Source organism: Actinomycetospora sp. NBC_00405, assembly GCF_036044095.1.
In the GTDB taxonomy this organism is placed as follows: domain Bacteria; phylum Actinomycetota; class Actinomycetes; order Mycobacteriales; family Pseudonocardiaceae; genus Actinomycetospora; species Actinomycetospora callitridis.
The window spans coordinates 1-57,671 of the sequence record NZ_CP107938.1 but is presented as its reverse complement, the minus strand read 5'-3'; the positions used below and the strand labels follow the sequence as shown (position 1 = coordinate 57,671).

Below are 57,671 nucleotides of genomic sequence, written 5' to 3'. Positions count from 1 at the left end.
GGCCCTGCGCGAGGGGCGGGCGTGGTGGTTCGCCGCGGTCGGCGTGCTCGCCCTCGGCCTCTACGGCTTCGTCGCCGCCTTCCAGCCCGACGCCGCGTTCGGCCGGGTGCTCGCCGCGTACGGCGGCGTCTTCGTCGCCGGTTCGCTGGCCTGGGGCGTGGTGCTCGACGGCTACCGGCCCGACCGCTACGACGTCCTCGGCGCCCTGATCTGCCTCGCCGGGGTCGGCGTGATCATGTACGCGCCCCGCTGAGGCGACGGTCCAGCTCCTCGAGGTCGTCGACGAACCACAGCTCGCGACCCTCGTTCGCCTCGCGCACCCAGTCGGCCACGGGACCCGATGGCTCGCCGTGGTGGTCCAGGGGCCCCACCACGACGAGGCGCACGCGGTAGTTCACGAACTTCTGCACCACCGCGCCGGCGACCCCGCTCGCCAGACGCGTGAACCCGGGGTCGAGCCGTGCGACCGGCACGGCGACGAGCTCGGCCTCCTCGCCGAAGGCGTCCCCGATGACGTCGAGGGCACTCTGCTCGTCGCCGATCACCGGCCCGGTCTCCGCGAGGACGAGGACCCGCACGCCGTGGCGGACGGACGTCGTGTTCGGGGTCATGCCCCGACCCCACCAGGACCGGCCCCGGCGGGCGAGCGGATTACATCGTCGGGGCGTCCGGGTCGGAGCCGTCGCCGACGAAGTGGATGTCGAAGGGCTTGTTCGTGATGAACAGGAACGTGACGTCCTGGTCCTGCGTCGCCCCGTGCTGCATCACGCCGCCCTCGGGGAACCAGACGAAGCTGCCCGCCGGGTAGTCGCCCTGGTGGGTGTTGAGCACGCCCTCGAGGACGTACACGCCGTGCGCGCACGAGTGGCTGTGCCAGGGGTTGGTGAAGCCGGCCCGGTAGACCATCTTCAGCACCATCATCCCGGTCTCCGGGTCGTCCATGAGCGGGACGTGCTCCAGGTTCGCCCCGATGAACTCCACCGGGAAGCCCTGCCAGGAGGCGGACGTGGTGTCGACGACGGTCAGCTCGACGGGCGTGCTCGGGGTGCTCACGGGGCCTCCAGGCGGGGTGCGGGGGTCCGCCCGCCTCGCCGCGAGCAGGGGGCTCACGGTGCTGGGTCCGACTCGGGTCCACAAGGTCCGGTCGGCGCAGCAGGAGCTCCGCACCTCGGCGGCGGCCCGGGCGCTCGGGCACGAACGGGGACGTGCGGTGTCCGTCGAACCACCACCGTCGGACGACCTGTTGCCCGCATGATCGGTCGGGGTGCTCCGGCGAGGCCGTGACACCGGCCCGGTGGAGCACCGGGCGCGATCATGAGCCGTGGAGGCGCCGCGTACGGGGCGAGACATCGATCCGGGGAGCTGGGCAGGGCCCGGCGCAGAAGGGGTGGCCGCCGGGGTTCGTGCAGGTCACACACGGTCGGGGTGGCGGGATTCGAACCCACGGCCCCTCGCTCCCAAAGCGAGTGCGCTACCAAGCTGCGCTACACCCCGTGCGAGGGAGTCTAGGGGCGTGGCGCGGGCCGCGGAGGCGACGGTGCCTCCCGGCCGCGTGCCGTGCGCGTTGCTGCAGCGACGCGCCCGGTACCGAACGTCGTGACGGCTAGTCCAGACCGCGGACGATGTGCTCGTCGTCGATGCTGTCGGCGTCCCTGATCTCCGTATTCATCTCCGGCTCCTCTCCCGGTCGCGTGCCGGTCTCCTCATCGTGACGAGGAGTAGAGCCCTACCGGGGGGTATCGGTAAGAGGTCACGTTCTACTGATCGGTCAAGTCGATCGGTCAAGACCTGACCGTGGGACACCGGGCAACCTCCGGGTCCGCCGCTGCCGAGATCGCCGTCCCGGTGACGAACCACCGCAGATCCGCGAGGTCCCGGCACCGACGTCGTGATCATGGAGGCCGCACTCCCCACCGACCGGGGTGGGGCGGGGGCGTCCGCTACGGTGGACCCGGGCCGGTTGGCCCGCCGCGGGCGTAGCTCAATGGTAGAGCCCCAGTCTTCCAAACTGGCTACGCGGGTTCGATTCCCGTCGCCCGCTCCGTAGCCGCGCTTCGGCGCCGTCCTCGTCCTCTGCGCCATTCGAGTCTCCTGGTTGAGGCCGCACTGTCCGGCGTGTCACCCTTCGTGACTGGCGACTGAGTCCCTCTCACCCTGGTGGAGTGGGCGTCGACGTCGTGGAGCCCGGAGGCCCGAGAATGACGCTCTACCTGGCCCGGTTCAGCTACACCCCGGAGACCTGGGCGAGGTTGTCACAGCAGCCGGAGGATCGACGCGAGGCTGCTCGCACGTACATCGAGGCGGCGGGCGGGAAGCTCCACGGCTTCTGGTACGCCCTCGGCGAGTACGACGGCTACAACCTCTGGGAGGCGCCGGACAACGTGTCGATGGCCGCGGTCGCCCTGGCGATCTCGGGTGGCGGGGCGCTCAGCAAGTACGAGACGACCGTGTTGCTGACGGTCGAGGAGACGATGACGGCGATGCAGCGCGCCCAGGAGATCCGGTACCGCCCCCCGGGGGCGTGACGGGAGCGAGGAGCGACCGTCACCGCTCCCTCTCACCGAGATCCTGCCGTCGCGCGGCACGACGGCCGTCGACGGTGGAGACAACGATCATGAGTGCGGTGAGGGCGAGGGCCCCGAGGGCGGTCGCCGACAGTGCCGTGTCGAGCGGGAGCACGCTCGTGAGGACCCCGACCAACAGGGTCGGGAGTCCGGCGCCCAGGTAGAAGGCGGAGTAGACGGCCGCGGCCGTGCCGCTGGCTCGGTGGGGTGGGGCCATCGTCGCGACGATGGTGGTCGCCCCGCTGTAGAGCAGGCCGTTGGCCAGGCCCGCGACGACGCAGGCCACCAGGACCGCGACGAGGGAGTCCACGCCGGGCGCGAGGACGACGAGCGAGACCGCCAGGGCGACCAGGCCCACGAGCTGGGCTCGACGGGGTCCCAGTCGGGTGACCGCGGGAACGGTCAGCGTCGAGCAGAGCAGGAGCGCCGCGGTGAGACCTCCGGCCGCGAGCGGGTCACCCAGGTCGAGGAAGCGTTCGGCGACCGAGGAGATCAGCCCGAGGAAGAGCCCGACCACGGCCCAGCCGAGGAACCCGTTCACGGCCGCGACGACGAGGGCCCGCCGGACGGTGCGGGTCATGCCGGGGTGGCCGTCGGGGTCCACGACGGACGCCCCGTCGTCGGTCGAGGGCCCGGGCCCGCGCACGCAGCGGAGCCCGAGGAACACGACGGCGAGCAGCACCAGGTTCACGCCGAAGGGCAGGACGCCGGGACCCGGGCCGTACCCGGTGAGCGCGCCCCCGAGGACGGGGCCCAGGCCCGTGCCGAGGATGAACACCGTCGCCGACACCAGGCCAGCGCGCACCTTGTCCGCGCCGCTGGTGGCGACCGCGACCCCGGCGCCGGTGATGACGGCGAGCGCGATGCCGTAGGCGACACGACCGACGATCAGCCAGGCGGTGCTCGTCGCGAGGGCCAGGGCGATCGATCCGACGGCGGCGATCGCGATGCCGCAGCGCATGACCCGACGCGGGGACAGTCGGTCCCCGAGGGGGCCCAGCAGGTAGACCACGGGAACGCTGACCAGGGGGTACACCGCGTAGATGGCCGTCAGTGTCACGTCACTGAAGCCGAGCTGCGCCTGGTACGCGGGGTAGAGCGGGCTCGGGATACCGGCGCCGGCGGCACCCAGGGCGAGCAGCGCGAGCGCCCACGCCCGTGCGGACCGTGACGGTTCCCGGGACGGGCTCCGCACGCCCTCGGTCGTGGCGGGCGAGGACGCGGCGGCGCTCATGACCACGACGATGCGATGGCGCGGGTGTTAGCACCAGCGCACGTTTCTACACCGAGCGCGTAGCATCTCTACATGATCGATCCGCGGTTGAGGACGCTGCAGCTCGTGGCCCACCACGGCTCGGTGAGTGCGGCGGCCAGGGCGTTGCACTTCACCTCGTCCGCGGTGTCCCAGCAGTTGCGCGGGCTCTCCGACGAGCTCGGGGTGGCGCTGGTGCGGCAGGTCGGGCGTCGCATGGAGCCCACGGCGGCCGGGCACGTCCTGCTGCGTCACGCCGAGGCGTTGCACGCCCGCGCCGAGGTCGCACGCGCAGAGCTGGCCGGCGCCGAGGACGCGCCGGGCACGATCGGTCTGTGCGGGTTCTCGACCGCGGCGACGAGGTTCCTCGTCCCCACGGCCGCCGCGCTCCGCGAGCGCTTCCCCGAGCTGGTGATCCAGGTCGTCGAGGCGGAACCGGCACGCTGCATCGATCTGTTGCTCGCCGGCGACTGCGACCTCGCGCTGCTCGTGGTCGACGACCGTGTCCCGCCCGAGACCGACAAGCGCTTCGAGCAGCACCCCGTGCTCGACGACCCGATCGACCTCGCCGTCCCGATCGGGCACCACCTCACCACCCGGTCCGAGGTGACGCTGCGCGACGCCGCCGCCGAGTCGTGGATCACCTGCCGTCCCGACAGCGCCTATCACCGCCTCACCCTGGCCGCGTGCCAGGCCGCCGGCTTCCGCCCGACCGTCGCCCACTACGCCGACGAGTGGGACACCGGCACGGCACTGGTCGCCCACGGCTTCGGGATCTTCATGCTCCCCCGGCTGGCCCCGGTGCACCCCGGCACCGACGTGGTGCGTCTGCGCCTGAGCGGGGCGGCGGCCCCCGTCCGTCGGATCGTGGCCGTCACCCGCGCGGGCGGGGCCGCGCAACCCGTGATCGGTCACGCGTTGACCTCGATCACGAGGGCGGCCGAGTCGATCTCGCGATGATCCCCCATGGACCCATCCCCGGCCCCGTCCGGAACCCCGCCCGGGTCCCCGCGCGACCATGGCCCGGTGATCGGTCTCGGAGCGTTCGTCCTGGGCACGCCGGATCCGGCGCGGCTCGCCGCGTTCTACCGCGAGCTCCTGGGCTGGACGACCGTCGAGGGCGGCGACCCCACGTTCCTCCGCCTCCGCGCGCCCGAGCAGGAGCGCCCGGGGCTGAGCTTCCAGCTCGAGCCCGACCACGTCGCGCCCACCTGGCCGCCGCGGGCGGGCACGCAGCAGATGCAGGCGCACCTGGACCTGCTCGTCGACGACGTCGAGCACGAGGCTGCGCGCGCCGAGTCCCTCGGCGCCACCCGCGAGCAGCACCGACCGGCGGACGGGGTGGTCGTCATGCGCGACCCCCACGGGCACCCGTTCTGCCTCTTCCTGCCCGGTCACTGAGCGGGACACCGAGGGGCGCACCTCCACGAACGGATGTGCGCCGCCGGGACGGGGCCGGGTGATTTCCCGGTCCCGTACGCTCGGTGACCGGGCGACGGGACAGGAGCCGATCTCATGACCACCTCCCGGTCGGCGGGGACGGCCGTCGTGGACGACCCCGGCGCGCTCGCCTGCAGCGACCTCGCCGATCCCGCCCGGCTCGAGGCCCTCGGCGACGCGGGTCTGTCGGCCGCCCCGGACCCCGACATGGAGCTGTTCGCGGGCCGGGTCCGGCGCTGGCTCGGGGTGCCCATCGGCCTCGTCACCCTGGTGACGCCCGACGAGCAGGTCTTCCCGGGAGCGACCGGTCTCCCGCCGGACCTCACCGAGCGGCGTCGCACCCCGCTGACCCACTCGTTCTGCAAGCACGTCGTGATGACGGCCCAGCCGCTGGTGGTCGAGGACGCCCGCGAGCACGAGCTCGTCGCCGACAACCCCGCGATCCGCGACCTCGGCGTGATCGCCTACGCCGGGATGCCGCTGACCGACGGCGCGGGCAACGTCCTCGGCTCGCTGTGCGCCATCGACGTCGTGCCGCGCCGGTGGGATCCGGGACAGCTCGACGCGCTCGAGGACCTCGCCCGCATGTGCTCGGTCGCCCTGCGGCTGCGCCTGGCCACCGTCGACGCCGACCGCGAGCGCCGGCGGCGCGACGAGCTCGACGTCCGCCTGCGCGAGCAGCTGCAGCACCGCACGACCGTGAACCACGTGCTGCAGCGGGCGATGCTGTCGACGCTGCCGCGGATCGAGGGCCTCGCGATGTCGGCGCACTACGCGCCGGCCGACAGTCGCGAGGACGTCGGCGGCGACTGGTACGACGTCACCCGCCTGCCGGCGACCTCCGGGACCACCACCGACGTCGTCCTGTCCGTCGGCGACATCGCCGGGCACAGCCTCTCGGCGGCCACCGAGATGGGCCAGGTGCGCTCGATGCTGCGCCAGGCCGCGTGGGACCGCCGCGGCGAGCCGCCGTCGGTCGTCGTCGCCGCCTTCGAGGACGCGAACGCCGCCGTCGGTCCCCGGGCGCGCGGGACGCTGGTGGTCGCCCACCTGCGCCGGGAGTCCGACGGCACCTGGTCGATGGCGTGGAGCAACGCCGGTCACCCGCCGCCGGTGCTGGTCGTGCCCGGGGGTGTCCCGCAGGCACTCGGCGGGCCCGACCCGATGTTCGGGTTCCCCCACCTGCTCCCCGGCCACCGGGTGGACGACTGCGTCGCCGTTCCGGCGGGCTCGCTGGTGGTCCTGCACACCGACGGGCTCGTCGAGCGCCGCGGCGAGGACCTCGACGTCGGGTCCGCCCGCCTGCTCGACGCCCTGCACCGGATGCGCGACGACGACGTCGCGACGATGCCCGAGCGGCTCGTCGCCGAGCTCTCGCCGGGGGAGGACGACGTCGTGGCCCTCGCGGTCCGGGTGGGCGACGCGGGCTGACGCCGGGCTGTCGGGGTCGTCTCCTAGCGTGCGGGGTGCCGACCGCGGGGAGGGTCCGATGGCACTGGAGTGGAACGCGCTGCTGCGCGATCAGGTCGACTGGCTCTGGGCCCACCAGTGGCGGGCGCGTCTGGACGGGCTCACCGACGAGCAGTACTTCTGGGAGCCCGCGCCGGGCGCCTGGAGCGTGCGCCCCCGCGCGGAGGCGACGACCGCCATGGCGGCCGGCACGGGCGACCTCGTGATCGACTTCGAGTTCCCCGCCCCCGAGCCGCCGCCGGTCACCACCATCGCGTGGCGGCTCGGCCACATCGTCGTCGGCGTCCTCGCGATGCGGGTCGCCGGCCACTTCGGCGGCCCGCCCGTCGACTACGGCAGCCACCGGTACGCCCCCACCGCGCAGGAGGCCGTCGCGCAGCTCGACGACGCCTACGCCGCGTGGACGGCCGGGGTGCGCGGGCTCGGGGAGGCCGGGCTGGCCGAGCCGTGCGGCCCCACCGAGGGCCCGTTCGCCGCCGAGCCGATGGGCGTGCTGGTGCTGCACATCAACCGCGAGCTGCTCCACCACGGCGCCGAGATCGCGCTGCTCATGGACCTCCACGACGCCCGCTCCGGCTGAGGCGCGGCACTCCGGCATCATGGCGTCGATGGCCACCGGGACGGCGGACGCGACCGACACCCTGCCGCCGTCCGGGCCCGCGTCGGCTCCGCGGCCCTCGGGTCGGGTGCCGCTCGGCGTCGGTGCCGGGCTCGCGGCGACGCTGCTCGTCGTCCTCGCCCTGCGGCTCTTCTCGGGTCGCCCGCTGGGCGTCGAGGACAACGGCGACGGCTACCGCCTCTTCTGCGGCGCGGGGCTCACCCCGCTGACGGCGGACGGCTACGCGAGCTGGCGCGGCGGCTGGACCTCCGACTTCGCCATCGGGGCGCCGACCTGCCCCGACCCGGTGCCCTCGTCGGCCCTGGTCATCGCGCGGGCGACCACCCTCGTCAGCGGCGGGACCTGGTCGCCGACGGCGCTCGGCTGGGCCTACGCCGTGCTCGTCGGGCTGGTGGTGGGGCTCGCGGCGTGGGTGGCGTCGGCGGGCGGACGCCGGCGCGCCCTCGCGGTGGCCGTCCCGGTGCTCCCCCTCGCGGCCGCGACCTTCCCCCGGTTCTTCGTCTCCACCTACAGCGAGCCCGCGGGCCTGCTCGGTTGCGTCACCACGGCCGTCGGCGTCGCCGCCCTGCTCGTCACCCGCCGCGAGCACCGCGCGGAACGGGTGGTGGCGCTCGTGCTCACCGCGGCCGGCGGGCTGGTGGCCACCACCGCGAAGGTCGCCTACATCCCGGTGCTCGGCGCCGCGATCCTGGTCTGCGCACTCGTCGCGGTCGGGGTCCGCCGCCCGCGCCGGGTCGGGCCCGCGATCGCCGTGGTCACGGCGTTGCTCGCCGTCGCCCCGGTGCTCGCCGCCCTGGAGCGCCAGGCCCAGTTCTACGCGCCGGTCAACGCCCACAACCTGGTGTTCACGACCACCCTGCTCGAGATGGGCCCGACGGCGACGAGCGCGCTGGGCCTGCCGCCCGAGGCCGCGGCGCTCACCGGCAACGGCTACTTCAACGGCCCCCCGCGCCCCGACGGCGTCGCGTGGTGGGAGGGCGCGATCCTGCAGCGACCGTCCGAGACCCGCAACGCGGCCCTGCTGCTGCTCGCCGAGCACCCCGCGACCGCGGCCCGGGCGGTGGGCGTGGGCCTGCAGGCCACGACGCTCGCCGACCTCCCGTACCTCGACTCGCTGCCGGCCCCGTTCGACGCCCCGTCGTCGCCCGACGGGCACCCGGGCTGGTCGGGCGCACGCCAGCCCGACCTCGCGCAGGTCCTCGACGACACGCGCCGGCCCCCGTGGCTGCCCTCGGCGCTCGTCCTGCTGGCCCTGGTCGCGGCGGCCACCGCGCGGTGGCAGGGACGTGCGGCCCGCTGGTCCCTCGCGGCCGGTCTCGCCGCCGGCACGGCTCTCGCGCTGATCGTGGTGGCGGTCGCGGGCGACGGCTACTTCGAGGTGTTCAAGCACGCGTGGCTCGCGGCCTACCTGCTCGCGGTCTCCGGGCTCTGTCTGGCGGGCGCCGCCGTGACCGCCGTGACCGCCGTCGTCCGTCGGAGGCGCACACGAGGGTAGAACGGGACCGTGCGCGCCTACGGATTCCTCGGTGTCGGTGGTCCTGACCAGGAGGCGTTCCTCGACGTCCCGGTGCCCGACCCCGGTCCCGGTGAGCTGCGGGTGCGCGTCCGGGTGGCCGGGGTGAACCCGGGCGACTTCCGGATGCGCCGCGGCGAGTACGGCACCACCGGGCCCGCGGTGCTCGGGCGGGAGGTCGCCGGCACGGTCACGGCGGTCGGTGACGGCGTCAGCGGGTTTGCGGTCGGCGACGAGGTCTTCGGCGGTTGCCCCGGGATGGTCGGCGGCTGGGCCGAGCAGGCCCTCGTCACCGCCTCGTTCGCCGCGCACCGGCCGCCGGCGGTGTCACCGAAGGACGCCGCGGCGCTGCCGGTGGCCGCCGGCACTGCCGACGACGCGCTCACCACCCTCGCGCTGCCCCCGGGCGCCACGCTGCTCGTCAACGGCGCGGGCGGCGGCGTCGGCATCCCGACCGTCCAGCTCGCGCGGGCCCGCGGCCTGCGGGTGATCGGCACCGCGAGCGCCGGCAAGCGGGACCTGCTGACCGAGCTCGGCGCGGTGCCCGTCACCGGCGGCGAGGGCGTCGCCGACCGCGTCCGCGCGGTCGCCCCCGACGGCGTCGACGGTGTGTTCGACCTCGTCGGCGGGGAGGCCCTGCGCGCCGTCGCCCCGCTGGTCGACCCCGCGCGGCTGGCCTCGGTGGCCGACAAGCCGCTGGTGGCCGAGCTCGGCGGCGGTGATGTCCCGCGCGACCGCAGCACCGCCGTGCTCGACGCCCTCGCCGCGCTGGTGGCGAACGGCGATCTCGACCCCTGGGTGCGCACGACACTGCCGTTCGCACGCACCGGCGAGGCGCTCGCGCGCGTCGAGGACGGGCACGTCCTCGGCAAGGTCGTGGTCACGATGGACGCGGCCTGACCTCCTTCTGACCTCTCCCTGACCGCTCCGAGAAGGAGATGTCACGGACCGCGAACGACACGCGTGCAGTTTCACTCCAACGAGTGGCGCATTACCCCGTCGAGCGCCTCGTGACTCCGATCGGCACGCGCGCCTCGTCTGTTCGGACGTGCTCCAGGGGGCTGATCGTTTGACTGAGTCGTCGTTCAGTGAACGCACCCTCGATGAATCTTCGCTCACCGGCTCGGGAGACTCCTGTCGTGCCGCGATCACCGCGGTGACCGATCGAGAGGGGATCCACCATGACCCGACTGCAGCGCCTCGTCGCCGCGACGGCCCTGGCCGGCGCCGGCAGCCTCGCCCTGTCCGGCGTGGCGAGCGCGAGCGAGTTGCACGCCCACGGGGACGAGGGGCACTCCACCCGCAGCGACCACAAGGGCCTCGTCGGCGGCCTCGTCGGTGCGGGCGGCGAGCTCGCGGAGGGCGTCGGCGGCCTCGTGGGCGGCGTCAACGGCGCCGTCGGCAGCGTGCTGGGGAGCGACGCCGTCGGCGACGTCGTGGACGGCCTGGTCTAGGTCAGTACATCTAGATCGGGCCGTCCGCTGCCGGTCCCCCGCTCGGGGGAGCGGGACGGGCAGCGACGAACCGGGGCGGGTCCCGGTGGCGCTGGAACCGCCACCGGGGCCCGCCCCGTCGATCGTCCCGGACGCTCAGCCGCGCGGGCGACCCTCCTCGGACGGCGACTCCTCCACCGGTCCGGGCGCGCTCCAGGGCTCGGCCTCGTCGGCGCGGCCCGGGGCCAGGCGGCGCAGCAGGTGGTAGCCCGCGACGACGACGATCGTGCCCAGCGCGATCCCCGACAGGGACCCGCCCCCGATGGTCAGGGCGACGTCCCCGATGCCGATGACGATCCCGGCGGCGAGCGGTACGAGGACCTCCGGCCGGGCGAAGTCGACCTTGTTCTCCACCCAGATCCGCGCGCCGAGCAGGCCGATCATCCCGTAGAGCACCACGGTGATGCCGCCGAGCACCCCGCCGGGAGTGGCCGCGACGACGGCGCCGAACTTCGGGCAGAAGCCGATCGCGATCGCGACGAGCGCGGCGACCCCGTAGGCGGCGGTGGAGTAGACTCGGGTCGCGGCCATGACGCCGATGTTCTCGGCGTAGGTGGTGGTCGGCGAGCCGCCGACCCCGCCGGCGACGGCCGTCGCGATGCCGTCCGCGGCGAGCGCCCGTCCGAGGTAGGGGTCGAGGTCCTCGCGGGTCATGCTCGCGACGGCCTTGACGTGCCCGGTGTTCTCCGCGATCAGCGCGATGGCCACCGGGACGATGAGCAGGATCGCCGAGGCACTGAACGCGGGCAGGTGCAGGCCGGGCGCCTCGGGGGTGCCGAGCGGCAGGCCGATCCAGGACGCGTCGGCGACGCCGGAGAGGTCGACGCGCGGGTGCGTGGAGACCACGCCGGACGCGTCGGGCCCGGTGATCGGTCCGAGCACCGCGTCGAGCAGCAGCGACAGGACGAACCCGACGACGAGGCCGACCAGCACGCCGAGCCGTCCGAACATCCCGCGCCCGGCCACCGCCGTGATCATCACGACGAGCATGGTGATCAGCGCGACGAGCTCGTCCTGCGGCCAGTACGTGCCGGCGACGACCGGGGCGAGGTTGAAGCCGATGAGCATGACCACCGCGCCGGTGACGGCGGGCGGCAGGATCGCCGACACCGTCCGCGCGCCGCCGAGGTGCACCGCGAGCCCGACGAGGGCGACGACCACGCCGCACACCGCGATCGCCCCGGTGACCTCGGCGCTGGTGCCCCCGTCCGCGCGCACCGCGGCGACGACGCCGACGAACGAGGCGCTCGTCCCGAGGTAGCTCGGCACCCGCCCGCGCGTCATCATCAGGAACAGGATCGTCGCGAGCCCCGAGAGCAGGATCGCGAGGTTGGGGTCGAGCCCCATGAGCACGGGGAAGACGAACGTCGCCCCGAACATGGCCAGGACGTGCTGCGCGCCGAGCCCGACCGTGCGCCCCCACGACAGCCGCTCCTCCGGCCGCACCACCTCACCGGGCGCGGGCGCCCGCCCGTCACCGTGGATCGTCCATCCCCTGATCACGGGCGACAGGCTAGGGCTTCGCCACGTGAGTGAAATGGGTCGCCATGGCGACCCGGATCACTCACGTGCGCGGCACGCGCATCCCGTCCAGCAGGAGGCCGAGGTACCGGGGCCAGCGGCCCTCGCCCGCCTCGGCGGTGACGACGGCCATGTGCACGACGGTCGGTAGGTCCTCGGGCACGAGGTCGCCGCGCACCACCCCCGCGGCCTGCCCGCGGCCCAGCAGCTCGCCGAGCGGGGCCAGCGTGCGCGCGGCGAGCTCGGGGGTGAACGCGCCGGTGGCCTTGGCGGCCGCGAGCAGCGCGCGGTGGCGGGTGACCCCGTCGACCAGCCCTTCGAGCACCCCGACCAGCGCCGCCCACGGATCGGCGACCCCGGCGGCGCGGGCGAGCAGGGGCTCGACGAACTCGGCGACGTAGTCCTCGAGCACCGCGGCCACCAGCTCGTCCCGCCCGGCGAAGCGGCGGTAGAGCGTCGACGGCGCCACGCCCGCCCGGCGCGCGACCTCCTCGAGCGACACGTCCGGGCCGCCGACCTCGATGGCCGTCCGGGCGGCGGTGAGGATCGCGGCGTGGTTGCGGGCCGCGTCGGCGCGCAGGGGCCGATCCACGCGGACCAGCGGATCGGACGGCGCGGACATCGGCGACACCGTATCGCCCGCGATCAGTCGTCGACGAGCTTCAGCGCGCCCGACGGGCACTGGGCGACGGCGTTGCGGACCTCGCCGACCTGGTCCGCCGACGGCTCCTCCTCGAGCACCACGACGACGGCGTCGTCGTCCTGGTCGAAGACGTCCTCGGCGGCGAGCACGCAGTTGCCGGCGCCGATGCACGCCTCACGGTCGGCCTGGATGTGCATGGTTCTCCCTCGGTGGTGGTGGGTCACCAGGTGACGGGCAGGGCACGGAGTCCGTGCACGATGGTGGCCGAGCGGAACTCGATCTCCTCGAACGGGATGCCCGGTGCGAGCGTCGGGAAGCGCCGGAACAGGGCGGGGAACGCCACGGCCATCTCCGCACGGGCCAGCGGCGCGCCCAGGCAGTGGTGCACGCCGTGCCCGAACGCCACGTGGGGCGCGATCGTGCGGGTGACGTCGAGGTCGTCGGGGTGCTCCACCGCCGCGGGATCGCGGTTGGCGGCGGGCAGCGACAGCACGAGGACCTCGCCCGCGGCCACCGGCACGTCGCCGACCGTCGTGTCGTGCCGGACGGTGCGCGGGATGCCGGAGTGCACCACCGACAGGAAGCGCAGCAGCTCCTCGATCGCCGGGGCGACCGCGCCCGGCTCGTCGCGCACGAGGGCGAGCTGCTCCGGTGCGCGCAGCAGAGCGAGGGTGCCGAGCCCGAGCATGTTCGCGGTCGTCTCGTGCCCGGCGATGAGCAGCAGGGACGCGGTGCCGATCAGCTCGGAGCGCGCGAGGTCGTCGCCGTGCTCGCGCACGAGCATGCCGAGCATGTCGTCCCCGGGCTCGGTCCGCGCACGGTCGACGAGCTCGCCCATGTAGGTGCGGGACTCGGCGGCCACCCGCCCGCGCTCCTCCATCGGCAGGCTGAGGTCGACCTGGCGGGCCGCGCGCCCCTGGAACTCGGCGCGGTCGTCGTACGGGACGCCGAGCAGCTCGCAGATGACGAGGCTCGGCACCGGCAGCGCGACGGCCTCGACGAGGTCGGCGGGCGGGCCGGCGGCGGCCATGGCGTCGAGGTGGTCGTCGACGATCTCGACGATGCGCGGCTCGAGGCGCCGGATGCGCTTGACGGTGAACTCGCCGGTGAGCAGCCGGCGCAGCCGCGTGTGCTCGGGCGGGTCGGTGGCGAGCAGGTTCCCGGCGCGCGGGTCGATCCCGTCCTCGGGCATCGGCAGGCGGGGCAGGCCGGTGTTGGTGAAGCGCTCGGCGTCGCCGAGCACCTCGCGCACGTCGGCGTAGCGCGTCACGAGGCGGGCGGGGGTGCCGAACCCCGTCCGGATCGCGATCAGCCCCGGCTCGTCGCGCGCCGCCTGCGTCTCCGGCACCGGCGCGAACCGGTCGCGCTGCATGTGGCGGGGAACCGGAGGAGCCCCGTCGGTGCTCGTGCTCATCGTCGGGACCGTACGCCAAGTGGGAGTGTGCTGCCGGTTTGGCCGCGGACGCCGCGAGGCACACGAACGACATGAGCGAGAGCACCGAGCGGATCGTCCTGGTCACCGGCGCGGGCCGGGGGCTGGGCGTGGAGATCGCCCGCCAGCTGGTCGACGCCGGGCACGTCGTGGTCGTCGGGGCGCGCGACCCCGAGGCGGGCGCCGCGGTGGCCAAGCAGCTGGGCGAGAACGCGTGGGCGCTGCACCTCGACGTCACCGACCCGGAGTCCGTGCAGGCCGCGGTCGAGGCGGTCGACCGTCGCCACGGGCGCCTCGACGCGCTGGTGAACAACGCGGCGGTGCACTTCGACCCCGGCGCCGACCCCCTCACCGAGGACCTCGACGTCGCCGACGGCGCCTGGCGCACCAACGTCCTCGCGCCCTGGCGCCTCACGCAGGCCTTCGTGCCGCTGCTGCGCGCCGGGAACGACGCGGTGATCGTCAACGTGACCAGTGGGCTCGGCTCGCTGGCCCGCATGGGCGGGCACTCCCCCGCCTACAGCGTCTCGAAGGCCGGGATCAACGCGCTGACCCGCGTGTTCGCCGACGCCCTGACCCGCGACGGCATCGCCGTGCACGCGGTGTCCCCGGGCTGGACCGCCACCGACATGGGCGGCTCGGGCGGCCGGCCGGTCGCCGAGGGCGCGGCCGGGATCGTCGACGTCGTCCGTTCCCCCGGCGCCGCCCCCTCCGGCTCGTTCCTCCAGGACGGCGAGCACGTGCCCTGGTGACCCGTGAGCGATGTTCCCGGCCATAGCCGGGAACATCGCTCACGTGCCGAGGCTGCGCGCGACCTCCACGAAGTGGGCGACGGCGGGCGAGCGGTCGGCGCGGCGCCAGGCGACCTGCAGCGCGACCATCGGCACCGGCCCCGAGAGCGGGCGGAACACCACACCCGGCGGCCGCAGGTTCGCGTAGTACGCCGGCTGCAGCGACACCCCGAGCCCGGCGGCGACGAGCCCGAGCTGGGTCTCGATGTCGGCGCCCTCGGCGACGATGCGCGGGCTGAAGCCGTGCTCGCGGCAGTAGCTCGTGATGATGTCGAAGAACGCCGTGCCCAGCGAGCGCGGCCACAGCACGAACGGCTCGTCGGCCAGCAGCGCCGGGTCGATCTCGTCCTGCTCGGCCAGCGGGTGGTCCCCGGGCAGCGCCGACACCAGGGGCTCGGAGACGAGATGCTCGACCTCCACGGCCACCGTCGGCGACGCGGCGCGCACCAGCCCCACGTCGAGACGGCCGTCGGCGAGGGCGACGATCTGCGCCGCGGTGTCCTGCTGGGAGACCTCCAGCTGCAGGTCGGGGAACGACGCCCGCATCACCCTCAGGATCTGCGGCGTGATCGAGGCCAGCGCGGTGCCGACCGACCCGACGACCAGCAGTCCCACCGCCCCGTCCGCCGCCTGCGTGACCAGCGATTGCGCCCGCTCGGCCTCGAAGAGCACGCGCGGCGCCGCGTCGAGCAGCACACGCCCGGCCGGGGTCAGCTCGGTGGCGCGGCTGGAACGGTCGAAGAGCGCGGCGCCGAGCGTCTTCTCCAGCGCGCGGATCTGCTGCGAGAGCGCAGGCTGGCTGACGTGCAGCCGCCGTGCCGCGCGGCTGAAGTGCAGCTCGGAGGCCACGGTGAGGAACACCCGCAGCTGCCGGAGCTCGACGTCCATGACCGTGATACTGCCCCGCGCGAGCGGCATAAGTCCGCCCTGATGACAGCAGTGGCAGGGGTGATCACGGATCCCCACCACGCGACCGGGTGAGCGGTGACGCTGAGGACACATCCGAGAACCGACCCGGAGTGATCACCGTGCACAGCTCACGAACCCGGCCCGACCGCCGCCTCGTCGTCATCGGCTGCGGCGGCCTCGGCTCCGCCGCCGCCTACTGGCTCTCCCGGGCGGCCGGGGGTCGCGTCCTCGCCCTCGAGCGGCACGGCCTCGGGCACGTCCACGGCGCGAGCCAGGACCACTCGCGGATCATCCGCTACGCCCAGCACCAGGACGCCTACGCCGCCCTCGCCCCCGCCGCCTACGCCGCCTGGCGCGATGTCGAGCGCGTCTCCGCCCAGACGCTCGTCACCGAGACAGGCGGCCTCGTCATCGAGGACGTCGATGCGCGCTCGGGCCTCGACACCGGCGGGCGGGACCTCGGCGGGTACGCCGCGGTGGCCGACCGGCACGGCGTCGACTTCGACCTCCTCGACGCCCGCGGCATCGAGGCGCGCTGGCCGCAGTTCCGTCTCGCCGGCACCGAGCAGGCGATGTACCAGCGGCGCACCGGCATCGTCGACGCGGCGCGCGCCAACGCCACCCACGTCGCGCTGGCGCGCGGGCACGGCGCGGAGATCCGCGAGCACTCCCCCGTCCGCGCCCTGCACCCCACCCGCGACGGCGTCGAGGTCGTGCTCGACGACGAGGTGGTGCGCGCCGAGCACGTCGTCGTCACCGCCGACGCGCGGACCAACGAGGTGCTCGACGGCCTCGTCGAGATCCCGCTGACGGTCCTGCAGGAGCAGGTGACGTACTACGCGACGCCGAACCTGCTCGACTTCTCGCCCGCCCGGTTCCCGGTGTTCATGTGGCACGGCGCGGACAACTTCTACGGCTTCCCCGTGTACGGCGAGGTGGCCACGAAGCTGGGCCAGCACATGGGCGGGAACGAGGTCACGGCCGGCTCCCGGACGTTCGAGCCGGACCCGCTGCGCCAGAAGCGCCAGGAGGCGTTCCTCGCCGAGCACCTGCCCGGCTTCGGCGGCCCCGAGCTGTACACGAAGACCTGCCTCTACACGATCCCGCCCGACCAGCACTACGTGATCGACACCGTGCCGGGCGAGCCCCGGGTCAGCGTCGGGGTCGGGGCCGGGCACGCGTTCAAGTTCGCGTCGCTGATCGGCAAGATCCTCGCCGACCTCGCGACGACGGGCGGCACGCGGCACCCCATCGGCGCGTTCGGCCTCGACCGCCCCGCGCTGACCTACCCGACCTGGGGGCGAACGTTCCATGTCTGACCTGGTCCAGCGTTCCCCCGGGTGGTCGCTCCCGCAGGCGGCCTACACCGACGCGGACGTCTTCGCCGCCGACCTCGACCGCGTCTTCGCCGCGCACTGGCTCTTCGCCGGGCACACCGCGGAGCTCAACGCCACCGGCCGCTACCTCACCGTCGACGTCGGCCGCGACCGCGTGATCGTCGTCCGCGGCGAGGACGGCGTCCTGCACGCCCACCACGACGTCTGCGCCCACCGCGGCTCCCGGGTGACCTCGGAGCCCCGCGGCCAGGTCAAGGCGTTCGTGTGCCCCTACCACCAGTGGGTCTACGCCCTCGACGGCTCGTTGCGCGCGGCCCGGCTGATGGGCGACTGCTTCGCCACCGCGTCCCACCGGCTCGCCCCGGTCGCGGTCCGCGAGGTCGCCGGACTGGTGTTCGTCTGCCTCGCCGACGAGCCGCCGGACTTCGACGCCTTCGCCGCCGCCCTCGAGCCGCGGCTCGGTCCGCACGGGCTGGCCGACGCGCGGGTCGCCGTGCGCCAGCACTACCGCGTGGCCGCGAACTGGAAGACGCTCGTGGAGAACAACCGCGAGTGCTACCACTGCGCGGGCAGCCACCCCGAGTTCTCACTGTCGAACTTCGACGTCGGCATGAACGGCGACGTGCGCACCAACCCCCGCTACGACCGGGCCCTCACCGCCGCCCGCGCCCGCTGGAGCGCGCAGGGCCTGCCCGGCGAGGACGTCAACTTCCCCGACGGCGCCTGGTACCGCGTCGCCCGCCTGCCGTTGCGTGACGGCTTCGTCTCGGAGACCCTCGACGGCCGCCCGCTCGCCCCGCCCATGGGCCGGCTCACCGACCCCGACGTCGGCAGCCTGCGCGTGGTGTCGCTGCCCAACCTCTGGGCCCACGCCAACGGCGACTACGCGATGACCACGCGCCTGACCCCGGTCGACGCCGGCACCACGGACGTCGAGCTGTGCTTCCTCGTCGCCCGCGACGCGACCGTCGACGAGGACGCCATGACCGCCGTGTGGCGGGCGACCTCCGAGCAGGACTGGGCGCTCTGCGAGGCGAACTACGCCGGCATCGCGTCGCGGGGCTACCGTCCCGGGCCGCTCTCCCCGGTGGTCGAGGCCTCGGTCGAGGGGTTCCTCGACTGGTACGTCGACGCGCTCGCCGATCCCCCACACGCCCGCTCCGCCTGACCGGGGAGTCCCCATCGGGTGGTCGTCGCTGCTCGATGGCGTGACGGCTCTCCCTCCTGTGGGCGTCGAGACCGACACTCGGCGGCGTCAGCGGGGTGGGACGACGTGTCGGGGGTGCGGCGATGGGCTGTCGATCGGTGGTGGTGGCGGCGCTCGTCGGGGCCGCGCTCGTCCTCGGGTCCGCGTCGGCGACCGGAGCGCCGGGCAGCAGCCCCGCGAGCGGCGGCGACGGGACGCGACGGGTCGCGCTCGGCGACTCCTGGGCCGCCGGGACCGCGGCCGGCGAGGTCGAGGCGGCGTCCGGGACGTGCCGGCGCAGCCCGCGCGCGTACCCCGCGGTCGTCGCCCGCGCCGCCGGCGAGACCTCGTGGACCTCGCGGGCGTGCGCCTCCGCGACGGGCGGCGGGAACGGCCAGTTCACGTCGCTCGGCCCGGAGACCGAGGTCGTGACGGCCACCGTCGGGGCCGACGCGACGGGGCTCGGCGCGCTGGCGTCCGCCTGCTCGGCACAGGGCAGCGCGGCGCGCTGCGACGACGCGACGACCCGCTTCGACCGCGCCCTGACCTCCCTGCCGCGGGCCCTCGACGCGTCGCTCGCCGACATCCGCAAGCGCGCCCCACGTGCGGCGATCACGTTCGTCGGCTACCCCCTGCTCGCCGAGGGACGGGCGTGCCCGAGCGGCCCCGCCGACGCGACCCGCGCCGCCCGTCTCGACGACGCCGTCACGCGCCTGGACGCCGCGCTCGCCGCCCGCGTGGCCGCGGCCGGCATGCGGTTCGTCGACGTCCGGTCCGCGTTCGCCGGGCACGGGGTGTGCGCGCCCGACCCCTGGCTCACCCCGCTGACCGGCCCCGACGCGCTCCTGGCCGGCGGCGCCACCGCGACCGGGCACGCGCTCGGCGTCCTGCCCGCGCTCGCCGCGCCCGCCCCGACGACGCCCACCCCGACGACGCCCTCCCCCACGCGGCCGGCGGCACCACCGTCCGACGGGCGCCGCGACGACCCGCCGGCCCCGCTCTTCCCCGGCTGAGCCCGGTCGGCGCCGGCGTCAGCCGAACACCTCGAACGGCACCCGCGCCGGCCCGTCCTCGCCGCCGGTGGTCATCAGGACGACCTCGCGGGCCTGCTCGACGACGGGCCGCGGGTCGAGGGCCGCCAGGTAGGCGCGGTGCTCGGCCAGCGACGCGATCGCGACGTCGCGCCACCCGGTCACGTCCACGGCGTGCGTGGGCTGCGGGGAGGCGGCGACGACGACGTGCCGCACGCCGGGCCAGGTCTCGAAGCCCTCGTCGATCAGCTCGCGGAAGACCCACTCGTTGCCGGCGTCCCCCACCGCGTCGAGGGTCGCCCGGCCGACCGCGCGGTGGTCGGCGCTGTTCCACGTGCCCAGACCACGTGTGCTCAGCCCGAAGGTGTCGCGGTGGTTGCTGACCACCACCAGCTGCGGGCGGACCCGGCGGATCTCGCGGGCGAGGTCGCGCCGCAGGTCGAGCCCCTCGGTGACCACACCGTCGCGATGGCCCAGGAACCGGACGTCGTGCACCCCGACCGCCGCGGCGCTCGCCCGCTCCTCGGCCTCGCGCAGCGGGCCGGCGACCTCCGGCGGCGTGCCGGCGATGCCCGCCTCGCCGCGGGTGGCGAGCACGTACGACACCGAGCGCCCCGCGGCGGTCCAGGCGGCGACGGCGGCGTTCGTGCCGTACTCGAGGTCGTCCGGGTGGGCCGCGATCGCGAGGGCGCGTGACCAGTCGTCGGGAAGGGGCGGCAGGTCGGTGGTCATGACGTGCAGCCTGGGACCTCGACCTTGCTGCAGGTCAAGGGGGGGTTCATCCCAGGAGGGCGGCGAGCCGACGGGGCGCCACCTGCCGGTAGGCGTCGGTGACCACCTCGCGGACCTCACCCCAGTCCGGCCCTTCGGGCTCGACGTCGAGCCGCAGCCCGAGCCAGCCGCGGTGGCCGACGTAGGGCGGGACGAAGAACCGGTCGGGCTCCACCGTCACCATCTCCTCCTGTGCGCCCTCGGGGGCGGCGACCCAGAGGCAGAGGTACTCGTCGCCGTGGTGGCGGCCGACGTAGCTGGCGAACATCTTGCGCACGAACCAGCTCGGCGTCCCGTGGCTGATCTTCTCCGTGACCTCGGGCAGGGCGACGCACACGGCCCGCAGCCCGTCGATCAGCTCGCCGGCGTCCACGCGGGCATCGTGGCCCGCGGCGGACCGGCTACGCCAGCAGCGAGCCGACCAGGATCGACAGGACGAAGACGGCCAGGATGATCACCGTCGCCACCCGCACCCAGGGCCGGTGCGGGGTGGGCGTCGAGGGCTCGGAGACGCCCTCGGTGGGGTCGCTGCGCTCGTCGGGCCGCGTCATCGGCGTTCCTCACGGAAGGGGACGGATCGGACACCGACGAGGCTACCGGCCGGTCGCGGCCCGCCTCGGGGCCACGGGGACCTCGCCGCTCGCGTGCCGACCGGACGGCGGCTCGGCACGGTGCCGCCGGGGGGCGTCGGGGTCCTCGTCGGCCGAGCGGTGCCGGGCCCGGCGCGGCACCGGGACGTCGCCGGTGGCGGCGTGCCGGCTCCGGGTGACGGGGAGCGGGCCGGACACGGGCGACGGCGCCCGCGGGGCAGGGGCGGCCTCGGCGAGGGCGGCGGCCGCCGCCGCCTCGGCCCGGACGCGCCGTAGGTCGTCGAGGGACGCGATGGAGGTCGGGGCGGCCGGCTCGTCGTCCTGCGTTGCGGGCACGCGCGGCGGGGCGGGCCGGGCATCGGGGCCGGGCCGCGACGAGCCGAACGACAGCGACGAGGCGAAGCCGGCGGGGATGGGAGCCGGCCCGGGCCTCGGCGACGGGGTCGCCGCGGCACGGACCGTGAAGGCGTCGGTGGTCTCCTCGGGCGCCGGGGTCGCGACGGGCTTCGGGGAGGGCTTCGGGGCCGGCTTGGGGGCCGGCTTGGGGGCCGGCTTGGGGGCCGGCGCTGCGGTGGGCCTTGCGGCGGGACCTGCGGTCGCCGCGACGGGGGTCGCAGCGGGGGCCGGGGCCGGGGCGGCGGTCGCCGCCGGGGTCGCCCGGGGCGCCGGCCGGCGGGCGCGGATCGACACCCGCGAGGTCTCGGTCGCGACGGGCGCGGGACGGCCGGGCCGGACGGCCTCGGTCGCCGGTGCGGGGCGCACGGTCGCGGTCGCCGGGGCCGGAGCAGCCGGAGCCGGGGCCGGAGCCGGCGCTGCTGGAGCCGCCCGGCGCCCGGTCCGGGACGGCGGAGCGGCCGCAGCCGCCGCCGTCGCGGGCTCGACCGCCTCGGTCCGGTCGGCCTCCCGGTCAGCCACCGTGCCGGCCACCGTGCCGGCCTCCTTGCCGACCTCCTTGCCGACCTCCGTGTCAGCCACCTTCTCGCCCGCCCGCTGCACCGCCGGGCGGGGCCGGGCGGGGCGCACGGGGACCGGCACGATCTCCTCGACCGGCGCCGGCGCCGGCGCTGGGGCGGGCGCAGGCGCCCGGCGGCCGCGGATCATCTGACCGGCCGCGGAGATGAGGTAGGCGACGCCGACGAGGCTCCAGAACGAGAGCACGAGGAGCTGCACGACCGTCGGCGGATCGCTGATCATCGCCAGCTGCACGCCGGCAACGCCGAGCCCGGCCACGCCGAGCACGAGGGCGAACCGCGAGCGCGTCGTCATCTGCCAGCGGGGCCGCGGGCGGGCGACGGACCGAGGTGCGCTCCGCTTCGTCTCCCGGCCCACACGTACCTCCTCGACAGATCGGACGACCCGCACCATACGGACAGGGGGGTCACGGGAGGTCGACGCATGGTCCGAGTCCAGCCCGAGCACCCCGCCACGGACGGGGCACGTGTCACCCTCCCGGGTGAGGCATCGAACGCTGAGGGCGAAACGTAACGGTCAGGTCGCGGCCTGACAGGTCGCGCACCAGAACAGGTTCCGGGCTGCGTGCGTACGGCGGCTGACCTCCGTGCCACACACCCGACAGGGATCCCCCGTCCGGCGGTACACGTAGACCTCCCGGCCGCAGCCGCGGCCGTGCGGCTCGTCGAGGGCGTGACCACAACCACGGTGGGCGGGGCGCACGGTGTCGATCGCGCCCCGGCGGACGCCGTCGGCGAGCAAAGCGGCGAGATCGGCCCAGACGGCGTCGAACCGTTCCCGTCCGAGCTCCCGGCCGGGCAGCAGCGGGTCCAGGCCGTGCCGGAAGAGGACCTCGGCCCGGTAGACGTTGCCCACGCCCGCGATCACCGACTGGTCCATGAGCAGGGTGGCCAGCGGGGCCTTCGACCGGCCGATCCGCCGCCAAGCCGCCTCGGGGTCGGCGTCGTCGCGCAACGGGTCGGGGCCGAGTCGGGCCCGCACGCCGTCGACCTCGCCCTCGGTGAGCACCTCGCAGGCGATCGGGCCGCGCAGGTCCGCCCAGTGCGTCGGCCCCACGAGGCGCATCCGCACCTGGCCGCGCGGCGGCGTCACGTCGCCCGTGTGCATCGTGAACTTGCCGTAGAGCCCGAGGTGGACGTGCACGACGAGGTCGTCGGCGTAGACGTGGAAGAGGTGCTTGCCGTGCGCGTCCACGGCGCGCAGCTCCCGGCCGTCGACGAGCTCGGCGTCCCGGCTGAAGCGGCCCCGCGGGGACGACACGGCCACCTCGTGGCCCACGAACCGGCGGGTGTGGGTGCGCGCGAGGCGACGGATGGTGTGGCCTTCGGGCACCGGGCCTGCCTACCCCGCCACCCGACCGGTCACTCCTGGGGGAGGGCCGGGGGCTCGCCGGTCTGCTCGTAGGCGGTGAGCATGTCGATGCGCCGCTGGTGGCGCCCGCCCTCGAAGGCCGTCGCGAGGAACGCCGTGACGATCTCGGTCGCCTCCTGCGCGGTGTGCATCCGGGCGCCGATCGAGACCACCTGGGCGTCGTTGTGCTTGCGCGCAAGCTGCGCGGTCTCGACGTTCCACGCCAGGGCGGCACGGCACCCCGGCACCTTGTTGGCCGCGATCTGCTCGCCGTTGCCCGAGCCGCCGATGACGACGCCGAGGGCCTCGGGGGTCGCGACGGTGCGGCGCCCGGTCTCCACGCAGTACGGGGGGTAGTCGTCGACGGGGTCGAACTCCTCGGGCCCGACGTCGACGACGTCGTGACCCGCCTTCGCGAGCTCGCGCAGAAGATGGCCCTTGAGCTCGAACCCAGCGTGGTCCGATCCGACGAAGACGCGCACGGCGCGCAGTCTGTCAGGTGTGAGACATGCCGCCGCAGGGGTAGTGGACGGCGGCTCGGAAACATCCCCGTGACACACCGATCGTAGGTTGACCCGTTATGGGAGCGCGACCGCCGGACCGCCGCCCGACCCCCGCGGGCGAGGTCGTGATGGGCGTCGAGGAGGAGTTCCACCTCGTCGACCTGGAGTCACGATCCGCCGTGCCGCGCGTCCCGGAGCTGCTCGACGAGCTGCAGGCCCTGGACGGCGAGGCGTTCGCCCCGGAGCTCAAGCCCTCGATCATCGAGACGAACTCCCAGCCGACCTCGGACCTCGCCGACCTGCGCACCGACCTCGTGCGCCTGCGCGGGATGCTCGCGCACATCGCCGACTCCCACGGTCTCGGCGTGGTCGGGGCGGGCAGCGTCCCGCTGATCGACGGCTCCGCCGAGGGCATCACCCCGTCGCCCCGCTACGAGCGGATGCGCGACGAGTACCAGATGCTCGCCTTCGAGCAGCAGATCTGCGGCACCCAGGTGCACATCGACGTCCCCGACCGTGACGCCGCGGTCGCGGTGATGCAGCACAGCGCGCCGTGGCTGCCGGTCCTGCTCGCGCTCTCGTCGAGCTCGCCGTTCTGGAAGAGCGAGGACACCGGCTACGCCAGCTCCCGCACACTGGCGTGGCACCGCTGGCCGACCGCCGGTCCCCCGGCCCCGCTGCGCGACGCCGCCGACTACGACGCCCTGATCGCCGACCTGCTCGCCTCCGGGACGATGTCCGACCCGGGCATGGTCTATTTCGACATGCGCCCGTCGGCGCACCAGGACACGGTCGAGGTGCGCATCTGCGACGCCAGCCCGAGCGTCGACGGCGTGGTGCTGATCGCCGGGCTCTCGCGGGCGCTCGTGCGCCACGGTGTGCGCGCGCACGTCGAGGGCCGGCCGATGCCCCGGTACCGCCCCGAGCTGCTGCGCGCCGCGAGCTGGCGGGCGGCGCGCTCCGGCCTCGAGGGCGACCTCGTCGACGTCCCCGGACGCGAGCTGGTGCCGCCGTCGCGGGCGGTGCGGCTCATGCTCGAGCACCTCGCCGACGACCTGGACGAGGCCGGTGACCGCGACGTCGTCGAGGAGCTGGCCCTCGATGCCCTCGCCCGCGGCAGCTCCGCGGCCCGTCAGCGCCAGCGCGCCAACCGCAACGGCAACCTCGAGGCCGTCGTGGACATGCTCCTCGCCGAGACCCGGGGCGCGCCGGACTCGCCGGTGGACGCGCCGATCTCCGAGACGGTCGCGCCGGTCCTGCTCGCCGACTACGCGCCGCCCGCCTACGACGAGGCCGTCGCCGAGGACGGCACCGTCCGCCCCGCGTACTCGTGGCTGGTCGCGACGCTCGAGCGGATCGGCCCGCCCGGGCTGCTGGTGCACGAGAAGAGCCGCGACGCCGAGCAGCGCGCCCGCGGCATGTTCTTCCCCCAGGACGACGACGACGAGCGGCTGTTCCCCCTCGACCTCGTGCCCCGCCTCATCACCCCCGGCGAGTGGGAGACGCTCACCGAGGGCCTGATCCAGCGGGCCCGCACGTGCGAGGCGCTGCTGCAGGACCTGCACGGCGAGCGCGCCTGCCTGCACGACGGCGTGCTGCCCGAGGACGCGCTGCGCTGGCTGCCCCAGCCGCACGAGGCCGCGATGAACCTGCACCCCGGGGCCGTCCGTGCCCTGGTCAGCGGCCTCGACCTCGTCTGCGACGCCGCCGGCGAGTGGAAGATCCTCGAGGACAACCTGCGCATCCCCTCGGGCATCGGCTTCGCGATGGCCGACCGCCGCGTCGTGCGCAGCGTCCTGCCGGAGCTCCAGGCCCCGAACGGCGTGCTCGACGCCGACGAGGGCCCGGCGATGCTGCGCGAGGCACTCCTGGCGTGCGCCCCGCCGGCGGCCGGCCACGACCCCGTCCTCGCCCTGGTCACCGAGGGAACGACGGACTCGGCGCACTTCGAGCACCGCATGCTCGCCGAGGAGATGGGCGTGCCGCTGCTCACCCCGGGCGAGCTCCGCGCCGTCGCCGGGATGATCACCGTGGCCGCCACAGGGCGCCCGATCGACGTGATCTACCGGCGCATCGACGAGGAGGTGCTGTTCAGCGCGCTCGACTCCGAGGGGGTCCCTCTGGGCGACCCCGTCCAGGAGGCCGTGCGCACCGGTCGCCTGACCCTGGCCAACGCGCCCGGCAACGGCCTCGTCGACGACAAGGGCGTCTACCCCTTCATCTCGGCGCTCACCGAGTACTACTTCGGCGAGAAGGCGACGCTCGCGGCCGTCCCGACCTGGTCGTGCGCCGATCCCGAGCAGCGCGAGTACGTCCTGTCCCACCTCGACCAGCTCGTCACCAAGCCCGTCGACGGGTACGGCGGGACGGGCATCGTGGTCGGGCCGCACGCCGGCGCGCAGGAGCTCGACGAGGTCGCGGCGGCGGTGCGCGCGCACCCCGCATCGTTCGTCGCGCAGGAGACCATCCGGATCTCCACCCACCCGACGTTCACCGGCACGACGCTGGAGCCGCGCGTCGTCGACCTGCGGGCGTTCGTCGTCCTCGCCCCCACCCCGACCGTCCTCCCGACCCCGCTCACCCGGGTCGCGCCCGCCGACTCGCTCGTGGTCAACTCCTCGCGCGGCGGGGGCTCGAAGGACACCTGGATCCTGCGCTGACCAGCGCGTTCCCCGACCGACCGTGACCGAGGAGGCCACACGTGTGCGGCATCGCCGGTGAGTTCCGCTTCGACGGCCGGGCGGCCGAGGTCGCCACCGTGCTGGACATGGCCCGGGTCCTCGAGCCCCGCGGGCCCGACGGCTGGGGGGTCGTCGGCCACGGGCCGCTCGCGCTGGCCCACCAGCGCCTGAAGATCATCGATCTGTCGGAGACCGGCGCCCAGCCGATGGTCGACTCCGACCTCGGCCTGACCGCGGTCTTCAACGGGATCATCTACAACTACAAGCAGCTGCGCGACGAGCTGCACGCCGACGGCTACCGCTTCTTCTCCACCTCCGACACCGAGGTGCTGCTCAAGGCCTTCCACCGCTGGGGCCCGTCGTGCGTCGAGCACTTCAAGGGCATGTTCGCGTTCGCGGTCTCCGACCGACGCACCGGCGAGCTGGTGCTCGGCCGCGACCGCCTCGGGATCAAGCCCCTCTACGTCGCCCAGGTGCCGGGCGCGATCCGGTTCGCGTCGTCGCTGCCCGCGCTGCTGGCCGGCGGCGGGCTCAACACCGACGTCGACCGCGTCGCGCTGCACCACTACATGAGCTTCCACTCGGTGGTCCCCGCCCCGCGCACGATCCTGCAGGGCGTGCGGAAGCTCCCGCCGGCGACGATCCGCACGATCTCCCCCGACGGCGGCACCACCGACCGGACCTACTGGGAGCCCGAGTTCACGCGCGACGGCGACCGCTCTGCCGAGGAGTGGGCGCAGACGGCGCTCGACTCGCTGCGCACCGCGGTCGAGCGGCGCATGGTCGCCGACGTGCCGGTCGGGGTGCTGCTCTCGGGCGGCATCGACTCCTCGATCGTCGTCGCCCTGCTCGCCGAGATGGGCCAGAAGGACCTCAAGACCTTCTCGATCGGCTTCGAGTCCGAGGGCGGCGAGTCGGGCGACGAGTTCGACTACTCCGACCTCGTCGCGAAGACCTACGGCACCGACCACGTGAAGTTCACGGTGCCCAAGCACGAGACCGACGACGCCCTGGCCGGGGCGGTCGCGGCGATGGCCGAGCCGATGGTCAGCCACGACGTCGTGGCCTTCTACCTGCTCTCCCGCGAGGTCTCGAAGTCGATCAAGGTGGTGCAGTCGGGCCAGGGCGCGGACGAGATCCTCGGCGGCTACGACTGGTACCCGCCGCTGGCCGGCATCGCGCGCGACGCCGCGCTCGACTCGTACCAGAAGGCGTTCTTCGACCGCCCGCACTCCGAGGTCGCGCAGCTGCTCACGCCCGAGGCCCTCGTCGACGACGACGTCAGCCGCGCGTTCGTCGCCGAGCACTTCGGGCGGCCGGGGGCCGACTCCGCGGTGGACGCCGCGCTGCGCCTCGACACCACGATCATGCTCGTCGACGACCCCGTGAAGCGCGTCGACAACATGACCATGGCGTGGGGCCTCGAGGCGCGCGTGCCGTTCCTCGACCACGAGTTCGTCGAGACGATGGGCGCCTGCCCGCCGGAGTACAAGCTCGCGGACGGCGGCAAGGGCGTGCTCAAGGCCGCCGCGCGCGGAGTGCTGCCCGACGAGATCATCGACCGCAAGAAGGGCTACTTCCCGGTGCCGGCGATCCGCCAGCTCTCGGGCCCGGTCCTGGAGCGGGTGCGGGGCGCGCTGACCGACCCGGCCGCCACATCGCGGGGCCTGTTCCGGGCCGACGCGGTGGCGACGATGCTCGACGACCCGAACTCGGGGCGCACCAACCTCGGCGCCAATGCGTTGTGGCAGGTGGCCCTGCTCGAGATGTGGCTGCAGGAGCACGGCATCACGTAGCCACCGGCTGGGTACCGTGCCCCCGACGGTGAATCGTGGTCGACCGAAGGAGGACGCGGGCCGGTGGACGAGTGGATCAGCGCCACACGTTGCTGGTCGCCCAGCCCCTCCCCGGACGGCACCACGATCGCCTTCGTCTGGGACGGGGACGGTCGGCCGCAGGTGCGCATGCACCGCCGGGCCACCGGCGAGGAGTGGTCGCTCGACACGGGTGACGAGCTCGTCTCGACCGTGCGCTGGTCGCCGGACGGGCTGTGGCTGGCGGTCGAGACGGCGCCGGACGGCGGCGAGCGGAGCAACGTCTCCATCGTCCGCCCGGACGGCAGCGACCTGCGGCCGGTCCGTGGGGTCGGCGACGCCGACCGCGGCGCGGTGACCCTCGACCGCTTCACCCACACCGGCTCGGTGCTGGCGATCACCGAGTCCGACTACGAGACCACCACCGCCTGGCTGGTCGACGCCGAGTCCTCGCAGCGCCAGCGCGTGGGCTCCGGGCACGCCCTGCAGATCCTCGACGTGAGCCGCGACCGGCGCCGGGTGCTCCTGCGCCGCGGGCGGCGCGGGTCACGCCACGTCGGCATCGTCGACCTCGACGGCACCGAGGGCTGGCACGAGATCGACTCCGGGCGCGGCCCGGGCGGCCCGCCGGGCGCCGTCGAGCACCCGGTGGCGATCACCCGGGACTCCAGCGTGGTCGCCGGCCGGTTCTGCCCCGACGGCACCCAGATGTACCTGCTCACCGACGGCGGGCGCGAGCGCGCGGCGCTGGTGCGCGTCGACGTCGCGACCGACGCCCGGCCGATGACGCCCGAGGTGCTCGCCGAGCGCCTCGACGCCGAGCTCGAGCGCTTCGCCCTCACCGAGGACGCGGCGATCGCCGCGCTCGTGTGGAACGCCGAGGGGCGCAGCGAGGTCGACCTGCTCGACATCGCCTCCGGCAAGTGCAGCGCCTACGCCCCGCCCGGCGACGTCGTCACCAGCGCGGTCTTCAGCCACGACAGCGACTCGCTGGTGATGGGCATCCAGGCCCCCGAGGTGCCCGCGGCCGTGTGGTGCCACGAGCTCTCGTCGGACACCACCGCGCTGATCTGCCCGCAGGAGGAGCCGTCCTGGTCGCCGGGGCAGCTCGTGCACCCGACGCTCGAGGTCGTCACCACCCCCGACGGCCTGCGCCTGCCCGGGTGGCTCTACCGGCCGCGGGGCCAGTCGGGGCCGCTGCCCACGGTGATCTATCTGCACGGGGGGCCGGAGGCGCAGGAGCGCCCCGTGTTCACCCCGCTCTACCAGCACCTGCTCGCCCGGGGCATCGCCGTCTACGCCGCCAACGTGCGCGGCTCCTCGGGGTTCGGGCGCTCGTTCGTGAACGCCGACAACGGCGCGGGACGCTTCGCGGCGATCCGCGACGTCGCGACGTGCGCCGAGCACCTCGTCGACACCGGCGTCTCCGACCCCGAGCGGGTCGGCGTCATGGGCCGCTCCTACGGCGGCTACCTGACCCTCGCGGCGCTGGTGAACCACCCCGAGCTCTTCGCGGTCGGCATCGACGTGTGCGGCATGGCGGACTTCGAGACGTTCTTCGCGCGCACCGAGCCCTGGATCGCCGACGCCGCGGTCGGCGAGTACGGCCACCCGATCCACGACCGCAACCTGCTCCGCGAGCTCTCCCCCGTGCACCGCATGGAGCACCTGCGCGCTCCCCTACTGGTGGTCCACGGGAAGTTCGACACCAACGTCCCGGTGCACGAGGCCGAGCTCGCCGTCCACGGCGCCAAGGCCGCCGACGTGCCGGTGAGGTACCTGCTCTTCGACGACGAGGGCCACGAGATCCAGCGCACCGAGAACCGCGTGCGCTTCATCCACGAGTGCGTGGACTGGCTGGAGGAGCACTTCGGCTCCGCCTCGTGAGCGCTCGGCCCGCTACAGCTGGATGGACTTGACCTCGAGGAACTCCTCGAGCCCGTAGCGGCCCAGCTCGCGGCCGGTGCCCGACTGCTTGTAGCCGCCGAAGGGCGCCACTGGGTTGAACGCGCCGCCGTTGACGTCGACCTGCCCGGTCCGCATGCGCTTCGCGACCTCGACCCCGCGCTGCTGCGACCCGGCGAACACCGCGCCCGCGAGCCCGTAGACCGTGGCGTTGGCGATCTCGACGGCGTCGTCCTCGGTGTCGTACGGCATGACCGACAGCACGGGCCCGAAGATCTCCTCCTGGGCGATGCTCATGTCCGGGCGCACGCCGGAGAAGATCGTCGGCCGGACATAGGCGCCGCGCTCGAGCCCGTCGGGACGACCCGGGCCGCCGGCGGCGAGCTCGGCGCCCTCGGAGACCCCCGCGGTGATGTAGCCCTCGACGCGCTCGCGCTGGCGCTCCGAGGACATCGGGCCGATGCGGGTGGACTCCTCGGTCGGGTCGCCGACGGTGTACTTCGCCGACTGCTCCACGGCCATCTCGACGACCTGGTCGTGCAGCGACGCGGGCACGAGCAGCCGGGTCCACGCCGTGCAGGTCTGGCCGCCGTTGATGAAGCAGTTGCCCAGGCCGAGCTTGACGGCCTGGGTGAGGTCGGCGTCGTCGAGGACGATGTTGGCGGACTTGCCGCCGAGCTCCAGGGCCACGCGCTTGACCGTGGCCGCCGCGACCTCCTGCACCCGGCGCCCGGCGGGCACCGAGCCGGTGAACGACACCATGTCGACGCCCGGGTGTTTCGCCAGGGCCTCGCCGGCCTCGGGCCCGGTGCCGTGCACGACGTTGAAGACGCCGGCGGGCAGCCCGGCCTCGGCGGTGATCTGCGCGAGGATGCTCGCGGTCAGCGGCGCGACCTCGCTGGGCTTGAGCACGATCGTGCAGCCCGCGACCAGCGCCGGCGCGACCTTGGCGACCACCTGGTGCAGCGGGTAGTTCCAGGGCGTCACGGCCCCGACGACGCCGATCGGCTCGCGCACGACCAGCGAGTTGCCGATCTCCTCGGTCCACGGGAACGACTCGGCCAGCCCGGCGACGCCCTTGGACGTCGCCATCGGCATGCCGACCTGGACCGAGTTGGCGAACTTCGTCGGCGAGCCCATCTCCGCGGTGATCGACGCGGCGATCTCGGCGCTGCGGGCCTTGATGCCCTCGCGGATCGCGGTCACCGCCGCCACCCGGTCGGCGAGCGGCCGGGCCGCCCAGCCCGGGAAGGCGTGCCGGGCGGCGAGCACGGCGGCGTCGATCTCGGCCGCACCGCCCGCCGGGACCTCGGCGACGGTCTCCCCGGTCGCGGGGTTCACCACCGCGATCGACCCGGAGCCCCCCTGCCAGGCCCCGTCGATCCAGTGCCGCGCGAGGGTGTCCGTACCGGTCGTCATCTCGTGCCTCCGAGTCGGTGGGGTGCGCCCTCCACCCTGCCCGACGGGGCGACGTGGCCCCTGGTCTGCCCTACCGTGTGATGACGGACACAGGTGGAGGTTCCCCCATGCTCATCGACGAGATCCGACGGACGCCCGCGAAGGTCGTCACCGAGGAGCAGCGCGAGTCCTACTGGGAGAACGGCTACCTGCTGCTCGAACGGCTGATCCCCGAGGAGTGGCTGGTGCGCCTGCGGGCGGCCACGGACGAGATGGTCGAGCGCAGCCGCGCACTGACCGCCTCGGACCGCGTCTTCGACCTCGAGCCCGACCACACCGCCGACGCGCCGCGGCTGCGCCGGGTCACCAGCCCCGTCGACCAGCACCCGGACTACTGGGCCTACGCCCGGGACTCGCTGCTCGCCGACGTCGCGGCCGACCTCGTCGGGCCCGACGTCGCCTTCCACCACTCGAAGCTCAACTTCAAGTGGGCCCGGGGCGGCGCGGAGGTCAAGTGGCACCAGGACATCCAGTACTGGCCGCACACCAACTACACGCCACTGACCTTCGGGACGTACCTGTACGACTGCGGCATGGAGCAGGGGCCGCTCGGCGCCCTGCCCGGCAGCCACGACGGCCCGCTCTACGACCTCTACGGCGCCGACGGCGCGTGGGCGGGAGCGCTCTCGGCGCGCGACGCCGCCGGCCTCGACACCGCGCGGACCGCCTACCTGCCCGGCCCCGCCGGGTCGGTGACGATCCACAACTGCCGCACCGCGCACCACTCGGCGGCGAACGACTCGCCCATCGGCCGCCCGCTGCTGCTCAACGTCTACAAGGCGGCCGACGCCATGCCGTACACCGCGAACCCCCTGCCCTCGAGCCACGCCGAGGAGATCGTCCGCGGGCAGCGGGCGCGGTGGGCGCACCACGACCCGCGCCCGTGCCTCATCCCGCCGGACTGGTCCGGCGGCTACACGAGCCTGTTCGCGCTGCAGCAGAACGAGGCGCCGGCCTCGATGTGACCTGAGGGGTCAGTCGAACTGCAGCTCGGTGTCGCGCGTGCGCTTGAGCTCGTAGAAGTACTCGTAGCCCGCCAGGAGCTTGGCGCCATCGAAGATCTGGCCGGCCTGCTCGCCCTTGGGGATGCGGGTCATGACGGGGCCGAAGTAGGCCGAGCCGTCGACATGGATCACCGGGGTGCCGACGTCCATGCCTACCGGGTCCATGCCCTCATGGTGCGACGTCTTCAGCGCGTCGTCGTACTCGTCGGTGTGCGCGGCCTCCGCGAGCGAGGCGTCGAGCCCGACCTCCGAGAGCGCCTTCGCGATGACGTCGTCGAAGTCCTTGTTGCCGTTGTTGTGGATCTCCGTGCCCATCGCGGTGTAGAGCGGCGCGAGGACGTCGTCGCCCTTCTGCTGCGCCGCGGCGATGCACACGCGGACCGGGCCCCACGCCTTCTCCATCATCTCGGCGTACTCCTCGGGCAGGTCCCGGCCCTCGTTCAGGACCGCGAGGCTCATGACGTGCCAGTGCGTCTCGACGTCACGCACCTTCTCGACCTCGAGCATCCAGCGCGACGTGATCCACGCGAAGGGGCACAGCGGGTCGAACCAGAAGTCGACGCGGGTCTTCTCAGCCATGGCGATCGGGTTCCCCTTCCAGAAGGTCTCACCCGCGCAACCCCGGCGAGGGCCCGTGATGTTCCCGGTCGGTCGTAGGGTGGCGCCGTGGCTGCCCCGAACCTGACCCGCGACGACGCCATCGCACGCGCCGAGCTGCTCGACGTCGAGTCCTACGCCATCGACCTCGACCTCACCGACGGCGCCGGCGGGCCCGGCGAGTCGACGTTCCGGACGACGACGACGGTGCGGTTCACGGCTGCCGAGCCGGGCGCCTCGACCTGGATCGACATCGTGGCCGCCGGCGTCCGCTCGGCGACGCTCAACGGGCGCGAGCTCGACGTCGCCGACTACGACGAGGAGAAGGGCATCGCACTGCCCGACCTCGCCGCCGAGAACGAGCTCGTCGTCGACGCCGACGGCCGCTACATGAACACCGGCGAGGGCCTGCACCGCTTCGTCGACCAGGTCGACGGCAGCGTCTACCTCTACAGCCAGTTCGAGACCGCCGACGCCAAGCGGATGTTCGCCTGCTTCGACCAGCCCGACCTCAAGGCGACGATCACCGCGACGGTGACCGCGGCGCCGAGCTGGCAGGTGATCTCCAACGGCGCGACCGAGGCCGTCACCGACGCCGACCACGGCGCCAAGCGGCACGCCTTCGCCACGACGGCGCCGATCTCGACCTATCTCGTCGCGCTGATCGCCGGGCCCTACGCCCGCTGGGACGACACCTACACCGACGAGCACGGCACCATCCCGCTCGGCATCTTCTGCCGCGCGAGCCTCGCCGAGCACATGGACGCCGAGCGGCTGTTCACCGAGACCAAGCAGGGCTTCGGCTTCTACCACCGCAACTTCGGGGTGCCCTACCCCTTCGGGAAGTACGACCAGCTCTTCGTCCCCGAGTTCAACGCCGGCGCGATGGAGAACGTCGGCGCCGTGACGTTCCTCGAGGACTACGTCTTCCGCAGCCGCGTCACCCGCTACCTCTACGAGCGCCGCGCCGAGACCGTGCTGCACGAGATGGCGCACATGTGGTTCGGCGACCTCGTGACCATGCGCTGGTGGGACGACCTGTGGCTCAACGAGTCGTTCGCCACCTGGGCGAGCGTGGTCAGCCAGGCCGAGGCCACCGAGTACCGCAACGCGTGGACGACGTTCGCCAACGTCGAGAAGTCGTGGGCCTACCGCCAGGACCAGCTCCCCTCCACCCATCCCGTGGCCGCGGACATCCCCGACCTGCAGGCCGTCGAGGTGAACTTCGACGGCATCACCTACGCCAAGGGCGCGAGCGTCCTCAAGCAGCTGGTCAGCTACGTCGGGCAGGACGAGTTCCTGTCGGGGCTGCGGCTCTACTTCTCGCGCCACGCCTACGGCAACGCGACGTTCGACGACCTGCTCGGCGCCCTCACCGAGGCCTCCGGCCGCGACCTGTCGGGCTGGAGCGCGCAGTGGCTGCGCACGACGGGGCTCAACTCGCTCTCCCCCTCGTTCAGCGTGGGTCAGAACGGCAAGTACACCGCGTTCGAGGTCGTCCAGGGCGGCGCCCGGCCCGGCGCGGGCGAGCTGCGCACCCACCGGCTCGCGGTGGGGATCTACGGCGACAGCCAGGACGGGGACGAGCGGGGCTCCGGCAAGCTCGTCCGGCAGCACCGCGTGGAGCTCGACGTCTCCGGCGACCGCACCGAGGTGCCGGAGCTGGTCGGAGTCGACGCCGGCGCGCTGGTGCTGGTCAACGACGACGACCTCACCTACTGCACGATGCGTCTCGACGAGCGCTCGCTGACCACGCTGATCGACCGCATCGGCGACATCGCCGAGCCGCTGCCCCGCACCCTGTGCTGGTCGGCGGCCTGGGAGATGACCCGTGAGGCCGAGCTGCGCGCCCGCGACTTCGTCGCCCTCGTCACCGCGGGGCTCGCCGCCGAGTCCGAGGTCGGCGTGGTCCAGCGCCTCCTGCTGCAGGCCCAGACGGCGCTCGCCTCCTACGCCGAGCCGGGCTGGGCGGTCACCGAGGGGTGGCCGACGTTCGTGGCGCGCCTGCTCGAGCTGGCGCACGCCGACCCGGGCTCCGACCACCAGCTGGCGATCGTCAACGCGCTCGCCGGGTCGGTGCTCACGGGCGAGGCGATCGACACCATCGCCGGCTGGCGCTCGGGCGAGAAGCCGCTCGAGGGCCTCACCGTCGACACCGACCTGCGCTGGCGTCTCCTGCACGCGCTCGTCGCGCACGGTGCCGCGGGCGAGGCCGAGATCGAGGCCGAGTACGCGCTCGACAACACCGCCACCGGACGGCGGATGACCGAGCGCGCCCGCGCGCTGATCCCCACGCCGGAGGCCAAGGCCGAGGCGTGGCGCCGGGCCGTCGAGGACGACTCGCTCCCGAACGCGATCAACTCCGCGATCATCATGGGCTTCTCGCACCCGGCGCAGCAGGCCCTGCTCGTCGACTACGTGCCGCGCTACTTCGCGGCCGTCGACGACGTCTGGGCCCGCCGGTCCTCGGAGCAGGCGCAGCCCATGGTGCAGGGGCTGTTCCCGTCCTGGGCCGTCGAGCAGGCGACGGTCGAGCAGGCGGACGCCTGGCTCGAGGGCGACCACCCGTCGGCTCTGCGCCGTCTGGTCACCGAGGGACGCGCGGGCGTCGTGCGCGCCCTCGCCGCCCGGGAGTTCGACCGGGGCTGAGGCTCACCCGGACGACACGAACGCCCTGTCGGCGTTCGTGTCGTCCGCGGCGTCAGGAGTGCTGGTGGTGCGCCGCGCCCGCCTGGTCGGCGAGCATGGTGACACCCTCGACGATGCCGCCGACGAGGTCGGACTCCTTGAACGACGCGACCATGCTCATCACCGCGAGCTTGGCGCCGCGGTCGTCGATGCGGCGGCTGGACTCGGCACCGGTGACGACCTCGACGACGCGCTCGCCCGGTGACACGGCGACGACGACCGCCTCGGCCGCGCTGTCGCCGAGCGAGGCGTGGAGCTCCTCGGCCCGCTCGCGGGAGCGGGGGCCCAGGGCCCCGATCCAGAGCGTGAACAGCAGCCCGGTCTCGCGACCGGCGAGCGTGAGCGCCTCGTCGAGCCGCGAGAGCTGGGACGGCGAGAACGGGGTGCGCGAGTCCTCCGCGAGCACGTCGGTCGCCTCGGAGATGCGGCCGGACAGCGTCGCGACGCGCGCCTCCCCGTAGACGGGGTCCTCGAGCATCCCGGGCGCGCCGCTCTGCCGGGTGGTCTCGCCCGGCGCGTCCTGCCTGGCGGGGACGACCTCACCACGTGCCACGAGCGCCTCCTCGGGCGGTGTGCTCGGCGGCCGCCCCGGCGGGCACGGCCTCGACGGTCGGTGCGGGGACCCCGGAACCGCGGGGGTTGCCCATCCACCACAGCGGCTCGTGGTCCCACGCGTCGCCGGAGCGGTAGCGGGCGCCGCGCGTGGGACGGCGGACGAGCGTCAGGGCGGAGATCAGGCCGATCCCCCCGAGCGAGGTCACCCCGTAGAGCAGGAAGGTGGTCAGCGGGCTCACGCGGAGCACCGTAGTGGATCCGGCCCACGACGTCCCGTCGTAGGAGGCCCCGGGTCGCCTCACATCCCGGGCGGACGTCGCTGCGCCCACGGCCGCGCCACCTCGACCTCGGCGGCGAGGGCGAGCAGCACCGCCTCCTCGCCGCGCCGCCCGCGCAGCGAGACGCCGATCGGCAGGCCGTCCGACCAGGACAGCGGCAGGGAGATCGCGGGCTCGCCGGTGAGGTTGGCGATGGCGGTCCAGGGGGTGAACGCGATCTGGCGCGCGAAGTCGTCGGCCGGGTCGCCGCCGGCGGTGAACCACCCGACCGGGCGGGGCGGCAGCGCGACGGTCGGGGTCAGGACGGCGTCGTACGCCGTGCGCTCGGCCACCAGCGCGCGGGTCGACACCTGGAGGGTGTGCAGCGCCGCCATCGCCTCCCACCCGCCGACCTGGCGGCCGCGGGCTCGCAGGTGGCGGGTCAGGGGCTGCAGGCGGGGTTCGTCGGCGGGCGCGACGGGGTCGCCGAGCGAGAGCACCGTCCACAGCGTCAGGAACGCGGCGACCGCGTCGTCGGGCAGGCGCAGCGTCACCGGCTCGACGTGGTGGCCGAGCTCGGCGAGCAGGGCGGCCGTGTCCCCGGCGGCCCGGCGGCAGGCGGGGTCGACGACGGCACCGTCCAGCGGCGCGTCGACGGCCAGCGCGATCCGCAGCCGCTCCGGGGGTCGGGCCACGGCCCCCAGGAAGCCGCCGTCGGGCGGGGGCGCGGGGACGAAGGGTTCCCCGGGTGCGGACCTCGTCATCGCGTCGAGGAACGCGGCCGCATCGGCGACGGTGCGGGCGAGCGGACCGTGCACCGACAGCCCCGCCGGATCACCGCCCGCCGGGCCGGCCGGGACGCGCCCGCGGGTGGTCTTGAGCCCGACCAGCCCGCACACGGACGCCGGGATGCGCACCGAGCCGCCGCCGTCGCTGCCGTGCGCGACGGGCAGGATCCCCGCCGCCACCGCGGCGGCCGCCCCGCCGGACGACCCGCCCGCCGACCGCGTGGTGTCCCACGGCGTCACGGCCGGCAGCATGCCGGCGGGCTCGGTGTAGCAGGGCAGGCCGAACTCGGGGACCGCCGTCTTCCCGATGCTGATCGTGCCCGCGGCGCGCAGGAGGCCGACGACGTCGTCGTCGTGCGCGGGGACGTACCCGTCGTAGATCACCGAGCCGCGGGCCGTCGGCACGCCGGCGGTCGCGGTGAGGTCCTTGATCGCCGTCGGCACCCCGGCGAGCGGTCCGCCGCCGACGACACCGGCCCGGTCGAGCGCCCGCGCGGCGTCCCGGGCCCGCTCGGGTGCGAGCACCGCGAACGCCCCGAGCTCGGGGCCCAGGCGTTCGGCACGGGTGAGGGCCGCGTCGACGACGTCGAGCGCGGTCACGTCACCGTTGCGCACCGCCGCCGCGGTCTCGAGGGCGGTCAGCTCGTGGAGGTCGCTCACGGGTGCACCATCGTGCACGCAGGAGTCCACGAGGTGTCAGGCGGCCGTCTCCCCCAGGTACGGCAGCCAGAGCGGGTCGGCGTCGACGACGCTCGCGAGAAGGCGCCAGTGTCGGCCCCGCGGCGCGGTGGGCATGGTGCGCAGCGGCCAGCCGAGCTCGGCGAGCAGCTTGTCCGCCTTGCGGTGGTTGCACCGGGCGCAGCACGCGACGCAGTTCTCCCACGTGTGCGTGCCGCCCCGGCTGCGCGGGACGACGTGGTCGATGGTCTCCGCGCGCCCTCCGCAGTAGGCGCACCGGAAGCGGTCGCGGTGCATGAGCGCGGCGCGGGTCAGCGGCACCCGCGCGCGGTAGGGCACGCGCACGTAGGTGCGGAGCCGGATCACCGAGGGGACGTCGACCGAGCCGGTGGCCGAGTGCAGGACGAGCCCGGCGGCGTCGCCGTGGACCACCTCGGCCTTGCCGCAGACCAGCAGCACGATCGCGCGCCGGAGCGGCAGCGCGGTGAGCGGTTCGAAGGTGGCGTTGAGGAGGAGGACCCGGCGGCGACCCCAGGACGGCGCGGTGGGCGCGGTCGGCGTCGGGGAGAGCGGGGCCGGGAGCGAGGGAGCGAGGGAGAGCTCGGGGACGGGATCGGGAGGGTCGAACGCGCCGTACGGCGGCGTGGTGGGCGGGACCTCGCTGACCAGCGGAGTCACGCTGCCGGGTTGTCGTTCGTGCACACGACCACCTCCCGGGGAGTTGGCCCTATACGACCACACAACTCGCGCGATCGCACGCGTGTTCTGATCGCCTGCGCGGAGCGACCGGCGAGGGTCGGGGCTCGGGTGGGGCATGCCGGGGCGTGCTCTAGCGTCGGGGAACGTGACCGTGCCGCCGCCGACACCGCCACCGGCCCCGAGCAGCACCGCGCCGGCGCCGTCGGGCTTCCTGGACAACCCGCTCTCGAGCGTGATCCCGCCCGAGGCGCCCGCCTGCGCGGCGGACCAGGGCTCGCTGTGTGCGCGCGTCTACCGGCTCACGCAGACCGACTGGCTGTCCCGGTCCGCCGACGAGCTGTTCGCGCACGCCGTCGTCGTCCTCCTGATCATCGTCGTCGCGGTGATCCTGCGCCTCGCGGTGCACCGCGCGATCCACCGCCTGACCAGTGGCGCCGGCGAGGGGCGGGTCCCGACGCTGCTGCGTCCCCTGCGCGACCGCGCGGTGCGCACCCTGCGCGACGCCGCCCCGCTCATGGTCGAGCGCCGCACGCAGCGCGCCCAGGCGATCGGCTCCGTGTTGCGGTCGTTCTCGACGATCCTGATCTACGGCGTCGCGTTCGTGCTCATCCTGGGCGAGTTCGGGGTGAACCTCGCCCCGATCATCGCGTCGGCCGGGATCGTCGGCGTGGCCATCGGTTTCGGCGCCCAGAACCTCGTGCGCGACTTCCTGTCCGGCATCTTCATGATGCTCGAGGACCAGTACGGCGTCGGCGACGTCGTCGACCTGGGCGAGGCCACCGGCACCGTCGAGGCCGTCGGCCTGCGCGTCACGACGCTGCGGGACATCGCCGGCACCGTCTGGTACGTCCGCAACGGTGAGGTGCTGCGCGTCGGGAACTCCAGCCAGGGCTTCTCGGTGGCCGTCGTCGACATCCCCGTCGGGCACTCGGCGGACGTCGACGACGCCCTCGAGATCGCCGAGCGGGCCGCCAACGCCGAGTGCGCCGAGCCGAAGATCGCGAGCAAGGTGATCGCCCCGCCCGAGATGCTGGGCGTCCAGTCGGTCACCGCGGAGGGCGTCCTCATGCGCCTGACCATCCGCACCCGTCCCGGCGAGCAGTGGGCGGTGCAGCGCGCCGTGGCCGCCGAGGTCAAGAGCGCCCTCGACGACGCCGGGGTGCCGGCGCCGTACCCGTTCGGCGGCCGGCCCGGCGTCGCGGGCCCCGGGACCCCGGCGGTCTGACGGGCCGGGGCGGGATCTGGGACCGTGGTGGGGTGAGTGCACCGCAGGCCGGACGGCCCGAGACCTTCTACGACGCCGTGGGCGGGCACGAGACCTTCGTGGCGATCGTGCACCGCTTCTACGAGCAGGTCGCCGACGACCCTGTTCTGCGTCCCCTCTACCCCGAGGAGGACCTGGGCCCGGCCGAGGTCCGCCTGCTCATGTTCCTCGAGCAGTACTGGGGCGGGCCGCAGACCTACTCCCACCAGCGCGGACACCCGCGGCTGCGGATGCGGCACGGCCCGTTCGCCATCGGTCCCCTCGAGCGGGACGCCTGGCTGCGCTGCATGCGCGTCGCCGTGGACGAGGCGAACCTCCCCGAGGATCGGCGCCGGCAGATGTGGGAGTACTTCGAGATGGCCGCCACGAGCATGATGAACAAGACCTGGTGAGCGCCCGGGCCTGACGCCTGGTGGGATGGCCCGCATGGCCGAGAACCCGCTCCAGAACGTCTCCTTCCCGAGCAACGGACGGACCGCCCACGGGTACCTGGCCCTGCCCGAGTCCGGCTCCGGACCCGGCGTCGTGGTCATCCAGGAGTGGTGGGGCCTGACCAGCCACATCGCCGACGTGACCAACCGCCTCGCGGCCGAGGGCTTCGTCGCGCTGGCCCCCGACCTCTACGGCGGCACGACCACCCACGACTCCGACGAAGCGGGACGGCTCATGCAGGAGCTGCCCGTCGACCAGGCCGCGACCGACCTCGGCGGCGCCGTCGACTACCTGATCGAGCACGAGGCCGTCACCGGCGACAAGGTCGGCGCGGTCGGCTTCTGCATGGGCGGCGGGTTCGTGCTGGTCCTCGCCGCGCAGCAGGGCGACAAGATCGGTGCGGCGGTGCCGTTCTACGGCGTGCTGGGCGAGGACTACCCCAGCTTCGAGAACCTCTCCGCCCCGCTCCTCGGGCACTTCGGCGAGGAGGACGAGATGGCGCCGCCGGAGGCCGTCGAGGACCTCGCCGAGCGGATCGAGAAGGAGTCGGGGATCCGGCCGGACTTCCGCCTCTACCCGTCCGACCACGCCTTCTTCAACGACGAGAACCTGCTCGGCACCTACGACCCCGAGCAGGCCCTCAAGGCCTGGAGCGCCACGCGCGACTTCCTGCGCGCGAACCTCGGCTGACGTCAGCTCAGCAGGGCCAGCCGGGGTCGGCGGCGGCGCACGATGGCGCTGTCGCCGACCTCGACCCGCATCCACGCGTCGTCCTCGGACAGCGCGACGGTGAGCGCCGCGGGGTCCTCCGGCCAGCCCATCCCCGCCACCGCGACGAGGCAGCGCACGGGCACCCGCACCCCGCCGCCCTCCCACGCGGTGTCGTCGAGGCCGGCCTCGGTGATGCGGGCGACCAGGGCGTCGACCTCCTCCGCGGGGATCGACCCCACCGCCCGCCACGGCCCCTCGTCGGGCAGGTCGCCGCGCCAGCGCCCGTCGACGGCCGCCCCGGGATCGACCTGCGGGGCGTCGACGACGCTCAGCGCGGCGAGCAGGTCCGACCCCGTCACCGTGACGTCGCGCGGCTCCACCGACCCGCGGGTCCGGGCGGCGACGAGCACGTCGAACGGTGTGCCCGCCCACAGCGCCACCCCGTCGCCCGTGTCCCGCAGCCGCACCACGGCCGCCGGGTCGAGCCGCACCACGCGACCGACGACGTCGGCGAGCGCCGCCCGGTCCGCCGCCCCGGGGACCGCCAGGCTCACGAGTAGCTCGCGAGGAACTCCCGCTCCACCGAGGTCAGGCGTCGCGGCCGCTCGCTGGCGAGGTCGTAGGGCACGAGCTGGGTGGTCGCGGTGACCGCGGGCTTCGCGGCGTCCCAGCCGCCGTCGCCATCGGGCAGCAGGAGCCGGTAGGCGACGCGGAACGACGCCGCCCGCACGTCCTGCGCGGTCATCTCGACGCGCACCCCGGACGGTGACCACGTGATCGGGCGCTTGTAGGCCACGTCCAGGGCGGACACGAGCAGGCCGCCCTCGAAGTCCCCCACGCCGGCCTCGGTCGCGGCGTCGAACAACATGCCGGTGCGGGCGTCCTCGAGCAGCGTGACCACGCGGGCGTGGTTGACGTGCCCGTAGGCGTCCTGGTCCGACCATCGGACGGCCACGTCGTTGACGTACGGAGCCACGCGGTTGCTTCCTCCTGCGCTCGGACGGATCTTCTCAGCGAACCATGCTGCGCAGCTGGCGGGCGGCCACCGACACCGTGGCGAGGTCGGCCCGGCGCTCCTTCGCGATCTCGGCGAGCGCGGTGCGCGCGCGCACCAGCCGCGAGGCGTTGGCCTGCTCCCAGTGCTCGATCTTCTCGTCCACCGACTCCTCGGGGCCGGTGTCGGCCAGCACGTCGAGGGTGATCGCGCGCAACGACGCGTACAGCTCGTCGCGCAGGGAGAGCCTCGCCAGCGCGTTCCAGCGGTCGGAGCGGTCGAGCCCGGCCACGGCCGTGAGCAGCGCGTCCAGCCCGAGGTGCTCGGAGAGCGCGTAGTACAGCTCGGCGACGGCGAGCACCTCGTCGTCGGTGACCTCGCCGTCGGCGGCGAGCACCCCGCCCTGCTCCCGCTCGGCGATCTCGGTGATCTCGACGACGTCGAGCAGCCCGAACGCGGAAAGCCCGCCGAGGGCCCGCCGGGCGAGCTCGACCGGGGTGCCGGCGACGACGAAGTCCTGGGTGCGGGCGAACAGGCTCTCGGCCTCGCCCCCGCGCAGGAGGTCGGGGACGCGAGGCGCGAGCATCGCGAGCCACGGCTTGAACCGCTGGATCTCGGCGCCGACCGCGAGCGGCTGGGGCCGCTGCGTGAGGAACCAGCGCGCCGCGCGGTCGAGCTGGCGACGCGCGGCGAGGGTGATCCGGTCGGCGACGAAGGTCGGGAGCACGTGCTCGCCCGCGGCGAGGTCGGCGGCCAGGTCGTCGAGCCCGAACACCGAGGTGGCCACGTGGTAGGCCCGCACGGCGTCACCCGGAGACGCCGCGACCTCCTGGACGAGGCGGTGGACGTAGGTCAGTCCCCCGCCGTCGACGACGGTGTTCGCGAGCATGGTGGTGACGATCTGGCGGCGCAGCGGGTGCGCGGCGACGGCGTCCGGGTAGCGCTCGGCGAGCACCGGTGGGAAGTACGCCGGCAGCCGGCGGGCGAACACCTCGAGGTCGGGCAGCTCGGAGGCGGCGAGCGCGTCCGTGAGGTCGAGCTTCACGTGCGCCATCAGGGTGGACAGCTCGGGGCTGGTCAGCCCTCGGTCGTCGTTCCAGCGGGCCTCGAACTCCTCCTCGGAGGGGAGCACGTCCAGCTCGCGGTCCAGCCGCCCGCGGGCCTCCAGGTCGGCGACCAGGTCGCGGTGCACGTGGAGCATGCCGACCGCGTGCGCGCGCGACACCCCCAGCACCTCGTTCTGGGCGACGTTGTCGGCCAGCACGAGCCCGGCCACGTCCTCGGTCGTCGCGGCGATCTGCTCGTCACGGTCGGCCGGGGCGAGCTCGCCGCGCTCGACGAGCGAGTCCAGCAGGATCTTGATGTTGACCTCGTGGTCGGAGCAGTCGACGCCCGCGCTGTTGTCGATCGCGTCGGTGTTGACCTTGCCCCCGGCGCGGGCGTACTCGATACGACCGCGCTGGGTCAGGCCCAGGTTGCCGCCCTCGCCGACCACCGCGACCTGCAACTCGTCCCCGTCGACCCGCACCGCGTCGTTGCTCTTGTCGCCCACGTCGGCGTGCGTCTCGGTGGAGGCCTTGACGTAGGTGCCGATCCCGCCGTTCCACAGCAGGTCGGCGGGGGCCCGCAGGATCGCGCGGACCAGCGCCGGCGGGTCGAGCTTGCCCGGCTCGACGTCCAGGACCTCCGCCGCGCGGGCCGACACCGGGATCGCCTTCATGGTGCGCGGGAAGACCCCGCCGCCCTCGCTGATCAGCGATGTGTCGTAGTCGGCCCACGACGAGCGCGGCAGCTCGAAGAGCCGGCGACGCTCGGCGAACGAGACCGCCGGGTCCGGGTCGGGGTCGAGGAAGACGTGACGGTGGTCGAACGCGGCGACGATCTTCAGGTGCTCGGAGAGCAGCATGCCGTTGCCGAACACGTCGCCGGACATGTCGCCGACGCCGACGACGGTGATCTCGTCGCTCGCGACGTCGGTGCCGAGCTCACGGAAGTGCCGCCGCACGCTCTCCCACGCGCCGCGGGCCGTGATGCCCATGGCCTTGTGGTCGTAGCCCACCGAGCCGCCCGAGGCGAACGCGTCGCCCAGCCAGAACCCGTAGTCGGTGGCCACGGCGTTCGCGAGGTCGGAGAACGTGGCGGTGCCCTTGTCGGCGGCGACCACCAGGTAGGAGTCGTCGCCGTCGTAGCGCACCACGCCGTCCGGGGTGCGGATCGCCGACTGCGCCGCGTGCCCCTCCCGGTCGTCGACGAGGTCGAGCAGCCCCGAGACGAACATGCGGTAGCAGGCGACACCCTCGGCGCGGGCGGCATCGCGGTCGGTGGCCGCGTCGCCGGTCGGTGCGGGCGGCCGCTTGACAACGAACCCGCCCTTGGCGCCCACCGGGACGATCACCGCGTTCTTCACGGCCTGCGCCTTGACCAGGCCCAGGATCTCCGTGCGGTAGTCCTGCAGGCGGTCCGACCAGCGCAGACCCCCGCGCGCGATCGCCCCGAACCGCAGGTGCACGCCCTCGACGCGGTTGGAGTGCACGAACGTCTCGATGGCCGGCACCGGCTCGGGCACCCCGGGCACCTGCGCGGGGTCGAGCTTGAGGGCGAGGAACGGCCGCGGCGCGCCAGCCTCCATCCCTCCCTGGCCTGCGTTGCGCCGGAAGTAGTTGGTGCGCAGCGTCGCGCGCACGACGCCCAGCAGCGAGCGCAGGATGCGGTCGGCGTCGAGGCTCGTGACCTCGGCGATCGCGTCCGTCACCCGGCCGTCGACCTCGGCCACGCGCCGCTCGCGCTCGTCGTCGGACAGCGCCGGGTCGAACCGGGCCTCGAACAGCTCGACGAGCCCGACGGCGACGTCGCGGTGGGCGCCCACGACGTCGGTGATGTAGCTCTGCCCGTAGGCGCTGCCGACCTGGCGCAGGTACCGCGAGAACGCGCGCAGCACCGCTGCCTGGCGCCAGGAGAGCCCGGCGCGCAGCACCAGCGCGTTGAAGCCGTCGGCGCCGACGTGCCCGCTCCACACCGCGTCGAACGCCTCCGCGAAGCGCTCGGTGAGGTCGTGCTCGGTGCCCGGCGGCACCGTGTCGGTGTCGCCGAGGCGCAGGCCGAAGTCGTTGATCCAGCAGCTCACGCCGTCGCTGCGGGTGACGCCGTAGGGCCGCTCGTCGACGACGACGACACCCAGCGACTGCAGCGCCGGCAGCACCGACGAGAGCGTCGCGCGCCGGCCCGCGAGGTAGAGCTTGAGACGGCGGTCGCCGGCGTCGGGGTTCGTGGGGCGGTAGAGACGCACGGCGGTGTGGTGGCCGTCCCCGTCGGTGCCCTCCGGGGTGAGGCCGTCGAGGACCCGCAGGTCGAGGAGCCCGCGCTCGGGGCCGAAGTCCTCCTTGTAGGACTCCGCGAACGGCTCGCCGATGCTCGCGAGGACCGCGCGCTCCTCGCCGGTCGCGAGCTCGCGCAGACGGTCCGACCACGTGCGCGCGGCCTCGGCGAGCTCGTTCGTCAGCGCCTCGAGGTCGGGCGACACCGGCTCCTCGCGCCCGGTGTGCACCGTGACGTGCAGGAGCGCGAGCTGGTCCTCGGTGACCCGGGCGGTGTGCTCGAGGTCGGTGCCGCGGAGCTCGCGCATGAGCACGTCCTGCATCCGCATGCGCGTCGCCGTCGTGTACCGGTCGCGCGGCAGGTAGATCATGCACGAGAAGTAGCGGCCGTACGGGTCGCGGCGCAGGAACAGCCGGACCCGCCGCCGTTCGGCGAGGTCGAGCACACCGGTGGCCGTCGACTCCAGCGAGTCGCGGTCGGTGCACAGCAGCTCGGCCCGCGGGTAGGTCTGCAGCACCTCGAGCAGGCGCTGGCCCGACCACGAGTCGACCGGGAGCCCGGCCTCGGCCACGACCTCCTGCACGCGCCGCGACACCACGGGAATGCCGAGCACGTCGGCGTGCCGGGCGGCGACGGTGAGGATCCCGAGGAAGCGGTGCTCCCCGACGAGGCGGCCCTCCTCGTCGTGGATGCTCACGCCCACGTAGAGCGGGTGCTCCGGGCGGTGCACGGTCGACCGGGCGCTGGCCCGGGTGAGCACGAGCAGCTTGCGCGGCGCGGCGTCGGCGGCGACACCCGCGGGGCGCACGCTGTCCGGGCTGGCGGTCAGCGTGCGCGCGACGAGGCTGTCGCGGCGCAGCACACCCAGCCCGGTGGCGAGGACGCCCCGCAGGGCCGGCCCCTCCGGGGTGTCGATCAGCTCCTGGCGCCGGTAGCCGAGCAGGATCAGGTTGCCCTGCGCGAACCAGCGCAGGAGGGCGACGGTGTCGGCCGTGTCCGCGCCGCCGCCGGCCGCGGCGAGCTCGTCGGCCAGGGCGCGCGCGGTGGACACCATGCGGTCGCCGTCCTCGACGACCTCGCGCACGTCGGTGAGCACGCCCGAGAGGCGGGCGTGCAGGTCGGCCGCCAGGTCGCGCGCCGGGTCCGAGCCGGGCAGGTCGCCGAGCTCGATGTTCATCCACGACTCGGCGACCGTGCCCGGCGGCGGTGCCGCGGGGTCGGCGAGCGGGAGGATGTCCAGCAGCTCGCCGCGCACGTCCCGGCGCACCACGATCACCGGGTGCACGACGCGGTGCACGCTCGCGCCGGTCCGGTCGATCTCGGCGAGCACCGAGTCGATGAGGAACGGCATGTCGTCGGTGACGACGAGCACCGAGATGCGCCCCGCGGCGCCCGGGGTGTCGAGCACCGCGGTCACCGGCTTGCCCGGCACCCGCAGGCGGGCGAGGCTGCGGTGCGCGCGCACGGTCGCCAGGGCGTCCGCCGGCTCGGGGACGAGCTCGCTGTCGGGCACCCGGGCGAAGTAGGTGATCGCGAGCTCGCCGAGCTCACTGTCCGGCGGGTCCTGGTCGGCGGCGACCGCCCGCAGCACCTCCCGCACGCCGGGCCAGGAGCCCGCCGTCCCGTCCCGGGCGGCGTCACGGCTGGTGGTCGTCGTCATGGCGTGCTCACACACCTCGCACGTCGGTGGGCGGAGGTTGCCCCGGTGCGCCGCTCGCGGCACGACCGAGGGGTCACGCGAGCCACCCTAACGACGCCCCGGGGCGCCGAGCCGGGGCTCGAGGAAGGCCCGGCGTCCGCCCGGTGGCCGGTCACCGGCGCGCCCGTCGGTCGTCGGCGGCGTCCGGCCCGGGGCCGGCGGAGTGGTAGGCGTCCATGGCGTCGGCGAGCAGATCGGCCAGCCGCGGGCCGGAGTCGTCCGCGCCGCGCGCCGACGGCACGCCGTTGCGCGAGCCCGGCGGCCCGGCGTTCCGGGACGGGGTGGCCGAGGTCGGGGTGTCGTGCGTGGCGCCGGTGCCCGTCGAGGTCCGGGGCGCGGCGGCAGGCCCGGCCGGACGGGCGCCGGGGGCGCTCGGCGTGACGGCCGTGTGGCCGTTGGTCCCGTTCAGCGGCTTCGGCGAGCCGTTCGTGAGGCCGCCCCCGAGCGGCACCCCGGCGTCCTCGTACTCGCTGAGGAGGTCGACCAGGGTGAGCGCCAGCTCCCGTGCCAGCTCGTCGTCGGCACCTCCCGGCCCGGCGCCGGGCCCGGTGGTGACGCCCTGGCCGAGAGCGTTCCGACCCAGGGGGCTGCGACCGTCCACACCGCGGGCGCCCTGGCCGTTCCGGCCGTTCGTGCCTGCGTGGCCGGCACCCGGTTGCGCGGTGGCGGTCACCGGGTCCGGGTCGTCGAGGGCGTCACGCCGCCGGCGCCCGGACCGCTCCCGGTCCTCGTCCCGCGTCCCGGTGGTGGGCCGCTCGAGGCCGAGCGGATCGCTGTCGTCGGGGGTCGCCGCCCCCCGGCCGGTGTCCCCGTGTCCACGATCCGCGAGGGGATCGGTCCCGCCCTCGTCGGCCCGCCGGTGGGTCGACCCGTGCTCGTCGTCCCAGGAGCCGAGGGGGTCGTCGCGCCGGTCGTCGGAGCGGGAGGACCAGGGCACGTCGTCACGACGGGGCAGGATCGACTCCGGCGCCTCCCACCGCGCGTGGGCCCGGGCGAGCCGCCGGCTCCGGGCGGCCGCGGGGTCGTCGTCGCCCGGGCCGTCGTCGCTCCGGGTGCCGTCACCGGGGGTGTCGTCGCCGGGGGTGTCGTCCTGAGGGGCATCGGTCAGTGCCTCGGCGGGGCCGTACTCCGGCGGCTCGGTGTCGGTCGCTGCCGGCTCGGCGGTGGCGGACGCGGTCGAGAAGGCGACGAACTCGCCGCGGGCAGCGGCCAGCGCGGCGGCCAGCAGGTCGCCCGGGTCGCCCTCCTCGCGGTAGCGGTTCCGGCGGCGGCGCGGCTCGGCGGCCGGTTCCGTGGCCTGCTCCGACAGGTCGGGGACGGCGTCGCTCCCTGGCACCGACTCCTCGGGCTCCCCCGGCTCCGCGCTTGTCGGAGGGCCGTCGAGCGCGAACGCCTGGGCGGGTTCCGAGACCACCGGGGACGGTGCGTCGGTGGCGATCTCGGCAGGGCCCGCACCGCCGGTGACCAGCGCCCAGGCGCCGTCGGCGTCCTCGCCGGTGGCCCGGTCCGGGGAGTCCCCGGTGGCCGCGGGGATCCGGTCCTCGTCGCGGGAGAGCACGGCCGCCAGCGCGACACGGGCCCGCGTGACCTCCTCGTGCGCCGCCTCCAGGTGGGGGCGGGCGCGACGGAGCTCCTCCAACGCCAGACGGGCGTCGCCACGTCCCTCGGCCACGGCGGCGAGCACCTCGACCGCGACGGCGACCTGCGCCTCGTGGCCCCGCGCCGCCAGGTCCGTCTCCGCCTCACGCGCCAGGCGCTCCGCGGTCTCGAACTCGCCGGCCGGCAGGTGCACGTGCTGCGCCAGCACACATCGCAGGCGACCCAGCGCCAGCGAGGTCGTCGCCTGGGGCGTGTCCGCCAGCGCCGGCGTCCCCGCCTCGCGGGCCTCGTCGCGACGGCCGAGCCCGGTGAGGAGCTCGACGCGGTCCGCGAACAGCAGGGCGGCCTGGCGCCCCCCGTCGGCGACGTTCGCGTCCGACACCGCGACACGGAGGACCTCGAGCGCCCCGGAGGTGTCCCCCGCGTACCGCCGAGCCTCCGCCCGGGCGCGCCGCATCGCGAGGCGCCGGGCGTCGTCCGCGGTGTCGCCCACGAGGTCGTCGACCTGACGTCCGGCCGCGTCCACCCCGGCGACGTCACCCCGGGTCGCCCGCGCCGCCGCCCACGCGACCAGGGCCTCCGCGCGCACCACCGGCGGCAGCACACGTCCGGCGGCGAGCGGCTCGAGCAACCTCTCCGCGGCGTCGGTGTCGCCACACCGCAGGGCCGCGAGGGAGAGCTCGCACCGCAGGGTCCCGGCGTCGGCGATGCGGCCCTCGCGCTCGGCCGCTCGGAGGTGAGGAAGGGCGCGCACGATCAGCTCGGCACCCCGGTCGGACTGTCCGAGTGCGAGGACCGTCGACCGCTCGGCCGCGGTCCGGGCGCTCGTGTCCGCGCCGGCCACCCGGGCGACGTGCTCGGCCAGGGCGACGCTGAGCTGCGGATCCGTCCACCGCAGGCCCTCCGCGACCGCGAGGATCGCGCTCGCGCTGAGCCCTGGGACACCGGGCTGCCCGGCCGGCACCTCCACCTCGGGGAGTCCCTCAGTCCCGGGTCAGCTTGCGGTGCGTCACGCGGTGCGGGCGGGCGGCGTCCGGGCCGAGGCGCTCGACCTTGTTCTGCTCGTAGTCGGCGAAGTTGCCCTCGAACCAGAACCACGAGGCAGGGTGATCGTCGGTGCCCTCCCACGCCAGGATGTGGGTGCAGACGCGGTCGAGGAACCAGCGATCGTGGGAGACCACCACGGCGCAGCCCGGGAAGTTCTCCAGCGCGTTCTCGAGCGAGGACAGCGTCTCGACGTCGAGGTCGTTGGTCGGCTCGTCGAGGAGCAGGAGGTTCCCGCCCTGCTTGAGCGTCATCGCCAGGTTGAGACGGTTCCGTTCCCCGCCGGAGAGGACGTTCACCGGCTTCTGCTGGTCCGGCCCCTTGAATCCGAACGCCGAGATGTACGCGCGGGACGGCATCTCGACGTTGCCGACCTGGATGAAGTCGAGCCCGTCGGACACGACCTTCCAGACGTTGTCGGTCCCGGAGAGGCCTTCACGTCCCTGGTCGACGTAGGAGAGCTTGACCGTGTCGCCGACCCGCACCTCGCCCGAATCCGGCTTCTCGAGCCCGACGATCGTCTTGAACAGCGTCGTCTTGCCGACACCGTTCGGCCCGATGACGCCGATGATGCCGTTCGGCGGCAGCGAGAACGACAGGTCCTTGATGAGCAGGCGGTCGTCGAAACCCTTGTCGAGGTGGCTCACCTCGACCACCACGTTGCCCAGACGCGGGCCCGGCGGAATCTGGATCTCCTCGAAGTCGAGCTTCCGGGTCTTCTCCGCCTCGGCCGCCATCTCCTCGTAGCGGGCCAGACGCGACTTGCTCTTGGCCTGCCGCGCCTTTGCCCCCGAACGCACCCAGGCAAGCTCGTCCTTGAGGCGCTTCTGCAGCTTGGAGTCCTTGCGCCCCTGGACCGCGATGCGGTCGGCCTTCTTCTCGAGGTAGACCGAGTAGTTGCCCTCGTAGCCGATCGCCCGCCCACGGTCGAGCTCCAGGATCCAGCCCGCGACGTTGTCGAGGAAGTACCGGTCGTGGGTGACGGCGAGGACCGCACCCTCGTAGTTGGCGAGGTGCTGCTCGAGCCACTGGACGCTCTCGGCGTCGAGGTGGTTGGTGGGCTCGTCGAGCAGCAGCAGGTCCGGCTTGCTCAGCAGGAGCTTGCAGAGCGCCACGCGCCGGCGCTCGCCGCCGGAGAGGTGCGTGACCGGGGAGTCGCCCGGCGGGCACCGGAGGGCGTCCATCGCCTGCTGCAACTGGGAGTCGAGGTCCCACGCGTCGGCGTTGTCGAGGTCCTCCTGGAGGGCACCCATCTCCTCCATGAGCTCGTCCGAGTAGTCGGTGGCCATGAGCTCGGCGATCTCGTTGTAGCGGGCGAGCTTGGTGGCCACGTCACCCGCGCCCTCCTGCACGTTGCCGAGGACCGTCTTCTCCTCGTTCAGCGGCGGCTCCTGCTGGAGGATGCCGACGCTCGCGCCCGGGGCGGCGAACGCCTCGCCGTTGTTCGGCTGGTCGAGTCCCGCCATGATCTTCAGAACGCTCGACTTGCCCGCCCCGTTGGGGCCGACGACACCGATCTTCGCGCCGGGGAGGAAGTTCAGCGTGACGTCGTCGAGGACCACCTTGTCCCCGTGGGCCTTGCGAACCTTCTTCATGGTGTAGATGAACTCAGCCACGCCTCCGATGGTAGTTCCCACCGCTCGGCGTCCACCGGCCCCGGGGCCGTTCAGGCGCTCGCGCGCGACGAGCCGGAACGCCGCCGGTCACCCGGCGTGATACCGGTGACCGTCGCCCCCTCCGACTGCGGTCCGTCGACCACCGACGCGACCTCCGGGGCGTCCTCGGTGACCAGGGTCGGCTCGCTGCTCGGCACCGTGGCGAACGCGGGGACGACGTCGGACGTCCCCTCTCCGAGCCCCGCCGGTCCCGCGAGCCCGTCGTCGCCCTCGGTCACCGCCCCCTCGGCAGCCTGGGCGCCGTCAGGGCGACGGCGGTGGACGTCCGCGGTGCAGCGTGCGAGGTCCGGCCCGACCGCCACGGCGCTGATCTCGGTCATGTAGCGCCGCACGCCCTCCGCCTCGTACTCGCGCACCGAGAGGCGCCCGGTGACGATCACCGGATCGCCCTTCGTCAGGCAGCGCGCACCGTCGGCCAGCCGCCGCCAGCAGTTGACCGACGCGGTGAATCGGTCGCCGTCGACCCAGGACTCCGACGCCTTGTCCCAGCGACGCTCCGAGCTCGCGACCCGGAAGGTCACGAGCATGTGCTCCAGGTTGGCACCCACCCGCCGTGCGATCACGTCGCCCGCGACGTTCCCCGTCACGGTCACCATCGTCTCGTTCACGTCGAACTCCGCTCGTCCTGTCCGGGGCCGGGACGATTCCCTGCCCGCACGACGCAGCATCACGCCGCCGGCGCGTGCGACGGGAGCACGGACCGCCAGCCTGGGGACGAGAGCGAGGGGTGTGGACGGACCGACGTCGTGGTGAGCCGTCGAATGGTCCGGACGGCCTCGACAGCGCCTGCGGACAGACGATGGGACACGGGCCGGGAATCGACAGGTCCTGGGCGCGCGAAAAAGGGGCGGGGGCTCCTGGTGGAGTCCTCGCCCCTTTTTTTTGTGGGGTGGTGATGTGTGTGGGGGTGGTCGGGTGTTCCGGCGGTGTCCTACTCTCCCACGACCTGTCGGTCGCAGTACCATCGGCGCTGGAGGGCTTAGCTTCCGGGTTCGGGATGGGTCCGGGCGTTTCCCCTCCGCTGTGACCACCGGAACACCCCACCACCCCCACGAGCCGGTTGCCCGGTTGTGGGGTGGGGTGTGTGGTCGCTGGGATATGCACAGTGGACGCGAACAGTTTGTTCGTTACGCAGTTGTTTGCCGTGTTCACACACAAGCTCGTCGTGATTGCTTGACGTGTGTGTGGGCAAGTCCTCGGCCTATTAGTACCAGTCCACTGAACGCCTTGCGGCGATTACATGTCTGGCCTATCAACCCACTGGTCTGGTGGGGGCCTTAACCCTCGAAGGGGTGGGAGACCTCATCTTGGAACAGGCTTCCCGCTTAGATGCCTTCAGCGGTTATCCTTTCCGAACGTAGCCAACCAGCCGTGCCCCTGGCGGGACAACTGGCACACCAGAGGTTCGTCCGTCCCGGTCCTCTCGTACTAGGGACAGCCTTCCTCAAGTCTCCTGCGCGCGCGGCGGATAGGGACCGAACTGTCTCACGACGTTCTAAACCCAGCTCGCGTACCGCTTTAATGGGCGAACAGCCCAACCCTTGGGACCTACTCCAGCCCCAGGATGCGACGAGCCGACATCGAGGTGCCAAACCATGCCGTCGATATGGACTCTTGGGCAAGATCAGCCTGTTATCCCCGGGGTACCTTTTATCCGTTGAGCGACACCCCAACCACGTGGTGGTGCCGGATCACTAGTCCCGACTTTCGTCCCTGCTCGACCCGTCGGTCTCACAGTCAAGCTCCCTTGTGCACTTGCACTCGACACCTGGTTGCCGACCAGGCTGAGGGAACCTTTGGGCGCCTCCGTTACCCTTTGGGAGGCAACCGCCCCAGTTAAACTACCCACCAGGCACTGTCCCTGGACCAGATCATGGTCCGAGGTTAGATGCCCAATTCGACCAGAGTGGTATTTCAACGTTGACTCCACGATCACTGGCGTGACCGCTTCCCAGTCTCCCACCTATCCTACACAAGCCGAACCGAGCACCAATACCAAGCTGTAGTGAAGGTCCCGGGGTCTTTCCGTCCTGCCGCGCGTAACGAGCATCTTTACTCGTAGTGCAATTTCGCCGAGTCTGTGGTCGAGACAGCGGGGAAGTCGTTACGCCATTCGTGCAGGTCGGAACTTACCCGACAAGGAATTTCGCTACCTTAGGATGGTTATAGTTACCACCGCCGTTTACTGGCGCTTAAGTTCTCAGCTTCACCCCGGAGGGTTAACCGGTCCCCTTAACGTTCCAGCACCGGGCAGGCGTCAGTCCGTATACATCGTCTTGCGACTTCGCACGGACCTGTGTTTTTAGTAAACAGTCGCTTCCCCCTGGTCTCTGCGGCCCCACCCCGCTAACCCGCAAGGGGTTTCACGGGACAGGGCCCCCCTTCTCCCGAAGTTACGGGGGCATTTTGCCGAATTCCTTGACCACAGTTCGCTCGAACGCCTCGGTATTCTCTACCTGACCACCTGTGTTGGTTTGGGGTACGGGTCGCGTAGGAACTCGCTAGAGGCTTTTCTCGGCAGCATGGGATCACTCTACTTCGCCTCAAACGGCTATGCGTCACGTCTCAGCCTCATGGTGAACGGATTTGCCTGTCCACCGGCCTACACGCTTGCACCAGCACTACCACTAGCTGGCGGAGCTGCCCTCCTGCGTCACCCCATCGCTTGGCTACTACCAGGCGGGGTCCCGCGCTCCCCTCGAGGTGCTCCCGAAGGAGACACCCGAGGTTCGGGCGGTTAGCACACCTGGATTCGCCAGGGACGCGCCTACACGAGCACGGGAATATCAACCCGTTGTCCATCGACTACGCCTGTCGGCCTCGCCTTAGGTCCCGGCTCACCCTGGGCGGAAAAACCTGGCCCAGGAACCCTTGGTCATCCGGCGGCAGAGTTTCTCACTCTGCTATCGCTACTCATGCCTGCATTCTCACTCACACGGGCTCCACGACTGGATCACTCCGCCGCTTCACCGCCCGCATGACGCTCCCCTACCCAACACCACCACCAGCTACGCCATCAAGGGCAAGCAGTGTTCACGCGGTGTTGCCGCGGCTTCGGCGGTGCGCTTGAGCCCCGCTACATTGTCGGCGCAGGACCACTTGACCAGTGAGCTATTACGCACTCTTTCAAGGATGGCTGCTTCTAAGCCAACCTCCTGGTTGTCTGGGCGATCCCACATCCTTTCCCACTTAGCGCACGCTTAGGGGCCTTAGCCGGCGATCTGGGCTGTTTCCCTCTCGACTACGAACCTTATCGCCCGCAGTCTCACTGCCGCGCTCTCGCTCACCGGCATTCGGAGTTTGGCTGACTTCAGTAAGCTTGTAGGCCCCCTAGGCCAACCAGTGCTCTACCTCCGGTGAGTACCACGCGACGCTGCACCTAAATGCATTTCGGGGAGAACCAGCTATCACGGAGTTTGATTGGCCTTTCACCCCTACCCACAGCTCATCCCCCAGGTTTTCAACCCTGGTGGGTTCGGGCCTCCACGCCGTCTTACCGGCGCTTCACCCTGGCCATGGGTAGATCACTCCGCTTCGGGTCTAGAGCACGCGACTGAATCGCCCTGTTCGGACTCGCTTTCGCTACGGCTACCCCTCAACGGGTTAACCTCGCCACGTACCACTAACTCGCAGGCTCATTCTTCAAAAGGCACGCCATCACCCCGCAAGGCTCTGACGGCTTGTAGGCACACGGTTTCAGGTACTGTTTCACTCCCCTCCCGGGGTACTTTTCACCTTTCCCTCACGGTACTCGTCCGCTATCGGTCATCAGGGAGTATTTAGGCTTACCGGGTGGTCCCGGCAGATTCACAGCGAATTTCACGGGCTCGCTGCTACTCGGGGACACCGCAACGGGAGAACGCAGTGTTTTCGTCTACGGGGGTCTCACCCTCTACGCCGACGCGTCCCAACGCCTTCGACTAACACCACGAACACCCGCACCAGGACGGCAGCCCTGATACGCGGAACCCCACAACACCCCACCAGCAACGCCTGCCGGCTCTCACACTGGCGGGGTTTAGCCTCTTCCGCTTTCGCTCGCCACTACTCACGGAATCACTCTTGTTTTCTTCTCCTGCGGGTACTGAGATGTTTCACTTCCCCGCGTTCCCTCCCACCGTCCTATACATTCAGACGGCGGTGACACCCCATGACGGGTGCCGGGTTACCCCATTCGGACACCCTCGGATCAAAGCTCGGTTGACAGCTCCCCGAGGACTATCGCGGCCTCCCACGTCCTTCATCGGCTCCTGATGCCCAGGCATCCACCGTGCGCCCTTAACAACTTGACCAACACACACATCAAGAAATCACGACACAAATGTGCACAGAAACAAAAGATGCTCGCGTCCACTGTACAATTCTCAACGACCACACGAACCGCCACCCGACAACCCCCACAGGGGAAGCAGGTGAACGATCGCCCCTCGAGACAACAACAAAGCCCCCCACAGGGGGCCGGGTCGTCCTCTCAGGACCCAACAGTGTGCTGCCCAACCCGAAGGTCGGGAGTTTGGTGATTCCACATTTCTCGAGCAACCCCCTCCCACCCCCGACCACGGAGTCCGAAGACTCCCGAGCTCGGGGAGGTACTGAGGCCCTCCACCACCAGCCACAGCGCGCACAGAACACTCGCCTGTGAACACGCCGGCTGATGGTGTTCGGTGAAGCTCCTTAGAAAGGAGGTGATCCAGCCGCACCTTCCGGTACGGCTACCTTGTTACGACTTCGTCCCAATCGCCAGTCCCACCTTCGACCGCTCCCCCCCTTGCGGGTTGGGCCACGGGCTTCGGGTGTTACCGACTTTCGTGACGTGACGGGCGGTGTGTACAAGGCCCGGGAACGTATTCACCGCAGCGTTGCTGATCTGCGATTACTAGCGACTCCGACTTCACGGGGTCGAGTTGCAGACCCCGATCCGAACTGAGACCGGCTTTACGAGATTCGCTCCACCTCACGGCTTCGCAGCCCTCTGTACCGGCCATTGTAGCATGTGTGAAGCCCTGGACATAAGGGGCATGATGACTTGACGTCATCCCCACCTTCCTCCGAGTTGACCCCGGCAGTCTCCCATGAGTCCCCGGCATCACCCGCTGGCAACATAGGACAAGGGTTGCGCTCGTTGCGGGACTTAACCCAACATCTCACGACACGAGCTGACGACAGCCATGCACCACCTGCACACCAGCCACAAGGGAACGCCCATCTCTGGACGCGTCTGGTGCATGTCAAACCCAGGTAAGGTTCTTCGCGTTGCATCGAATTAATCCACATGCTCCGCCGCTTGTGCGGGCCCCCGTCAATTCCTTTGAGTTTTAGCCTTGCGGCCGTACTCCCCAGGCGGGGCGCTTAATGCGTTAGCTGCGGCACGGAACCCGTGGAATGGACCCCACACCTAGCGCCCAACGTTTACGGCATGGACTACCAGGGTATCTAATCCTGTTCGCTACCCATGCTTTCGCTCCTCAGCGTCAGTATCGGCCCAGAGACCCGCCTTCGCCACCGGTGTTCCTCCTGATATCTGCGCATTTCACCGCTACACCAGGAATTCCAGTCTCCCCTGCCGAACTCTAGTGATGCCCGTATCGACCGCACGCCCAGAGTTAAGCCCCAGGTTTTCACGGCCGACGTGACACACCGCCTACGAGCTCTTTACGCCCAATAATTCCGGACAACGCTCGCACCCTACGTATTACCGCGGCTGCTGGCACGTAGTTGGCCGGTGCTTCTTCTCGACCTACCGTCACCCCACCCAGAAGATGGAGCTTCGTCGATCGCGAAAGAGGTTTACAACCCGAAGGCCGTCATCCCTCACGCGGCGTTGCTGCGTCAGGCTTCCGCCCATTGCGCAAGATTCCCCACTGCTGCCTCCCGTAGGAGTCTGGGCCGTGTCTCAGTCCCAGTGTGGCCGATCACCCTCTCAGGCCGGCTATCCGTCGTCGCCTTGGTAGGCCATCACCCCACCAACAAGCTGATAGACCGCGGGCCCATCCCCCACCGAAAAAACTTTCCACCAAGAAACATGCGCTTCAAGGTCATATCCGGTATTAGACCCAGTTTCCCGGGCTTATCCCGAAGTGGAGGGCAGGTCACCCACGTGTTACTCACCCGTTCGCCGCTCGTGTACCCCGAAGGGCCTTACCGCTCGACTTGCATGTGTTAAGCACGCCGCCAGCGTTCGTCCTGAGCCAGGATCAAACTCTCCAACAAAAAACATTGGAACAAAACAGTCCCAGCAAAAAGCACCCAGCCCCACTGGCAAACAAGACCAGGTGCACCCAAAGAAACCCACGACACCCGAAAACAAACCCCGGATGCCGACGGGAAAAACCCACCAAACATTCAGCACACTGTTGAGTTCTCAAAGGACAACCACACCACCGTACAAGCCGACCCACAGGGCCAGACCTTCCGGAAGGCGACCTT

Annotated in this window: 47 protein-coding genes, 2 tRNA genes and 3 rRNA genes (1 of these 52 running past the window's edge); 22 read left to right on the top strand and 30 right to left on the bottom strand. The window is 72.8% G+C overall.

The genetic code is table 11. The features are described from left to right. On the top strand, positions 1 to 253 hold the 3' portion of the coding sequence (locus OG774_RS00260; protein WP_274195789.1) for a YnfA family protein. The gene continues 74 nt to the left of window position 1, outside the view; 253 of the gene's 327 nt are visible here — the last part of the coding sequence; its start codon lies off the left edge, out of view; the stop codon is at positions 251 to 253. Here the strand turns inward: OG774_RS00260 and OG774_RS00255 are convergent. The 3 genes from OG774_RS00255 to OG774_RS00245 all read right to left on the bottom strand — a co-directional run bounded on the left by OG774_RS00255 (position 234) and on the right by OG774_RS00245 (position 1,494). Then, positions 234 to 611: a DUF4180 domain-containing protein gene (locus OG774_RS00255; RefSeq protein ID WP_328305953.1), complete on the bottom strand. Its 378-nt coding sequence runs from the start codon at positions 609 to 611 to the stop codon at positions 234 to 236. The two genes, OG774_RS00260 and OG774_RS00255, sit on opposite strands and share 20 nt — an antisense overlap. 40 nt (positions 612 to 651) lie before the next feature. Further along, positions 652 to 1,053 carry a cupin domain-containing protein gene (locus OG774_RS00250; RefSeq protein WP_328305952.1) on the bottom strand — a complete coding sequence of 134 codons (402 nt, stop codon included), beginning with the start codon at positions 1,051 to 1,053 and terminating at the stop codon, positions 652 to 654. Positions 1,054 to 1,420: 367 nt separating this feature from the next. Next, positions 1,421 to 1,494 (bottom strand) — tRNA-Pro (locus tag OG774_RS00245). A gap of 476 nt (positions 1,495 to 1,970) precedes the next feature. Between OG774_RS00245 and OG774_RS00240 the strand changes: the two genes are divergently transcribed. Together OG774_RS00240 and OG774_RS00235 are read left to right on the top strand one after the other, a co-directional pair. Beyond that, positions 1,971 to 2,041 (top strand) — tRNA-Gly (locus OG774_RS00240). A 157-nt stretch (positions 2,042 to 2,198) separates the two neighbouring features. Further along, the gene (locus OG774_RS00235; RefSeq protein ID WP_328305951.1) at positions 2,199 to 2,525 is read left to right on the top strand and encodes a GYD domain-containing protein; all 327 of its coding nucleotides are present in this window, start codon (positions 2,199 to 2,201) and stop codon (positions 2,523 to 2,525) included. A 19-nt stretch (positions 2,526 to 2,544) separates the two neighbouring features. Here OG774_RS00235 and OG774_RS00230 read toward each other — a convergent pair whose 3' ends face one another. After that, positions 2,545 to 3,798 carry an MFS transporter gene (locus OG774_RS00230; RefSeq protein WP_328305950.1) on the bottom strand — a complete coding sequence of 418 codons (1,254 nt, stop codon included), beginning with the start codon at positions 3,796 to 3,798 and terminating at the stop codon, positions 2,545 to 2,547. Between the two features lie 72 nt (positions 3,799 to 3,870). On the opposite strand from OG774_RS00230, the gene OG774_RS00225 reads away from it, so the two are divergent. From OG774_RS00225 to OG774_RS00195, 7 genes are all read left to right on the top strand, one after another. Next, positions 3,871 to 4,776 (top strand): LysR family transcriptional regulator, encoded by a 906-nt coding sequence (locus OG774_RS00225; RefSeq protein ID WP_328305949.1) that lies wholly within the window; start codon positions 3,871 to 3,873, stop codon positions 4,774 to 4,776. Positions 4,777 to 4,842: 66 nt separating this feature from the next. Beyond that, a complete protein-coding gene (locus OG774_RS00220; RefSeq protein ID WP_328305948.1) occupies positions 4,843 to 5,217 on the top strand; it encodes a VOC family protein in 375 nt (124 codons plus the stop codon). Between the two features lie 114 nt (positions 5,218 to 5,331). Beyond that, positions 5,332 to 6,687 carry a PP2C family protein-serine/threonine phosphatase gene (locus tag OG774_RS00215; RefSeq protein WP_328305947.1) on the top strand — a complete coding sequence of 452 codons (1,356 nt, stop codon included), beginning with the start codon at positions 5,332 to 5,334 and terminating at the stop codon, positions 6,685 to 6,687. Between the two features lie 58 nt (positions 6,688 to 6,745). Next, positions 6,746 to 7,306, top strand: coding sequence for a DinB family protein (locus OG774_RS00210; RefSeq protein WP_328305946.1), 561 nt, complete (start codon positions 6,746 to 6,748; stop codon positions 7,304 to 7,306). Between the two features lie 28 nt (positions 7,307 to 7,334). Continuing rightward, positions 7,335 to 8,840 carry a glycan biosynthesis hexose transferase WsfD gene (gene wsfD, locus OG774_RS00205; protein ID WP_328305945.1) on the top strand — a complete coding sequence of 502 codons (1,506 nt, stop codon included), beginning with the start codon at positions 7,335 to 7,337 and terminating at the stop codon, positions 8,838 to 8,840. Between the two features lie 9 nt (positions 8,841 to 8,849). Continuing rightward, positions 8,850 to 9,758, top strand: coding sequence for an NADP-dependent oxidoreductase (locus OG774_RS00200; RefSeq protein WP_328305944.1), 909 nt, complete (start codon positions 8,850 to 8,852; stop codon positions 9,756 to 9,758). A 281-nt stretch (positions 9,759 to 10,039) separates the two neighbouring features. Continuing rightward, a complete protein-coding gene (locus OG774_RS00195; RefSeq protein WP_328305943.1) occupies positions 10,040 to 10,312 on the top strand; it encodes a hypothetical protein in 273 nt (90 codons plus the stop codon). A gap of 135 nt (positions 10,313 to 10,447) precedes the next feature. On the opposite strand, the gene OG774_RS00190 is transcribed toward OG774_RS00195, so the two are convergent. Genes OG774_RS00190 through OG774_RS00175 form a run of 4 tightly spaced genes read right to left on the bottom strand, consistent with a single transcriptional unit; the run spans position 10,448 to position 13,929 of the window. Next, complete coding sequence (locus tag OG774_RS00190; protein WP_328310690.1) at positions 10,448 to 11,863, bottom strand: uracil-xanthine permease family protein; 1,416 nt, start codon at positions 11,861 to 11,863, stop codon at positions 10,448 to 10,450. A 52-nt stretch (positions 11,864 to 11,915) separates the two neighbouring features. After that, on the bottom strand, positions 11,916 to 12,494 hold the full coding sequence (locus OG774_RS00185; protein WP_328305942.1) for a TetR/AcrR family transcriptional regulator: 579 nt from the start codon (positions 12,492 to 12,494) through the stop codon (positions 11,916 to 11,918). Between the two features lie 23 nt (positions 12,495 to 12,517). Next, positions 12,518 to 12,712 (bottom strand): ferredoxin, encoded by a 195-nt coding sequence (locus OG774_RS00180; RefSeq protein ID WP_328305941.1) that lies wholly within the window; start codon positions 12,710 to 12,712, stop codon positions 12,518 to 12,520. Positions 12,713 to 12,735: 23 nt separating this feature from the next. Beyond that, a complete protein-coding gene (locus tag OG774_RS00175) occupies positions 12,736 to 13,929 on the bottom strand; it encodes a cytochrome P450 (RefSeq protein WP_328305940.1) in 1,194 nt (397 codons plus the stop codon). A gap of 71 nt (positions 13,930 to 14,000) precedes the next feature. Here OG774_RS00175 and OG774_RS00170 point away from each other — a divergent pair, with 71 nt between their 5' ends. After that, positions 14,001 to 14,699, top strand: coding sequence for an SDR family NAD(P)-dependent oxidoreductase (locus OG774_RS00170; protein ID WP_328305939.1), 699 nt, complete (start codon positions 14,001 to 14,003; stop codon positions 14,697 to 14,699). Positions 14,700 to 14,738: 39 nt separating this feature from the next. Here the strand turns inward: OG774_RS00170 and OG774_RS00165 are convergent, their stop codons facing one another. Beyond that, the gene (locus OG774_RS00165) at positions 14,739 to 15,626 is read right to left on the bottom strand and encodes a LysR family transcriptional regulator (RefSeq protein ID WP_328305938.1); all 888 of its coding nucleotides are present in this window, start codon (positions 15,624 to 15,626) and stop codon (positions 14,739 to 14,741) included. A gap of 140 nt (positions 15,627 to 15,766) precedes the next feature. Between OG774_RS00165 and solA the strand changes: the two genes are divergently transcribed. From solA to OG774_RS00150, 3 genes are all read left to right on the top strand, one after another. Beyond that, positions 15,767 to 16,966: an N-methyl-L-tryptophan oxidase gene (gene solA, locus OG774_RS00160; RefSeq protein ID WP_328305937.1), complete on the top strand. Its 1,200-nt coding sequence runs from the start codon at positions 15,767 to 15,769 to the stop codon at positions 16,964 to 16,966. After that, positions 16,959 to 18,152 carry an aromatic ring-hydroxylating oxygenase subunit alpha gene (locus tag OG774_RS00155; protein ID WP_328305936.1) on the top strand — a complete coding sequence of 398 codons (1,194 nt, stop codon included), beginning with the start codon at positions 16,959 to 16,961 and terminating at the stop codon, positions 18,150 to 18,152. The genes solA and OG774_RS00155 overlap by 8 nt, the downstream gene beginning before the upstream one ends. 122 nt (positions 18,153 to 18,274) lie before the next feature. Next, positions 18,275 to 19,183: an SGNH/GDSL hydrolase family protein gene (locus tag OG774_RS00150; protein WP_328305935.1), complete on the top strand. Its 909-nt coding sequence runs from the start codon at positions 18,275 to 18,277 to the stop codon at positions 19,181 to 19,183. Between the two features lie 18 nt (positions 19,184 to 19,201). Here the strand turns inward: OG774_RS00150 and OG774_RS00145 are convergent, their stop codons facing one another. The 6 genes from OG774_RS00145 to OG774_RS00120 all read right to left on the bottom strand — a co-directional run bounded on the left by OG774_RS00145 (position 19,202) and on the right by OG774_RS00120 (position 23,366). Beyond that, positions 19,202 to 19,933, bottom strand: coding sequence for a PIG-L deacetylase family protein (locus tag OG774_RS00145; RefSeq protein WP_328305934.1), 732 nt, complete (start codon positions 19,931 to 19,933; stop codon positions 19,202 to 19,204). A 46-nt stretch (positions 19,934 to 19,979) separates the two neighbouring features. Beyond that, entirely contained in the window at positions 19,980 to 20,345 is a 366-nt protein-coding gene (locus tag OG774_RS00140) for an MmcQ/YjbR family DNA-binding protein (RefSeq protein ID WP_328305933.1), read from the bottom strand. A 28-nt stretch (positions 20,346 to 20,373) separates the two neighbouring features. Continuing rightward, positions 20,374 to 20,523 carry a hypothetical protein gene (locus tag OG774_RS00135; RefSeq protein ID WP_274187620.1) on the bottom strand — a complete coding sequence of 50 codons (150 nt, stop codon included), beginning with the start codon at positions 20,521 to 20,523 and terminating at the stop codon, positions 20,374 to 20,376. A gap of 42 nt (positions 20,524 to 20,565) precedes the next feature. Beyond that, positions 20,566 to 21,891, bottom strand: a complete 1,326-nt coding sequence (locus tag OG774_RS00130) for a hypothetical protein (RefSeq protein WP_328305932.1) — start codon at positions 21,889 to 21,891, stop codon at positions 20,566 to 20,568. A gap of 159 nt (positions 21,892 to 22,050) precedes the next feature. Further along, positions 22,051 to 22,866, bottom strand: coding sequence for an Fpg/Nei family DNA glycosylase (locus OG774_RS00125; RefSeq protein WP_328305931.1), 816 nt, complete (start codon positions 22,864 to 22,866; stop codon positions 22,051 to 22,053). A 29-nt stretch (positions 22,867 to 22,895) separates the two neighbouring features. After that, on the bottom strand, positions 22,896 to 23,366 hold the full coding sequence (locus OG774_RS00120; RefSeq protein WP_328305930.1) for a ribose-5-phosphate isomerase: 471 nt from the start codon (positions 23,364 to 23,366) through the stop codon (positions 22,896 to 22,898). 98 nt (positions 23,367 to 23,464) lie between these two features. Here OG774_RS00120 and OG774_RS00115 point away from each other — a divergent pair, with 98 nt between their 5' ends. The 3 genes from OG774_RS00115 to OG774_RS00105 all read left to right on the top strand — a co-directional run bounded on the left by OG774_RS00115 (position 23,465) and on the right by OG774_RS00105 (position 29,769). Beyond that, positions 23,465 to 26,047 (top strand): glutamate--cysteine ligase, encoded by a 2,583-nt coding sequence (locus OG774_RS00115; RefSeq protein ID WP_328305929.1) that lies wholly within the window; start codon positions 23,465 to 23,467, stop codon positions 26,045 to 26,047. Positions 26,048 to 26,088: 41 nt separating this feature from the next. Next, positions 26,089 to 27,864 carry an N-acetylglutaminylglutamine amidotransferase gene (locus tag OG774_RS00110; RefSeq protein ID WP_328305928.1) on the top strand — a complete coding sequence of 592 codons (1,776 nt, stop codon included), beginning with the start codon at positions 26,089 to 26,091 and terminating at the stop codon, positions 27,862 to 27,864. Between the two features lie 63 nt (positions 27,865 to 27,927). After that, complete coding sequence (locus tag OG774_RS00105; protein ID WP_328305927.1) at positions 27,928 to 29,769, top strand: S9 family peptidase; 1,842 nt, start codon at positions 27,928 to 27,930, stop codon at positions 29,767 to 29,769. A gap of 12 nt (positions 29,770 to 29,781) precedes the next feature. Here OG774_RS00105 and OG774_RS00100 read toward each other — a convergent pair whose 3' ends face one another. After that, positions 29,782 to 31,206, bottom strand: coding sequence for an aldehyde dehydrogenase family protein (locus tag OG774_RS00100; protein WP_328305926.1), 1,425 nt, complete (start codon positions 31,204 to 31,206; stop codon positions 29,782 to 29,784). A 107-nt stretch (positions 31,207 to 31,313) separates the two neighbouring features. Between OG774_RS00100 and OG774_RS00095 the strand changes: the two genes are divergently transcribed. Then, a complete protein-coding gene (locus OG774_RS00095; RefSeq protein ID WP_328305925.1) occupies positions 31,314 to 32,210 on the top strand; it encodes a phytanoyl-CoA dioxygenase family protein in 897 nt (298 codons plus the stop codon). A gap of 9 nt (positions 32,211 to 32,219) precedes the next feature. Here the strand turns inward: OG774_RS00095 and OG774_RS00090 are convergent, their stop codons facing one another. Continuing rightward, positions 32,220 to 32,828, bottom strand: a complete 609-nt coding sequence (locus OG774_RS00090; RefSeq protein ID WP_328305924.1) for a mycothiol-dependent nitroreductase Rv2466c family protein — start codon at positions 32,826 to 32,828, stop codon at positions 32,220 to 32,222. An 87-nt stretch (positions 32,829 to 32,915) separates the two neighbouring features. Between OG774_RS00090 and pepN the strand changes: the two genes are divergently transcribed. Then, positions 32,916 to 35,495 carry an aminopeptidase N gene (gene pepN / locus OG774_RS00085; protein WP_328305923.1) on the top strand — a complete coding sequence of 860 codons (2,580 nt, stop codon included), beginning with the start codon at positions 32,916 to 32,918 and terminating at the stop codon, positions 35,493 to 35,495. 52 nt (positions 35,496 to 35,547) lie between these two features. On the opposite strand, the gene OG774_RS00080 is transcribed toward pepN, so the two are convergent. The 4 genes from OG774_RS00080 to OG774_RS00065 form a co-directional block, all read right to left on the bottom strand. Then, positions 35,548 to 36,012, bottom strand: coding sequence for a DUF5130 family protein (locus OG774_RS00080; protein ID WP_274195854.1), 465 nt, complete (start codon positions 36,010 to 36,012; stop codon positions 35,548 to 35,550). Positions 36,013 to 36,073: 61 nt separating this feature from the next. Beyond that, complete coding sequence (ctaJ, locus tag OG774_RS00075) at positions 36,074 to 36,328, bottom strand: aa3-type cytochrome oxidase subunit CtaJ (RefSeq protein WP_328305921.1); 255 nt, start codon at positions 36,326 to 36,328, stop codon at positions 36,074 to 36,076. A gap of 59 nt (positions 36,329 to 36,387) precedes the next feature. After that, entirely contained in the window at positions 36,388 to 37,794 is a 1,407-nt protein-coding gene (locus tag OG774_RS00070; protein ID WP_328305920.1) for an amidase, read from the bottom strand. Positions 37,795 to 37,830: 36 nt separating this feature from the next. Next, positions 37,831 to 38,514 carry an HNH endonuclease gene (locus OG774_RS00065; protein WP_328305919.1) on the bottom strand — a complete coding sequence of 228 codons (684 nt, stop codon included), beginning with the start codon at positions 38,512 to 38,514 and terminating at the stop codon, positions 37,831 to 37,833. A gap of 208 nt (positions 38,515 to 38,722) precedes the next feature. Between OG774_RS00065 and OG774_RS00060 the strand changes: the two genes are divergently transcribed. From OG774_RS00060 to OG774_RS00050, 3 genes are read left to right on the top strand one after another with little or no spacing between them, the layout of a single operon-like run. Beyond that, complete coding sequence (locus tag OG774_RS00060; RefSeq protein WP_420791818.1) at positions 38,723 to 39,736, top strand: mechanosensitive ion channel family protein; 1,014 nt, start codon at positions 38,723 to 38,725, stop codon at positions 39,734 to 39,736. Positions 39,737 to 39,768: 32 nt separating this feature from the next. Next, entirely contained in the window at positions 39,769 to 40,167 is a 399-nt protein-coding gene (locus OG774_RS00055; protein ID WP_328305918.1) for a globin, read from the top strand. A gap of 34 nt (positions 40,168 to 40,201) precedes the next feature. After that, complete coding sequence (locus OG774_RS00050; protein ID WP_328305917.1) at positions 40,202 to 40,897, top strand: dienelactone hydrolase family protein; 696 nt, start codon at positions 40,202 to 40,204, stop codon at positions 40,895 to 40,897. A 2-nt stretch (positions 40,898 to 40,899) separates the two neighbouring features. On the opposite strand, the gene OG774_RS00045 is transcribed toward OG774_RS00050, so the two are convergent. The 9 genes from OG774_RS00045 to OG774_RS00005 all read right to left on the bottom strand — a co-directional run bounded on the left by OG774_RS00045 (position 40,900) and on the right by OG774_RS00005 (position 57,455). After that, on the bottom strand, positions 40,900 to 41,472 hold the full coding sequence (locus tag OG774_RS00045; protein ID WP_328305916.1) for a hypothetical protein: 573 nt from the start codon (positions 41,470 to 41,472) through the stop codon (positions 40,900 to 40,902). Continuing rightward, entirely contained in the window at positions 41,469 to 41,894 is a 426-nt protein-coding gene (locus tag OG774_RS00040; protein WP_274195825.1) for an acyl-CoA thioesterase, read from the bottom strand. Before OG774_RS00040 ends, OG774_RS00045 begins: the two co-directional genes overlap by 4 nt. 34 nt (positions 41,895 to 41,928) lie before the next feature. Then, positions 41,929 to 46,887 carry an NAD-glutamate dehydrogenase gene (locus OG774_RS00035; RefSeq protein WP_328305915.1) on the bottom strand — a complete coding sequence of 1,653 codons (4,959 nt, stop codon included), beginning with the start codon at positions 46,885 to 46,887 and terminating at the stop codon, positions 41,929 to 41,931. Positions 46,888 to 47,038: 151 nt separating this feature from the next. Next, complete coding sequence (locus tag OG774_RS00030) at positions 47,039 to 49,495, bottom strand: hypothetical protein (RefSeq protein WP_328305914.1); 2,457 nt, start codon at positions 49,493 to 49,495, stop codon at positions 47,039 to 47,041. 13 nt (positions 49,496 to 49,508) lie between these two features. Continuing rightward, a complete protein-coding gene (gene ettA / locus OG774_RS00025; RefSeq protein ID WP_328305913.1) occupies positions 49,509 to 51,185 on the bottom strand; it encodes an energy-dependent translational throttle protein EttA in 1,677 nt (558 codons plus the stop codon). A gap of 50 nt (positions 51,186 to 51,235) precedes the next feature. Beyond that, positions 51,236 to 51,853, bottom strand: coding sequence for a single-stranded DNA-binding protein (locus OG774_RS00020; RefSeq protein ID WP_328305912.1), 618 nt, complete (start codon positions 51,851 to 51,853; stop codon positions 51,236 to 51,238). A 310-nt stretch (positions 51,854 to 52,163) separates the two neighbouring features. Next, a 5S ribosomal RNA gene (gene rrf / locus OG774_RS00015) occupies positions 52,164 to 52,280 on the bottom strand. A 149-nt stretch (positions 52,281 to 52,429) separates the two neighbouring features. Beyond that, a 23S ribosomal RNA gene (locus tag OG774_RS00010) occupies positions 52,430 to 55,537 on the bottom strand. 386 nt (positions 55,538 to 55,923) lie between these two features. Next, positions 55,924 to 57,455 (bottom strand): 16S ribosomal RNA (locus tag OG774_RS00005). Together the 16S, 23S and 5S rRNA genes form the textbook arrangement of a ribosomal RNA operon. Positions 57,456 to 57,671: the final 216 nt, after the last annotated feature.

Excerpts from the sequence above, each read along its gene's own strand:
- OG774_RS00255 (WP_328305953.1), bottom strand. The coding sequence starts at position 611 with ATGACCCCGAACACGACGTCCGTCCGCCACGGCGTGCGGGTCCTCGTC.
- OG774_RS00235 (WP_328305951.1), top strand. The coding sequence starts at position 2,199 with ATGACGCTCTACCTGGCCCGGTTCAGCTACACCCCGGAGACCTGGGCG.
- OG774_RS00230 (WP_328305950.1), bottom strand. The coding sequence starts at position 3,798 with ATGAGCGCCGCCGCGTCCTCGCCCGCCACGACCGAGGGCGTGCGGAGC.
- OG774_RS00225 (WP_328305949.1), top strand. The coding sequence starts at position 3,871 with ATGATCGATCCGCGGTTGAGGACGCTGCAGCTCGTGGCCCACCACGGC.
- OG774_RS00215 (WP_328305947.1), top strand. The coding sequence starts at position 5,332 with ATGACCACCTCCCGGTCGGCGGGGACGGCCGTCGTGGACGACCCCGGC.
- OG774_RS00210 (WP_328305946.1), top strand. The coding sequence starts at position 6,746 with ATGGCACTGGAGTGGAACGCGCTGCTGCGCGATCAGGTCGACTGGCTC.
- wsfD (WP_328305945.1), top strand. The coding sequence starts at position 7,335 with ATGGCCACCGGGACGGCGGACGCGACCGACACCCTGCCGCCGTCCGGG.
- OG774_RS00195 (WP_328305943.1), top strand. The coding sequence starts at position 10,040 with ATGACCCGACTGCAGCGCCTCGTCGCCGCGACGGCCCTGGCCGGCGCC.
- OG774_RS00185 (WP_328305942.1), bottom strand. The coding sequence starts at position 12,494 with ATGTCCGCGCCGTCCGATCCGCTGGTCCGCGTGGATCGGCCCCTGCGC.
- OG774_RS00180 (WP_328305941.1), bottom strand. The coding sequence starts at position 12,712 with ATGCACATCCAGGCCGACCGTGAGGCGTGCATCGGCGCCGGCAACTGC.
- OG774_RS00175 (WP_328305940.1), bottom strand. The coding sequence starts at position 13,929 with ATGAGCACGAGCACCGACGGGGCTCCTCCGGTTCCCCGCCACATGCAG.
- OG774_RS00170 (WP_328305939.1), top strand. The coding sequence starts at position 14,001 with ATGAGCGAGAGCACCGAGCGGATCGTCCTGGTCACCGGCGCGGGCCGG.
- OG774_RS00165 (WP_328305938.1), bottom strand. The coding sequence starts at position 15,626 with ATGGACGTCGAGCTCCGGCAGCTGCGGGTGTTCCTCACCGTGGCCTCC.
- OG774_RS00155 (WP_328305936.1), top strand. The coding sequence starts at position 16,959 with ATGTCTGACCTGGTCCAGCGTTCCCCCGGGTGGTCGCTCCCGCAGGCG.
- OG774_RS00150 (WP_328305935.1), top strand. The coding sequence starts at position 18,275 with ATGGGCTGTCGATCGGTGGTGGTGGCGGCGCTCGTCGGGGCCGCGCTC.
- OG774_RS00145 (WP_328305934.1), bottom strand. The coding sequence starts at position 19,933 with ATGACCACCGACCTGCCGCCCCTTCCCGACGACTGGTCACGCGCCCTC.
- OG774_RS00135 (WP_274187620.1), bottom strand. The coding sequence starts at position 20,523 with ATGACGCGGCCCGACGAGCGCAGCGACCCCACCGAGGGCGTCTCCGAG.
- OG774_RS00115 (WP_328305929.1), top strand. The coding sequence starts at position 23,465 with ATGGGAGCGCGACCGCCGGACCGCCGCCCGACCCCCGCGGGCGAGGTC.
- OG774_RS00100 (WP_328305926.1), bottom strand. The coding sequence starts at position 31,206 with ATGACGACCGGTACGGACACCCTCGCGCGGCACTGGATCGACGGGGCC.
- OG774_RS00095 (WP_328305925.1), top strand. The coding sequence starts at position 31,314 with ATGCTCATCGACGAGATCCGACGGACGCCCGCGAAGGTCGTCACCGAG.
- OG774_RS00090 (WP_328305924.1), bottom strand. The coding sequence starts at position 32,828 with ATGGCTGAGAAGACCCGCGTCGACTTCTGGTTCGACCCGCTGTGCCCC.
- OG774_RS00080 (WP_274195854.1), bottom strand. The coding sequence starts at position 36,012 with ATGCTCGAGGACCCCGTCTACGGGGAGGCGCGCGTCGCGACGCTGTCC.
- OG774_RS00050 (WP_328305917.1), top strand. The coding sequence starts at position 40,202 with ATGGCCGAGAACCCGCTCCAGAACGTCTCCTTCCCGAGCAACGGACGG.
- OG774_RS00035 (WP_328305915.1), bottom strand. The coding sequence starts at position 46,887 with ATGACGACGACCACCAGCCGTGACGCCGCCCGGGACGGGACGGCGGGC.